Source organism: Coraliomargarita parva, from assembly GCF_027257905.1.
GTDB classification, from domain to species: Bacteria; Verrucomicrobiota; Verrucomicrobiia; order Opitutales; family Coraliomargaritaceae; genus Coraliomargarita_A; species Coraliomargarita_A parva.
This window is the reverse complement of record NZ_JAPZEI010000013.1, coordinates 57,672-115,342: the sequence shown is the minus strand read 5'-3', so window position 1 is coordinate 115,342 and position 57,671 is coordinate 57,672. Positions and strand designations below refer to the sequence as shown.

Annotated in this window: 48 protein-coding genes and 2 tRNA genes (1 of these 50 only partly in view); 24 read left to right on the top strand and 26 right to left on the bottom strand. The window is 57.3% G+C overall.

Features of this window, described 5'->3' with window-relative positions:
* Positions 1-1,245, top strand: partial view of an MFS transporter gene (locus O2597_RS17005; protein ID WP_269526735.1) — the 3' portion only. 120 nt of this gene lie to the left of the window's left edge; 1,245 of the gene's 1,365 nt are visible here — the last part of the coding sequence; its start codon lies beyond the left edge, outside the window; the stop codon is at positions 1,243-1,245.
* 471 nt (positions 1,246-1,716) lie between these two features.
* On the opposite strand, the gene greA is transcribed toward O2597_RS17005, so the two are convergent.
* A complete protein-coding gene (greA, locus tag O2597_RS17000; protein ID WP_269526733.1) occupies positions 1,717-3,576 on the bottom strand; it encodes a transcription elongation factor GreA in 1,860 nt (619 codons plus the stop codon).
* 60 nt (positions 3,577-3,636) lie between these two features.
* Between greA and O2597_RS16995 the strand changes: the two genes are divergently transcribed.
* Together O2597_RS16995 and O2597_RS16990 are read left to right on the top strand one after the other, a co-directional pair.
* Positions 3,637-4,929: an RsmB/NOP family class I SAM-dependent RNA methyltransferase gene (locus O2597_RS16995; protein ID WP_269526731.1), complete on the top strand. Its 1,293-nt coding sequence runs from the start codon at positions 3,637-3,639 to the stop codon at positions 4,927-4,929.
* A gap of 64 nt (positions 4,930-4,993) precedes the next feature.
* Positions 4,994-5,070: transfer RNA gene (locus O2597_RS16990), tRNA-Arg, on the top strand.
* Between the two features lie 259 nt (positions 5,071-5,329).
* Here O2597_RS16990 and O2597_RS16985 read toward each other — a convergent pair.
* Entirely contained in the window at positions 5,330-6,430 is a 1,101-nt protein-coding gene (locus O2597_RS16985) for a type IV pilus twitching motility protein PilT (protein ID WP_269526729.1), read from the bottom strand.
* A 104-nt stretch (positions 6,431-6,534) separates the two neighbouring features.
* On the opposite strand from O2597_RS16985, the gene dapA reads away from it, so the two are divergent.
* Genes dapA through ruvA form a run of 3 tightly spaced genes read left to right on the top strand, consistent with a single transcriptional unit; the run spans position 6,535 to position 8,833 of the window.
* Positions 6,535-7,434: a 4-hydroxy-tetrahydrodipicolinate synthase gene (gene dapA, locus O2597_RS16980; protein ID WP_269526727.1), complete on the top strand. Its 900-nt coding sequence runs from the start codon at positions 6,535-6,537 to the stop codon at positions 7,432-7,434.
* 18 nt (positions 7,435-7,452) lie between these two features.
* Entirely contained in the window at positions 7,453-8,190 is a 738-nt protein-coding gene (dapB, locus tag O2597_RS16975) for a 4-hydroxy-tetrahydrodipicolinate reductase (RefSeq protein ID WP_269526725.1), read from the top strand.
* A gap of 40 nt (positions 8,191-8,230) precedes the next feature.
* A complete protein-coding gene (gene ruvA, locus O2597_RS16970) occupies positions 8,231-8,833 on the top strand; it encodes a Holliday junction branch migration protein RuvA (protein WP_269526723.1) in 603 nt (200 codons plus the stop codon).
* Between the two features lie 54 nt (positions 8,834-8,887).
* Here ruvA and ribD read toward each other — a convergent pair whose 3' ends face one another.
* Complete coding sequence (gene ribD / locus O2597_RS16965) at positions 8,888-10,003, bottom strand: bifunctional diaminohydroxyphosphoribosylaminopyrimidine deaminase/5-amino-6-(5-phosphoribosylamino)uracil reductase RibD (RefSeq protein ID WP_269526722.1); 1,116 nt, start codon at positions 10,001-10,003, stop codon at positions 8,888-8,890.
* Positions 10,004-10,006: 3 nt separating this feature from the next.
* Complete coding sequence (locus tag O2597_RS16960; RefSeq protein WP_269526720.1) at positions 10,007-10,642, bottom strand: MBL fold metallo-hydrolase; 636 nt, start codon at positions 10,640-10,642, stop codon at positions 10,007-10,009.
* A 145-nt stretch (positions 10,643-10,787) separates the two neighbouring features.
* Between O2597_RS16960 and O2597_RS16955 the strand changes: the two genes are divergently transcribed.
* Complete coding sequence (locus tag O2597_RS16955) at positions 10,788-11,954, top strand: glycosyltransferase family 4 protein (RefSeq protein ID WP_269526718.1); 1,167 nt, start codon at positions 10,788-10,790, stop codon at positions 11,952-11,954.
* Between the two features lie 21 nt (positions 11,955-11,975).
* Positions 11,976-12,932, top strand: coding sequence for a tetratricopeptide repeat protein (locus O2597_RS16950; RefSeq protein WP_269526717.1), 957 nt, complete (start codon positions 11,976-11,978; stop codon positions 12,930-12,932).
* A 20-nt stretch (positions 12,933-12,952) separates the two neighbouring features.
* On the opposite strand, the gene murJ is transcribed toward O2597_RS16950, so the two are convergent.
* Positions 12,953-14,500 carry a murein biosynthesis integral membrane protein MurJ gene (gene murJ / locus O2597_RS16945; RefSeq protein ID WP_269526716.1) on the bottom strand — a complete coding sequence of 516 codons (1,548 nt, stop codon included), beginning with the start codon at positions 14,498-14,500 and terminating at the stop codon, positions 12,953-12,955.
* A 162-nt stretch (positions 14,501-14,662) separates the two neighbouring features.
* On the opposite strand from murJ, the gene O2597_RS16940 reads away from it, so the two are divergent.
* From O2597_RS16940 to O2597_RS16920, 5 genes are all read left to right on the top strand, one after another.
* Positions 14,663-15,733, top strand: coding sequence for a phosphate acyltransferase (locus O2597_RS16940; protein ID WP_269526714.1), 1,071 nt, complete (start codon positions 14,663-14,665; stop codon positions 15,731-15,733).
* A 29-nt stretch (positions 15,734-15,762) separates the two neighbouring features.
* Positions 15,763-16,941 (top strand): phosphotransacetylase family protein, encoded by a 1,179-nt coding sequence (locus tag O2597_RS16935; protein ID WP_269526712.1) that lies wholly within the window; start codon positions 15,763-15,765, stop codon positions 16,939-16,941.
* A 139-nt stretch (positions 16,942-17,080) separates the two neighbouring features.
* Positions 17,081-17,171, top strand: a tRNA-Ser gene (locus tag O2597_RS16930).
* A 259-nt stretch (positions 17,172-17,430) separates the two neighbouring features.
* Positions 17,431-17,769: a GIY-YIG nuclease family protein gene (locus O2597_RS16925; RefSeq protein ID WP_269526710.1), complete on the top strand. Its 339-nt coding sequence runs from the start codon at positions 17,431-17,433 to the stop codon at positions 17,767-17,769.
* 211 nt (positions 17,770-17,980) lie between these two features.
* Positions 17,981-20,479, top strand: coding sequence for a glycoside hydrolase family 71 protein (locus O2597_RS16920; RefSeq protein WP_269526709.1), 2,499 nt, complete (start codon positions 17,981-17,983; stop codon positions 20,477-20,479).
* A gap of 36 nt (positions 20,480-20,515) precedes the next feature.
* On the opposite strand, the gene O2597_RS16915 is transcribed toward O2597_RS16920, so the two are convergent.
* The 5 genes from O2597_RS16915 to O2597_RS16895 form a co-directional block, all read right to left on the bottom strand.
* The gene (locus tag O2597_RS16915) at positions 20,516-21,295 is read right to left on the bottom strand and encodes a carbohydrate-binding family 9-like protein (protein WP_269526708.1); all 780 of its coding nucleotides are present in this window, start codon (positions 21,293-21,295) and stop codon (positions 20,516-20,518) included.
* A complete protein-coding gene (locus O2597_RS16910) occupies positions 21,292-23,943 on the bottom strand; it encodes a hypothetical protein (protein ID WP_269526707.1) in 2,652 nt (883 codons plus the stop codon). The genes O2597_RS16915 and O2597_RS16910 overlap by 4 nt, the downstream gene beginning before the upstream one ends.
* Before the next feature lie 54 nt (positions 23,944-23,997).
* Positions 23,998-24,681, bottom strand: coding sequence for a prepilin-type N-terminal cleavage/methylation domain-containing protein (locus O2597_RS16905; RefSeq protein ID WP_269526705.1), 684 nt, complete (start codon positions 24,679-24,681; stop codon positions 23,998-24,000).
* A 72-nt stretch (positions 24,682-24,753) separates the two neighbouring features.
* Positions 24,754-25,356: a hypothetical protein gene (locus O2597_RS16900; RefSeq protein WP_269526703.1), complete on the bottom strand. Its 603-nt coding sequence runs from the start codon at positions 25,354-25,356 to the stop codon at positions 24,754-24,756.
* A gap of 34 nt (positions 25,357-25,390) precedes the next feature.
* Positions 25,391-26,176 (bottom strand): DNRLRE domain-containing protein, encoded by a 786-nt coding sequence (locus O2597_RS16895; RefSeq protein ID WP_269526701.1) that lies wholly within the window; start codon positions 26,174-26,176, stop codon positions 25,391-25,393.
* A 575-nt stretch (positions 26,177-26,751) separates the two neighbouring features.
* On the opposite strand from O2597_RS16895, the gene O2597_RS16890 reads away from it, so the two are divergent.
* Together O2597_RS16890 and O2597_RS16885 are read left to right on the top strand one after the other, a co-directional pair.
* Positions 26,752-27,567, top strand: a complete 816-nt coding sequence (locus tag O2597_RS16890) for an IclR family transcriptional regulator (protein ID WP_269526699.1) — start codon at positions 26,752-26,754, stop codon at positions 27,565-27,567.
* A gap of 68 nt (positions 27,568-27,635) precedes the next feature.
* Positions 27,636-28,967: an FAD-dependent oxidoreductase gene (locus O2597_RS16885; protein WP_269526697.1), complete on the top strand. Its 1,332-nt coding sequence runs from the start codon at positions 27,636-27,638 to the stop codon at positions 28,965-28,967.
* A gap of 104 nt (positions 28,968-29,071) precedes the next feature.
* Here the strand turns inward: O2597_RS16885 and O2597_RS16880 are convergent, their stop codons facing one another.
* On the bottom strand, positions 29,072-30,496 hold the full coding sequence (locus O2597_RS16880) for an isochorismate synthase (RefSeq protein ID WP_269526695.1): 1,425 nt from the start codon (positions 30,494-30,496) through the stop codon (positions 29,072-29,074).
* A 259-nt stretch (positions 30,497-30,755) separates the two neighbouring features.
* Here O2597_RS16880 and sucC point away from each other — a divergent pair, with 259 nt between their 5' ends.
* Positions 30,756-31,952 carry an ADP-forming succinate--CoA ligase subunit beta gene (sucC, locus tag O2597_RS16875; RefSeq protein WP_269526693.1) on the top strand — a complete coding sequence of 399 codons (1,197 nt, stop codon included), beginning with the start codon at positions 30,756-30,758 and terminating at the stop codon, positions 31,950-31,952.
* Between the two features lie 28 nt (positions 31,953-31,980).
* The gene (gene sucD / locus O2597_RS16870) at positions 31,981-32,865 is read left to right on the top strand and encodes a succinate--CoA ligase subunit alpha (RefSeq protein ID WP_269526691.1); all 885 of its coding nucleotides are present in this window, start codon (positions 31,981-31,983) and stop codon (positions 32,863-32,865) included.
* A 65-nt stretch (positions 32,866-32,930) separates the two neighbouring features.
* Here the strand turns inward: sucD and O2597_RS16865 are convergent, their stop codons facing one another.
* The 6 genes from O2597_RS16865 to O2597_RS16840 all read right to left on the bottom strand — a co-directional run bounded on the left by O2597_RS16865 (position 32,931) and on the right by O2597_RS16840 (position 39,739).
* Positions 32,931-34,496 carry an ArnT family glycosyltransferase gene (locus O2597_RS16865; protein ID WP_269526689.1) on the bottom strand — a complete coding sequence of 522 codons (1,566 nt, stop codon included), beginning with the start codon at positions 34,494-34,496 and terminating at the stop codon, positions 32,931-32,933.
* A 40-nt stretch (positions 34,497-34,536) separates the two neighbouring features.
* Positions 34,537-34,965: a GtrA family protein gene (locus tag O2597_RS16860; protein ID WP_269526687.1), complete on the bottom strand. Its 429-nt coding sequence runs from the start codon at positions 34,963-34,965 to the stop codon at positions 34,537-34,539.
* Positions 34,935-36,062 carry a glycosyltransferase family 2 protein gene (locus tag O2597_RS16855; protein ID WP_269526685.1) on the bottom strand — a complete coding sequence of 376 codons (1,128 nt, stop codon included), beginning with the start codon at positions 36,060-36,062 and terminating at the stop codon, positions 34,935-34,937. Before O2597_RS16855 ends, O2597_RS16860 begins: the two co-directional genes overlap by 31 nt.
* Positions 36,013-37,551, bottom strand: a complete 1,539-nt coding sequence (locus O2597_RS16850) for an ArnT family glycosyltransferase (protein ID WP_269526683.1) — start codon at positions 37,549-37,551, stop codon at positions 36,013-36,015. The genes O2597_RS16855 and O2597_RS16850 overlap by 50 nt, the downstream gene beginning before the upstream one ends.
* Positions 37,552-37,637: 86 nt before the next feature.
* Entirely contained in the window at positions 37,638-39,065 is a 1,428-nt protein-coding gene (locus O2597_RS16845; protein WP_269526681.1) for a sensor histidine kinase, read from the bottom strand.
* The gene (locus tag O2597_RS16840; protein WP_269526679.1) at positions 39,062-39,739 is read right to left on the bottom strand and encodes a response regulator transcription factor; all 678 of its coding nucleotides are present in this window, start codon (positions 39,737-39,739) and stop codon (positions 39,062-39,064) included. The genes O2597_RS16845 and O2597_RS16840 overlap by 4 nt, the downstream gene beginning before the upstream one ends.
* Before the next feature lie 93 nt (positions 39,740-39,832).
* Between O2597_RS16840 and O2597_RS16835 the strand changes: the two genes are divergently transcribed.
* Together O2597_RS16835 and O2597_RS16830 are read left to right on the top strand one after the other, a co-directional pair.
* Positions 39,833-40,498 carry a class I SAM-dependent methyltransferase gene (locus tag O2597_RS16835; protein ID WP_269526678.1) on the top strand — a complete coding sequence of 222 codons (666 nt, stop codon included), beginning with the start codon at positions 39,833-39,835 and terminating at the stop codon, positions 40,496-40,498.
* Positions 40,499-40,568: 70 nt separating this feature from the next.
* Positions 40,569-41,270 (top strand): class I SAM-dependent methyltransferase, encoded by a 702-nt coding sequence (locus O2597_RS16830; protein WP_269526677.1) that lies wholly within the window; start codon positions 40,569-40,571, stop codon positions 41,268-41,270.
* Here the strand turns inward: O2597_RS16830 and O2597_RS16825 are convergent.
* Entirely contained in the window at positions 41,236-42,831 is a 1,596-nt protein-coding gene (locus tag O2597_RS16825) for a phospholipase D family protein (RefSeq protein ID WP_269526675.1), read from the bottom strand. The two genes, O2597_RS16830 and O2597_RS16825, sit on opposite strands and share 35 nt — an antisense overlap.
* 356 nt (positions 42,832-43,187) lie before the next feature.
* Here O2597_RS16825 and leuB point away from each other — a divergent pair, with 356 nt between their 5' ends.
* The 3 genes from leuB to alaS are packed head-to-tail and all read left to right on the top strand — an operon-like array spanning position 43,188 to position 47,566.
* On the top strand, positions 43,188-44,288 hold the full coding sequence (gene leuB, locus O2597_RS16820) for a 3-isopropylmalate dehydrogenase (RefSeq protein ID WP_269526674.1): 1,101 nt from the start codon (positions 43,188-43,190) through the stop codon (positions 44,286-44,288).
* Positions 44,289-44,311: 23 nt separating this feature from the next.
* On the top strand, positions 44,312-44,701 hold the full coding sequence (locus O2597_RS16815) for a GxxExxY protein (protein WP_269526672.1): 390 nt from the start codon (positions 44,312-44,314) through the stop codon (positions 44,699-44,701).
* 54 nt (positions 44,702-44,755) lie between these two features.
* Positions 44,756-47,566, top strand: a complete 2,811-nt coding sequence (alaS, locus tag O2597_RS16810; protein WP_269526670.1) for an alanine--tRNA ligase — start codon at positions 44,756-44,758, stop codon at positions 47,564-47,566.
* Positions 47,567-48,276: 710 nt separating this feature from the next.
* Here alaS and O2597_RS16805 read toward each other — a convergent pair.
* The 8 genes from O2597_RS16805 to trhO form a co-directional block, all read right to left on the bottom strand.
* Positions 48,277-48,786, bottom strand: coding sequence for a hypothetical protein (locus O2597_RS16805; protein ID WP_269526669.1), 510 nt, complete (start codon positions 48,784-48,786; stop codon positions 48,277-48,279).
* A gap of 203 nt (positions 48,787-48,989) precedes the next feature.
* Positions 48,990-49,814 carry a mechanosensitive ion channel family protein gene (locus O2597_RS16800; protein ID WP_269526667.1) on the bottom strand — a complete coding sequence of 275 codons (825 nt, stop codon included), beginning with the start codon at positions 49,812-49,814 and terminating at the stop codon, positions 48,990-48,992.
* A 684-nt stretch (positions 49,815-50,498) separates the two neighbouring features.
* Positions 50,499-51,392: a PulJ/GspJ family protein gene (locus O2597_RS16795; RefSeq protein ID WP_269526666.1), complete on the bottom strand. Its 894-nt coding sequence runs from the start codon at positions 51,390-51,392 to the stop codon at positions 50,499-50,501.
* 19 nt (positions 51,393-51,411) lie between these two features.
* On the bottom strand, positions 51,412-52,083 hold the full coding sequence (locus O2597_RS16790; protein WP_269526665.1) for a type IV pilus modification PilV family protein: 672 nt from the start codon (positions 52,081-52,083) through the stop codon (positions 51,412-51,414).
* 19 nt (positions 52,084-52,102) lie between these two features.
* Complete coding sequence (locus O2597_RS16785) at positions 52,103-52,774, bottom strand: type II secretion system protein (protein ID WP_269526664.1); 672 nt, start codon at positions 52,772-52,774, stop codon at positions 52,103-52,105.
* Positions 52,775-52,792: 18 nt separating this feature from the next.
* Positions 52,793-53,371, bottom strand: a complete 579-nt coding sequence (locus O2597_RS16780) for a type II secretion system protein (RefSeq protein ID WP_269526662.1) — start codon at positions 53,369-53,371, stop codon at positions 52,793-52,795.
* Positions 53,372-53,373: 2 nt separating this feature from the next.
* Positions 53,374-54,036 (bottom strand): prepilin-type N-terminal cleavage/methylation domain-containing protein, encoded by a 663-nt coding sequence (locus O2597_RS16775; RefSeq protein WP_269526661.1) that lies wholly within the window; start codon positions 54,034-54,036, stop codon positions 53,374-53,376.
* Positions 54,037-54,359: 323 nt separating this feature from the next.
* Positions 54,360-55,196 (bottom strand): oxygen-dependent tRNA uridine(34) hydroxylase TrhO, encoded by an 837-nt coding sequence (gene trhO / locus O2597_RS16770; RefSeq protein ID WP_269526660.1) that lies wholly within the window; start codon positions 55,194-55,196, stop codon positions 54,360-54,362.
* Between the two features lie 91 nt (positions 55,197-55,287).
* On the opposite strand from trhO, the gene O2597_RS16765 reads away from it, so the two are divergent.
* Together O2597_RS16765 and rph are read left to right on the top strand one after the other, a co-directional pair.
* Positions 55,288-56,472, top strand: a complete 1,185-nt coding sequence (locus O2597_RS16765) for an AI-2E family transporter (protein ID WP_269526658.1) — start codon at positions 55,288-55,290, stop codon at positions 56,470-56,472.
* Positions 56,473-56,674: 202 nt separating this feature from the next.
* A complete protein-coding gene (gene rph, locus O2597_RS16760) occupies positions 56,675-57,427 on the top strand; it encodes a ribonuclease PH (RefSeq protein ID WP_269526656.1) in 753 nt (250 codons plus the stop codon).
* Positions 57,428-57,671: the final 244 nt, after the last annotated feature.

Here is a 57,671-nt window from a genome sequence, read left to right as displayed (position 1 = left end):
GCCATGCTGGACTACTACCTCCCCTCGGGGAGCGGGAATGGCAGCCTACTGGGCCAGTGCATCGAGCCACTGGCCCGCATGGCGGAAGCCTCCGGTGCGGCCGACCCGAAGTTCATGACCGCGGTGCTCTTCGGCGGCATTCTGGGCTCGCTCTATTCGCTGCTACAGTTTGTCTGCGCCCCGCTCTGGGGTGCGTATTCCGACCGGGTCGGCCGTCGCAAGGTCCTGCTCATCACCATCAGCGGACTGGCCCTGAGCTATCTGGCCTGGTGCCTGGCCCAATCCTTCTGGATCCTGGTCCTGGCCCGCATCATCGGCGGTGCCATGGGCGGCAACCTTTCGGTCGCCACTGCCGCCGTCGCGGACGTCACCTCGCGCGAAAAGCGGGCCGGCGGCATGGCCATCATTGGCATCGCTTTCGGGCTCGGCTTCATCGTGGGGCCGGCCATCGGCGGCATCAGCTCGCAGTTGAACCTGCTCGATCATTTTCCCGGTCTGGCACGCTTCGGGGTGAATCCCTTCTCCATCGCCGCACTGGTCAGTCTCGTTCTAGCCATTGCCAACCTGGTCCTGGTCAAGCGACGCTTTGAGGAAACCCTGCCGGCGAGCAAGCGTGAGCGCGCCCCGGCTCCCCGCAGCCTGCAGGTATTCCGCATCTTCCGCAGCGGCCCCCCGGCCACACGGCGGACCAACATGGTCTACCTCATCTTCATGCTGGCTTTCAGCGGCATGGAGTTCACCCTCACCTTCCTCGCGGTAGAGCGCTTCCAGTTCACGCCCGCGAAGAACGGCATGATGTTCGTCTTTGTCGGCTTTGTCCTCATCCTCGTGCAGGGCGGACTGGTGCGCCGGTTGGCCAAACCGGTCGGCGAGAAGCGTCTGGCCCTGACCGGACTGCTCGCCGGCATCTGCGCCTTTTCCGCCCTCGCGCTGGCCCTCTCCCTCGGTCTCTTCTTTACCGCCCTCGCGCTCATGGCACTCGCGGTCGGACTGTCCAGCCCGACCCTCAGCGCCCTGGTTTCCCTGTACTCCGACGAGTCGGAACAGGGCGCCGCGCTCGGCGTCTACCGCTCGGCCGGTTCCTTTGCCCGCGCCGTCGGTCCGCTCGCCGCCGCCTTCTGCTACTTCACCCTCGGCTCGCAAACCACCTACCTGATCGGCGCCTGCGTCATCCTTCTGCCCCTGGCCATCGCCACGACCTTACCGAAGGTCGAAAGCCATACGGATGTGGAAACAACCGGCTAGTCGTCCGTACGATTCCAGCTCGCAGGCCTGAACTCGTGCTACGACATGCAGGCGCGAGCAAGGTCCTTCCTCCATTCTGCGATGCATAGAGACTGGAGTCATTTCTGGAGGGATGCGCTTCCGCGCGTCCGCCGATGCCTTGCGCTGCTCCAAAATCACGCAGCACATAAACTACCAGAATTTTTTCGAAGTGGTATAAGCCTGTCGGAATGGCCTCGCTAAGTAGTAGAGCCAGAACCCCTCCACCGCTTCGCGGTCCCCCTCCCCTTGAAAAGAGGAGGAACTTTTGTTTTACTGCCTGTCAGGTGAAATCACCCGTGAAGAACAAGTCCCCGACTACAGACACGAAAGGGCGGCTTGGCGGGATCCGCCTGCCCAACGAGGCCTTTTCCGGCAAATGAACCATGAGCCCGCAAAAAAAGCGCCCGGCGGTGTGCACGGGCGCTTTGATTCAAAATGGTAAGTGCGGGCTTACTGCTTTTCGACCCAGCGTTCGATCTTGAGGATCGTCCAGTTCTCCTCGGCACCACTGATCTTGGTGGTGACGGAATCACCGACGGTCTTGCCCAGAAGTTGTTGGGCCAGCGGCGTCTTATAGGAAAGGACATTGTTGTCCGGATCACTGTCCCAAGCCCCCAGGATCGAGTAGCTTTGGCTGTTGCCGGAAGAACCTTGCTTGAGCTCGACGATGCTGCCGATACCGACGTTTTCGGTGTTGGCTTCGCTGAAGTCGGTCACACGGGCACGGGACAGGTCGACTTCCAACTCGTTCTTGCGGGAGAGCAGGATGTCCTGGTCCTGACGGGCCATCTTGTACTCGGAGTTTTCCTTAAGGTCACCGTGCTCACGCGCAACCGCGATCGCTTCCTTGTTCTCCGGGATCTTCTTGGCGATGAGTTCCTCGTACTCGGCCTTGGCCTCTTCGAAGCTCTTTTGCGAAACGATGAGCGCATCCTCCTCGGAAGTGGATGCCGCTTCGCCGGCGATCAGGCTCTGGATGCTGGGGAACTTCTTGATGAAGCGGGCCAGCAGCGACTTCTTGGTCAGGTCTTCAAAGCCCTGGTTGAGCAGAAGGGTCTGGGCCAGGTCGCGGGCGGTTTCCACATTGGCTTCGGCCAGCAGGTCCGGGATCAGGCCGTCGTCATCACTGAGCAGGTCGGCCAGGGGAATACGACGGGCGCTGGCGTTTTGCAGGGCCTCGTAGTCGATCGCGTAGAACATGGCGGCCAGCAGGCGCGGCGTGACCAGCGGATCGATGATCGGCGCGTACTTCTTGGAAGCGCGGTTCTTAACCACCCAGAAGAGCAGCGGGCCCTTGATGGTTTGCTCGTTGAGCCAGCGGTTCAGGCAGTAGCTGATGCGGTCCTGCATGTCCTGCTCGAGCATGAAATTGATACATTCGCTGGTGAACTTGCCGCTGGAATTGCGGAGCAGGTCCTCCACCATTTGCTGCCACTTGTCCGGATAGGTGCGGCGGATCAGGTCGACGTAGCGCTTGTAGTACTGCGTCGGCAGGTCATCGGCCAGTTGCGAGTAGTCTGCGGTCGCGTCGAGGATCGAGGCGGAGGACGGCTCGAGGGCTTCGACATCCTCATGCAGCTCGCGGGCGAGGTTGTTACGCACCCAGACACCGTGCAGGCGGTCCGCCTGGCTCAGGCTCTTGGCATTGGCGATCGCGTCGGTCAGCGCAGACAGGATCTCCGGCAGCTCTTCCTTGATCACGGAAATGTTTTCGGACAGCGCGTACAGCTTTTCACCCAGTTCGATCTTCTGCTTCGAGTTCTTGGTGCCGTGGAACTGCTCGAGGATTTCCTCCTCCGGCTTGACCGGCTCGTCACGCAGGATATAGGGCTCGGTCTTCTTGTTCGGCACACCGATGCGCGGGTCCTTGACCAGAAGCTTCTTGGTCGCGGTCCACCACTTCTTGTACTTGATCGGCCCCATCAGGCGGGAAAGGATGCGCTCGATCTCGGACGGCATCATGGCCTGGTCGCTGGAAGTCGCCAGAATGTCGCAGATCAGGTCGGCCGGGCGCTTCTTGATCATTTCCTCGATCACCTCGGGCTCGGTGCGGGAACGGACGAGGATGTCTTCAGCCGGAAGGACGTCGAGCTTGTCGACACAGAAGGCCGGAGCCATGGCGTGGCCTTGCTTGCCTTCCTCGAAGTCGATGATGATGCGGTCTTCGGCGGCATTGTAGTCGACGATCTTGCCGAAGCCCCAGCTCCGGTGCAGGCAATAATTCCCAGGAGCCATGGCTTCCAGTTTCGATCGGGACGAAACCAGCTTGGGATTTTTTTCGATGAGCGCGTCTATGGCCTCTTTATTCATAATGGGTTGCGAATGCTTGTCTAAGTCGTAAACGGTGAACTATGCACAGTTTTTACGACGATGAGAAGTGTTAAATTCGCCTTATCCAGCAAGAATGCCACAGCTTGGGGAGCAGCCGTTCTCCTGACATCGGCGTATCTGGCAGAAAACAAGAAGGCAAACCAGCTGCTGGCCGAGTTGCCGGATTCCTTTGTAGGAGAGCGGCGCGCGGTCTGCCAATCTCTTTTTCTGGGTGCCCTGCGCCACGGTTTCCGCGTGCGGGCCGCACTCAACCCCTTTGTCCGCCGGGCGCCACGCCCCGAACTGGAGGCGGTCCTGCTGGTCGCGGGCTACGAGCTCCTCGATGCCCCCGAAGAGAAAGCCCCCAAGATCATCCACCACGCGGTCGAACAGGCCAAAGCCCTGGCCAAGGCCTCCGAGAGCGGCTTTCTCAATGCTCTGCTGCGGAAATTGCCCGCGGCACTGGAGGCACAATCCCCCGAAAAAAGCGCCGCCGCCTACTACAGCCACCCCGCCTGGCTGGTCAGCCACTGGGAAGCCGTCTTTGGCGCGGATGCCTGCAAAGCGCTTCTCGAATGGAATCAGGGCATCCCCGACACCTACCTCCGGATTTACGATCCCGCCGATGTTCCCGAGGGCTTGGAAGCCACGGAATGGCCCGGCTTCTTCCGAATCCGCTCCGCCGAGCTGCACTCCGATGCGGTACAGGCGCTGCTCGCCGAGGGTCGCGCCTACATCAAGGACCCCTCCACCCGCCGGGCCACCGCCCTCCTCGCCCCCCAACCCGGCGAGTGCGTGCTGGACCTCTGTGCCTCTCCCGGCGGCAAGGCCTTCGACCTCGCCCACAGAATGCAGGGTGAGGGCTGCCTCGTGGCCGTCGACCTCCCCGGCAAGCGGATCGAACGACTCGAGGAAAATCTGAACAAGCTCCGCTCCGAAAAGCTGCAAGCCACCATTCTCCCCTCCGATGTGCTGGAGCTGTCAAAGGAAGCCTTCGCGGAACAGGCACTGCCGGACAGCTACGATGCAGTCATGCTCGACGCCCCCTGCTCCAATACCGGCGTGATCCAACGGCGCACCGATGTGAAATGGCGCCTCGCCCCCAAGGACATCCCCGCCTGTGCCAAACTTCAGCAACAGCTCATCCACTCCGCCGCCCGCTTCGTCAAGCCCGGCGGCAAGTTCGTCTACAGCACCTGCAGTATCGAGCCCGAAGAAAACCAGGTACTCATCGACGCCTTCCTCAAATCCAAGTCCGGCCAGGCCTTCCAGCTCCTCGAGTCCGTCCACTGCCTCCCCTGGGAATGCCGCCACGACGGCGCCACCGCCTTCCTGCTCCAGCGTAGCCTTTGAGACCTCTTCGCAAGACTTCGTATTGACTGTTCAGACAGAATGGCTTTGCTCGCCCCATTCATCTGGGGGCGTAGCTCAGTTGGATAGAGCAGCGGTTTTCTAAACCGTTGGTCGTGGGTTCGAGTCCCGCCGCCCCTGCCATTCGGCCAGGCACGTCCGGCCTCTCACCCATGGGTGGTCCGGTTCCGGCAAAGCCGGCCCGGTCTTGTCGCGCGCTAAGCGCGCTCGGAACGAGTCCCGCCGCCCCTGCCATGCTTCGTCCGAAACTTGTTTCGGCGAACGAAGCATGTCCCGGCGTATCAAAGAGAAGCCGGACAACACAGCTCCCGAATGAACTACGGCTGGGCAAGCCGTGGGTCGACTATCCTAGAGAAGCCGGACACACCCGGTCCCGTACGCTTTACTGCACGATACCGCCGGAGCTGAGGAAGATGCCCTTGAGGTTCATCTCGAGCTGACGCGGGTTCGGGGAATTGTTGAGCGCATCCTCGCGGGTGATCCTGCCGGCCTTGACCAGGCGGTAGAGGTCCTGGTTGAAGGTCTTGGAGCCATTGTCCTCGTTCGCTTCGATGACGGCTTCGATCTTCTCAAACCGACCTTCCATGATGGTTTTGCGGGCCAGGGAGTCGACGATGAAGGTTTCGGCGATAGGCAAACGGCCGCCGCCTTCAAGGGCGGGCAGCAGTTTTTGCGTGATGGTGGCACGCAGGGCGCCGGCGATCTGGCGCTGCATGGCATGCTTGCGTTCCTCGGGGAAGAACTCGAAGAGACGTTGCACGGCCTGCTGCGCATTGGAGGCGTGCAGGGTGCCAAAGACCAAGTGACCGGTTTCCGAGGCCTGGAGGGCGGTCTCAAAGGTATCGCGGTCACGCATTTCCCCGACCAGGATAACGTCCGGGTCCTGACGCAGCACGGCGCGCATGCCCTGGGCGAAGGTCGGGCAGTCGATCCCGATCTCCCGCTGGTTGATGATCGACTTGATGTCGGTGTAGGTAAATTCGATCGGGTCCTCCAGCGTAACGATATGCTTATCGTAGGTGTGGTTGATGTAGTTGATCATCGACGCGAGGGTCGAGCTCTTACCCGAACCGGTCGGACCGCAGAGCAGCACGATGCCGTCTTTCTCGGCACAGAGGTTGGCCAGGGTATCCCCGTCGATATGCAGATCCTCGAATGTCGGCGGGTGGTCGCTGACGTGACGCATGACCACGCTGGGCAGGCCACGCTGCAGGAAACCGTTCACCCGGAAGCGCCCGACACCCTCCACACGGTAGGAGTAGTCAATCTGACGATGGCGGTGCCAGTCGTCGTAGAACTCTTCGGGAATGGTCTGCTCCACGAACTCGCGCACCGCGGAAGGCGGAATCGGATCCATCTCGACCGACTCCAAATGTCCGCTCAGGCGGAGGAAAGCCGGCTTGTTCGACTTGATGTGAATATCGCTGGCACCATTTTCAACTGCGAGCGAGAGGAGGCCATGAAATGTTTCTAGAACCGACATAATGCAGAGGGGATCGAAATTTTCTGTTGAACTGGCAGGATGATATCGACCTTGTATGGCATCAGAATGGCCGCAGGCCAGCAACATAGTTTTTGTTAGGAAGCATGAAGACAAATCAATTTTACGGAGTTTTCACCGCATTGGCCACCCCGATGCGGGATGGTGCGGTCGATTTTGCCGGACTGGAGGCCCTGGTGGCCCATCAACTGGCAGGCGGGATTGACGGTCTGGTACCGGTCGGCACGACCGGGGAGTCGCCCACCCTCGACCACAAGGAGCACATCGAGGTCATCCGTGCCACGGTGCGGGCCACGGGCGGACTGAAGCCGGTGATCGCCGGAACGGGCTCCAACTCGACCACCGAGGCCGTGGAATTGACCCAGCGCGCCGAATCCGCCGGTGCCGACGGATTCCTGGTCGTCGCCCCCTACTACAACAAGCCCAGCCAGGAGGGACTGTTCCAACATTTCAGTCAAATCGCCGCAGTCACGGAAAAGCCGATCATCCTCTACTCCATCCCGTCCCGTTGCGGGATCGAGATCTCGGTCGACGTCGCCGCCCGCCTCTACGAGAAGTACCCGCACGTCTGTGCGATGAAGGCGGCCGAGGGCTCCTGCGAAAAGGTCAGCGAGTATGTACGTACCCTGGGCCCGGACTATAATGTGCTGAGCGGGGATGACGGGCTCACCCTGCCCTTCATGTCCTGCGGCGCAAACGGCGTGATCAGCGTGGCCTCCAATCTGATCGTAGCCCCCCTAGTCGCCATGGTGAAGGCGGCCAATGACAACGACTACGCGACCGCCCGCGAAACCTTCCTCAAGTACCTGCCCTTCTTCAAGGCCATCTTCCTCGAGCCGAATCCTGTGCCGATCAAGTATGCACTGAAGCAGGCCGGCATCATCGCATCGGATGAGGTCCGCCTCCCGCTCTGCGGGCTCTCCGACGAAACCCGCTCGGTCCTCGACGGCCTCATGCAGGAGCTCAGCCTGCTGCCCAACACCTAAGCCAACACTGATTTCAACATGCCTCTCCGTATCCTACTGAATGGTTCCAAAGGCCGCATGGGCCTCGCAATCGCCGCCTGCGCGGAAGACAACGACGCCGTGATCACCGCATCCTGTGATGCCGGTGACAATCCGGCCGACCTGATCGACGCCTGCGACGCCGTCATCGACTTCAGCTTCCACGAGGTCACCCCGGTCATCGCCAAGCTGGCCGCCGAAAAGAACCTGCCGCTGGTCATCGGCACAACCGGCCACACGCCCGAAGAGCGTAGCGAGATCCTCGCCGCGGTCGAAGGCAAGATCCCGGTCATCTGGGCCGGCAACTACTCGGTCGGGGTCAATACCCTGAACTACCTGACCCGCAAGGCCGCCAATATCCTCGGCGAGCGCTATGAGCCGGAAGTCATGGAGATGCACCACCACCACAAGAAGGACGCTCCCAGCGGCACCGCCGAACGCCTGATCGAAATTTTGATGGAAGCCTACCAGCTGGGCCAGGAAGAAGTGATCCATGGCCGCGAAGGCCTGATCGGGGCGCGACCGGCCAAGCAGATCGGTGTGCATGCCCTCCGCGGCGGCGACATCGTGGGCGAACATACGGTTTATTTCATCGGGGACGGCGAGCGGATCGAACTGACCCACCGTGCCACCGACCGCAAGATCTTCGCCCAGGGTGCCGTGCGCGCCGCCCACTGGGCCAAGGGCAAGGCCCCCGGCATCTACAACATGGAAGACGTACTCGGTCTCAACGACTAGTGCCCCGTGCTGACGGCACGAACATCGAAGCTTCAAACATATGATCGCCCGTCTCAAAGGTACCGTCCTGGAAAGCACGCCCCTGCAGGTCGTCATTGACGCGGGGGGCGTCGGCTACGAAGTCAACATTCCGGTCACCACCGCGGAAAAAGTGCCGCCACTGGGGCAGGAATGCAGCCTGTTCATCCATTCGGTCTACCGGGAGGACAGCGCGACCCTCTACGGCTTTGCCACGCGCGAAGACCGCGATTTCTTTCGTCTGCTGGTCGAAAAGGTCTCCGGCATCGGCCCGAAGATCGGAATCAGCATCCTGAGCCGCATGTCGGTCGAATTGCTCCGTGGCGCGATCACCAGTTCCGATGTCGCCCTGCTTTCCAAATGCCCCGGCATCGGCAAGAAGACCGCGGAACGCCTGGTCATCGAACTAAAGGACAAGGTCTTCCCCAAGGGAGTCAGCGAGCAATCACCGAGCACGACGATACCGGCCGCTGCCTCCGCGCCCAGCAGCTTCCAGGATGCCGTGGCCAGCCTCGTCATCCTCGGCTACAAGCCGGCCGAAGCCGACAAGCTCGTGCGCAAGGCCAGCAGCCAACTCGGTCCCGAGGCCAGCACCGAGGCACTCATCCGCACCGCCCTCGCCTAGCCGGTTCTCGAACCCCGTATCTCGCATCCCGTATCCCGTATCCCGTATCCCGTATCACCCCAAATACCCGCGGATCAGGCTGTCCGAGCCAAAGCCGGCATGATGGATCTCATGCAACTCGAAGGCTTCCTCCATGCGCTGGGTCGCCCGGGCGCGCCCCATACCGACCGCATCGGAATCGAGCATGAATTTGGGCGCCTTATAGATGTAGGCATAGTCGACTGATTTTGCGGCGATGAGTTCCGAGGCCAGCGCCGGACCCGCTTCCACATACACGCCGCAAATGCCCTCCTCGGTGCAACGCGTCTTGAAGGCCGTCCAGTCCAGATGCCCGTCCGCCTCCGGGAGTTCCCAGTGGCGGATGCCCAGGGACGAAAGCTGCGCCTTGCGCGCGGGGTCCGCATCGACCGAGCACAGCACACAGGTCCGCGCCTTGTACGCGTCGGAGTAGAGTGCGGGAACGCGCTCCGCCTCGACCGTCTTCAAGCTGCGGTCAAAAACAAACCGGACCGGGCACCAGGTATCCAAGCCTTCAATACGGCTGGTCAGGCTCGGATCGTCGGCCAGCACGGTCTGCGCCCCCACCGCGATGGCGGGGAAATAGCGCCGCCAGCGCATGACATCGCCCCGCGCCTCCGGCCCAGTCACCCAGCGGGAATGCCCGCTTGAGGCGGCAAACTTGCCGTCGAGGGTCATGGCCAGCTTGACCGCACACAAGGGGCTCTGATGAACGATCCAGTGGTTAAAGATCAGGTTCAGGTCGCGGCAGGCACCGGACAAAATGCCCTCGATCACCTCCACCCCGGCATCACGGAGGACCTGCAAACCGGCACCGGCATGTGCGGGATTCGGATCGACCGCCCCCACCACGACGCGCCGGATGCCCGCATCCAAAATCGCACGGGTGCAGGCCCCGGTCCGACCATGGGTGCTGCAGGGCTCCAAAGTCACGTAGATCGTGGCATCCGGCCCGGGACGCCGGCCCAAGGCACGCAGCGCCTCGATCTCGGCATGCGGCTGACCGGCAGCATGATGCCAGCCTTCGGCCACAATCTCACCCGCTTCGACAATGACCGCGCCCACCATCGGATTCGGATGGGTACAGCCCCAGGCCCGCTGCGCCAGTGCCAGCGCGCGCGCCATGTAGGTTTCATGCGGGGAGTCGGTCATCAATCAAGCCTGACGCACATAAGGATTCGTCAGCGATTCCGTTTCGACATCGGTTTCCGGACCGTGGCCCGGGTACAACTTCGTATCCTGCGGCAGTGAATAGATACGGGTACGGATGGCATCGCTCAATTGGGCAAAATCGCCGCCCGGCAGGTCACAGCGACCGATGCTGCCGGCAAAAATGGCGTCACCGACGAACGCAACCCCCTCGGAGGGCACATAGACCAGGATATTGCCCGGACAATGCCCCGGCACGTGACGGATCTCCATCTCGACGCCCAGCAGCTTGAGCTTGTCGCCCTCGTCGATCCAATGATCGATCGGTACGGCCGGCATGGTCATGCCCGGCATACTGAAGGACGCCATGATCTCGGGCGAGGCAAACATGATCTTGTCGGCCTTGTGACCATAGGTCGGGATGCCCGCTTCGGCAAACTTGTGCCCGTCCAGCATGTGGTCCCAGTGCCCGTGGGTCAGGATTAGCGCGACGATCTTGCAATCGTGCTTCTCGGCCACGGCCTGCGCCCAGCTATAAGCCTCTTGCGGGGCATCAATAATGACACACTCCTTGCGCTCGGGGGCGATGAGTGCGAAAGCGTTGGTTCCGATGGGAGGAAGTTCCTGGGATGCGATCAACATGGCCCCAACTTGAGCGCCCCGGCGGGCAGTTTCAATCCATACAGTGCAGAAATCTGCAGGAATCCTGTCACACAACTGTAATCTTAGCAGCCTTGCACCGGGAACCCACAGCGCTAGTCATGTACTCTTTTATCCGAACCGAGCCATGCGGATTGCCCTCATCACCGAAACCTACCCGCCCGAAGTCAATGGCGTCGCCATGACCAACCAGCGCCTCGTGCGCGGCTTGATTGAGCGGGACCATGAAATCCTGCTGGTCAAACCGCGCCGGCGAGACGCCACGCCCTCCGACCACCCGGCTCTGCGGATCTACGAGGTCTTCGGCATCCCGATTCCCAATTATGCGGGCCTCAAGCTCGGGCTTCCCGCCCCGGGACAACTGGAGCATGCCTTCGAGCACTTTGAGGCCGACATTGTGCATGTCGCAACCGAGGGCCCGCTCGGACTCTCCGCCCTACTGGCCGCGCGGCACCTCGGACGCCCGGTCAGCTCGACCTTTCACACCAATTTCCAGGACTACTGCGCGGACTACGGGGCCGCCTTCATGGAACGGGGCATGATGGCCTACCTGCGCTGGTTCCACAATCGCTGCGCCCTGACCACGGTCCCCGACCCCAGCCTGATCCGACGCCTGTCCAAGGACGGGGTCGAACGCCTGGAAATGCTCGGCCGCGGCGCGGATACCGCTCTGTTTGCCCCCTCGAAACGGGATCCCGGACTCCGGGCGCAGTGGGGAGTGCAGCCGGAAACACCGGTCGCCCTCTACGTGGGACGCGCTGCAGCAGAAAAGGACATCCCGCTCGTGCTGGAAGCCTGGCAAGCCGCCCGCGCGGTGTGCCCCGCCCTGAAAATGGTCGTGGTCGGCGACGGCCCGGTCCGGGCCAAGCTGCAAAAGACCTGGCCGGAGGTCTATTTTGCCGGCATGCGCTACGATGAAGACCTTGCCCGCCACTACGCCTCGGCCGACCTCTTTCTCTTCGGTAGCACCTCGGAAACCTTTGGTAATGTGGTCATTGAGGCCATGAGCAGCGGCCTGCCCGTTCTCACCTATGATTACGCGGCCGGCGCTCAATTCATAAAGGAGGGCCAAAACGGCTATCTGGCGCCCTTCAATGATCCGGAAGCGTTCCGGGAAAAAACCGTCCAGCTCTTGCGCGCACGGGCAGACTGGCCTACCATAGCATCCGCTGCACGTGCGACGGCCGAAAAGTACCCATGGTCCGCAACCATTGACCGCTTCGAAGGCCTTCTACACCGCGCAGTGGGCAATCCTGTCATTTCCGGCGAAATTGGCATTGTCCCTGCCTCATAAAGAAGTAAGTTTCCCACCACAATGCGTTCCGAGTTCAAGAATGGCGCCCCGCCAGTCCGACGGTTCAACCGGCGGACCACATGGGTTCTTTGCCTGCTCTGCGGCCTGAGTGCCACGACACTGCAGGCGGACGAACCGGTCCTGAACACCACCGAGGCAGGCATGTCCACGTCCTCAGCAATGAGCGATGCCGGGCAGAACCCCCTCATCGCCCAAGGCTATGCCGACTTTCAGGCGGGACATGCGGATCTCGCGCTAGCCAAGTTCAAGGAAGCCCTGGTCCTAAACGACAAGGAGGTCGACGCCCTGCTCGGCTCCGCCATGGTCTACACTGAGCTGCAACGTCACAACGATGCCTTCGAGGCCTATGACAACGTGGTCGAGCTTCAGCCCCAGCATGCCTTTGCCTGGAATGGCCGCGGCCTCGCCGCCTTCAACCTCGAAGATTTCGATGAGGCGCTGAACTCTTTCGAGCACGCCACCGCCGACCAGCCGGTGAACGGGTTCTTCTACGAATCCCTGGCATGGACCTACATGTGCCGGGGCGAGTTTAAACGTGCCGCGGAAAGTGCCAAGACCGCCACCCTCATGTACAACCGCAAGGGAGAAAGCGCGGCCTACCCGCTGCTGATCAGCTATTTCTCCTATCTGGAGTCCGGCGACAACGACAATGCCGTCAAGACCCTGAGCTATGCGATGAAGAACAAGCCGGTGCGCCAGTGGCCCGCCCCGATCCTGGATTACCTGAGCGGACAGATCGATGCCAACGACCTGATCAGCTACGTCAACGACACGGCTCAGGAAACCGAAGCACATACTTATATAGGAATGCGCCTGCGGGCTGAAGCGCAACCGGAAGAAGCCGCCAAGCACCTGCTATGGGTCAGCCGACATGGAGATCCCCGGGTCTTTGAATATACCCTCGCCCGTGCGATGAACCTGCAACACAGCGTGGCTGTCTGGCAGCCCGGCAGCTAGTTTGCCGGCCCAGCCGCAGCTCAGCGTAAGCGCCGCTTCAGGATAAGCTGTACCAGTTGCTCCAACTCTTCAAAGCGCAGGAGCTTGAGCAGTACAAAATACAAGGTCGCGCCTCCCGGCACCAGCAGGGCAACCACGAGGATGGCTTGAGCCTTGTCCGACCAGTCCAAGAGAGCGCCCAAGCGTACGCCCAGGTAGCAGAAGATCCCCATCAGCAAGCCCGCCAGCAGGATCTGGCCAAAGGCAGGACGCAAACGTCCGAGGGAGAGGAGTTCGAGCGGCCCGGAGAGCTTCCGCCACAGCAGAACCGACTGTAATACCGCAGCCAATACATTGGCCAGGGCCAAGCCGCTGACACCGAAGAACTGCATTAAGATGACTGCCGAGATCGCATTCACACACAGGCAAATACCAGCCACCCGGACTGGCGTGCGCATGTCCTTGCGGGCGTGCAAGCCGCGTGTGCAGAAGGTGGCGATCGAGTAGAATGGCAGCCCCAAGCCGTAAATGGCGATCAGCGGCACCGTCGCCCGCACCCCGACCGCATCAAAGGCCCCCCATTGGAATAGCACCTGTAGGATCGGGTGGCCCAGCACGATGAGCCCGACCCCGGCCGGCCAGCCTACCGCCACCACCAGCCGCAAGCCCTGCAGCAAGGAATCGGCAAAGGCGGTCTCATCCTTGGCCGATACCGCTTTCGCCAGCAGGGGGAAAAAGACGGTCGCCACCGCAATGGTAAAGACCCCCAGGGGGAGCTCCATCAGCCGACTGGCGAGATACAGGAGCGAAGCGGCCGACTCATCGAGGGAATAGGCCAGCACGCGGGAAATCAGGATGTTCAACTGTAGGACCGCAGCCCCCAACAGGCCGGGCAGGAACAGGCTCCAAAGCTCAGCCATTTCCGTGGCGGGCACGAGGCGGAGCGACGGACGCCAGCCCTGCCGGTAGAGGTCCCATGCGGGAAGCAGTAATTGCAGGAGACCACCGAGCAACACACCGCCGCAGAGCCAATAGACCAGAACAGGGGTCGAATCGCTCCAGCACATACCAATGCTGACCATCCCGATCATGGCCAGATTGAGCAAAATGGGCGTACTGGCCGCCACCGCGAAACGGCCTACCAGGTTGAGTCCGGCGCAGATGATCGCCGCCATGCAGATGCAGAGCATATAGGGCAAGAGGACGACGGCGAGTTTCGAGGCCAGGGACCAGTTCTCATTCAACCAACCGGAATGCCCCAACCAAGCCAACAAGAGCATCCCGCCAGTGACCAGCCCGAGGAGGGCCAGACAAAGCCGGACCAGCACCTGGTTGAGGAAGCGAAAAGCGGCAGGCTGCCCGTCGCGCTCCATCACATCGGAAAAGACCGGAACCACCGCCGACGTCAGTGCCCCCTCGCCCAACAAACGGCGAAACAGGTTCGGCAGGGTCTGGGCGAGAATGAAAGCGGAGTTCCACAAACCGGCGCCCAAGGCCGCAAAAACCAGGATATCCCGGACCAATCCGAGCACGCGTGACCCGACTGTGGATAAGCTGACGACCGCAATATTCCTTAAATTCTGCAACATAACCGAGCTGGGCGGGCCCGCCCGCGTCAATTTCTTCTAGAAACGTCTGTGGAAAAAACTTTGGCAATTGTATATTTCATGCTCTAACTGCTATCCATGTCTTACACTTATTCATATTCACCCCGCGTATTAAATTAAACAGAACGTTTTTATAACAAAGCTATGCCACTGATTTCTAAACTTTCCGAACGCCTCAAGCGTCACCCGAAACGCGTCGTCTTCCCGGAAGGCTCCGACCCTCGGATCCTCCAAGCGGCCCGCAAGTTTGCCACCCGCGGCCTCGGTGTGCCGATCCTGCTCGGCGACCGCGCCAAGATCAAAGCGAACGCCGAACGCCTCGACATCAGCCTCGAGCGCATCCGGATCATTGAGCCGCGCCGCAGCGACGAATGGGAAGGCTTCCTCACCAAGTTCCAAGGCCTGCGCCGCTTCAAGAGGCTGAACGACAAGGAGGCCGCCGAGTATCTGGACAACACCAATTACTTCGCGACCCTCATGCTCGCGACCTCCCAGGCCGACGCCATCATCTCCGGCGCCACCAGCGCGGCTTCCTCCGCCCTGCGCCCCCTTCTGCAGATCATTCCGCTGCATGAGTCGGTCAAGACCATGTCCTCGCTCAATATCTTCGACCTGGAAGATCCGGAAACCGGCAAGGACCGCGAGCTCTTCCTCGCCGACTGCGCGGTGATCCCGGACCCGACCAGCGAACAACTTTGCGATATCGCGGTCACCACCGCCGCGCTCCGCTATCACCTGACCAATAACAAGCCGCGGGTCGCCCTGCTCTCCTACTCCAGTAAGAGCGTTTCCAGCAAGAACCCGACCGTGGCCAAGATGAAGGCCGCCACCGAGATGGCCCGCCGCAAGGCCCAGGAGCTCGGCATCCCCATGGAAATCGACGGCGAGCTCCAGGTCGACGCCGCCCTCGACTCGGTCGTGGCACAAACCAAGATGATCGAAGGCCCCGTTGCCGGACAGGCCAACGTCCTCATTTTCCCGGACCTGCACTCGGCCAATATCGCCTCCAAGCTGGTCGATATCCTGACCCGTGCCCGCAACTACGGCCCGATCCTCACCGGCTTGTCCAAGCCCGCTGCGGAAATCAGCCGTGGTGCCACCGCCGGCGATATCTTCGGCACCGCTGTCATGGTCGCGTCCCAGGCCATCGACCACAAGCTGCTCTACCCGACCGACAGTGACGACCTCAACGAGGATGTCACCCAGATCAGCTAAGAGCCGCGAGCGAGCCCATCCCCAAATCTATGTCCCAGCAAAAATCGCCTTTTACCGAACCCGACGATAAGGAACTCTTGTCCGCCCCGCGGAACAAGACAACGAAACGGATCTTCATTGCGGCCACCCGCATGAATGACGGTAAAACGACGACCAGTCTGGCACTGTATTCGGCCCTGCGCACCCTCACCGACAAGGTGGGCTTCATCAAGCCCGTCGGCCAGCGCTTCGTCGAAGTCGAAGGCCACAAGATCGACGAGGACTCCGTCCTCCTCAACCAGATCTTCGATGTCTCCGTACCGATCCAGGCCATGAGCCCGATCGCGATCCATCCGACCTTCACCCGGGACTTCCTCGATGATGCGGACCAAAACCATCCGAAGATCATCGATACCATGTGCCGGGCCTTCGACCGCGCCGCCTTCGAGAAGGATTATATCATCATCGAAGGCACCGGTCACGCCGGGGTCGGCTCCGTCTTCAACCTCTCCAATGCCGATGTGGCCAAGCGACTGAACGCCAAGGTCATCATCGTGGCCCGCGGCGGGATCGGCCGTCCGATCGATGAAATCGCCCTGAACAAGGCCCTATTCGACAAGGTCGGCGTCGAGGTCATCGGAGCGATCATCAACAAGGTCGAGCCCGACAAGATCGAAATGGTCTCGAAGTACTGCCGTATCGCGCTCAAGCGCATGGGGATTTCCCTGCTCGGCTGTATTCCGGTCGAAAAGATGCTGACCGCCCCCAACCTCAACCAGGTGGTCGAGGAGGTTCAGGGGCGCTGGCTCAACGGACGCCAGGCAGGCGGCAGCGAGCGCATCAAGAAGGTGATTATCGGCGCCATGGCCGCCAAGGGCATCGTGGACTACCTCCAGCCCGGCGTGCTCATTATTACCCCCGGCGACCGGGAGGATATCATCCTCTCCGCCATCGCCGCGGAAGGCATTGCCGGCGAGCGCCTCATTTCCGGCATCATCCTGACCCGTAATGTCCTGCCCCACCCAAAGCTCATGGACATGATCGCCCAGACCAACATCCCCGTCGTGATCTGCAGCGAGGAGAGCTACAACGTGGCCTCCCGCATCAACAACATGACGGTCAAGACCCAGCCGACGGACACCGACAAGATTCCGATTATCAAGAACCTGATCACCGATCACATCGACCTCGGCGTCATCCGGCATGCCTTTGATGCCCGCCGCGACTAGGCACTGAAAATCCCTGAAATTTCCCGAAGATTAGGGTTGATCTTCCCGCGCAGCACAATTTGTTCTACTCCTTTCCCGCCGCTTCCCGAAAGCGGCCGTGACAGTCGAATTTAAGGTAGCATTGCTACCCCTTTGGTATGGAGAAGTGGCTGAGTGGCCGAAAGCGCTTCTTTGCTAAAGAAGTGAGCTCCAAAAGGGCTCCAGGGGTTCGAATCCCCTCTTCTCCGCCATTCGACGCGCTCCACGATGTTACGCTTGCTCATGGCAGGCCAGTTTAGAACGGGATGTAATGAGGGGCTGACAGGTCGATGCGCGGCGAATGCCCTGAGCTTGTCGAAGGGCTTGAGACTACTGCTACGTGATTTCGACGCGCTCCACGATGTTACGCTTGCTCATGGCAGGCCAGTTTAGAACGGGATGTAATGAGGGGAACTCTAACTTCGGAACTTCAGGCTTGCTTCAATGCGGCCAAAACTAACCATTAATTGCATGGTTATTAAATTGCCGGATGGATTGCGTTGCGTGGAATGCCCGCAACCCGTCCGAGGACAGTCATTCGTCTATATGCTCTACTGCCGGAACGGCTCCTATTATGTCGGGCAGTCACACGACATTCACGAGCGCCTGCTGTGGCACCAGCAAGGTATGGGTGCACGTCACACCAGACAGATGAAGGACTTCGTCCTGATCTATACCGAAGGGCCGATGTCCGGCCAAGTTGCCCTTCTACGCGAACGGCAACTCAAGCGCTGGTCGAGAGCCAAGAAATTTGCGCTGGCGTCAGGAAACCTGTCTTTGCTCAGAGCACTCAGCCAGTCACGCGAATAGCAAAGTAGCCCCCCCCCCCTCATCTGCGCCACAAGTTGATCACACGTACGTGATCCCCCTCAAAATGCCACCTCAGAACAGCTTCACCTCCGCTTGATAGTGAAAGCCACGAGGGCGTTGCTTCGGTCGAAGAATGCGGTATGCACTGCCTCGTTCGTCGCAGCGTTATACGCTAAAACGAAGAAACACCCCACCCCCAGTCGAATACCCCATGAAGAAGCAAACTATCTATTGTATTTTGCTGCTTGCAGCAATTCATGTCACACGCCCCCTCTTTGGGGAAGAAATCGCAAATGGCGATTTCGAAGATCCTTCAAGTGTTCCATTCGCGTCCCAGACCGAGACAAAGTCACAGTACCAACCACAAATTCAAAGTGATGTGGTACTCGACGGCAGCTATTCAGCCAAGATCACACGCGATAACAATGTATACGCCAATCCCCCGGTGCTGCTCATCCGGTTCGGGGTACTGAGCGATACGGAACAAATGACGGTGTCCTTTGCCGCCGAAAACACGCAGGGTTCCCGACTCGTATTTCGTATCCGCACAGCGGATGCAACGAGCTACTACGACGGCTCGACCTGGCAGAGCTTAAGCTATGCACAAAGAACGGACTACCATCAGCTCAACTGGGGTGTGGATGCAGTTTCAAGCACGCAGGTCGACAATATCGCGGCGCGCACTTTCCAACATTACGGAGACACGCTGACGACTCCGAGCTTCCAGATCTCCCCCATACCGGGCCAGTTGGAGTATGTGATCGAGTTTTACAATACCGTGGTGAACACGTCACTGTATCTGGATAATGTTTCTGTCGTCCAAGCCGTCGATGTCCCCCGTCACATCTACGGCAATTCCGTGAGCAACGGCGACTTTGAAAGCGGAGACACCAGCAATTGGTCGACGCTCGCCTATAGCCAGTATTCGCCTCAAGTCCTTGGCACCTCGGCCATTGACGGCGACTACGGCGTGAAACTCACACGGGATAACAACTCCTGGGCCAATCCACCCGGACTCAGCTACCAATTCACCAAAGTCGCGAACAACTTCCCCATCCATATCTCATTTTCGGCGCAAAACGATGGCGGCTCACTCCTGTTCAGACTGCGGACGCCGGGCAGCAGCTTTGCGAACTGGAACGGATCGTCATGGACATTCGACAATGCCCTGACTCCCCGCACTCAATACTTCCAGAGAGACTGGGGAACCAACCCGATCACCCTCGCCCTCTTCGACAATTTTGCCGCGAATACCCTCATCTATAGTGAGGACGGAGTCACAACAGACTTCGCACTGACCGCCGAAGGAATAGACGGGCAAAGTACCTACCAACTTGATTTCTACAACACGAAGGCCGGCACCAGCTCCCATCTGGACAACGTTGTGGTGGAGGGGCAGCGACGGGTCATGATCCACGTGATGCCGGCCTTTCCTCCGGGGGCTGATTACGGAACGAGTTACACCAGCGGCGGCCTCGAAGAGGAGAAGAACTTCATCACGATCCCCTGGTACGAGAACCGACAGGACCGCATTGAGCGGCATTTAATGGAGATGAGTGACTACGGGTTTGATATCGTTTCACTCGATGTCTTCCTGAAAACAGACTACGAATCCGGCGATGCAGCTGCGGCCTGCTGGCAGCACAATCAGATATTGGAATGGCTTGATGCGATCGAGAAGGTGGCTCCACACATGAAATTCGTGGTGCAGGTCGATCGAGCCATGATTCCGACAGGCGGGGCTGATAAGACCGCGGCGGCTCTGGATGCGATGATTGCATGCTACAAGGAATATCCCGCTTATCTGAAGATAGACGGCAAAGCGGCCCTGAACTCCTTCTGGATCAATCAATCCTTATCCTATCAGGCCGACTACTGGGGTGACGTACGCGACGCAATGACCGAGGATCCATATTTCATCGCGAGCGTGTACGACAACCCCGGCAGCTCACGTTCCACACTGGACGAAGAGGCTGCAGCAGACCTGCTACCCGTGTTTGATGCGGTGGAATGGAACCCCCTAGCCAATTATACCTCATGGGTGTCAAATTGCGACACCCTCGCAGAAATGACAGAGTCACCAGAGATCCCGATGGTCTGGGGGGTCATCAGCGGTTACTACCGGAAGGGAACTTCGTTTGTGGAGCCTCAGTTTGAAAATTGGGATCTGTATTGGAGCAACGCCACCGCCAGCCCGACAAAGGATTCCTACGCCTGCGTGTATACCTGGAATGATATCGCCGAAGACCACGATGTGGCTCCCGGCATCCACAAGGAGAAGGGGGCCATGGCCACCCTGCTCAACTACTATATCGAGTGGTACAAATCAGGCCAGGAGCCGGCACTCGACCAGGACGTCGTCATCGTCAACTATCAGGTGACTGACAATGGCCATGTCGTCTTTCGGAACGGTAACGAAAACCCGAACGGCTTGAAGCCGCACTACTGGATCTACACCACGGATGACGGTACCACAACATTCACCCTGGCAGGAGGTGGATCAGTCCAACTGCAAGGCAAAGGTCTTCACATGGGCACCCTGCCGTACGAACTCAGCGCAGACTGGCCTACGACTTACTCACTGGTAAGAAACAGCCAGACCATCGTTCAGGGCACCGTCCCGACCAGTCAACGCATGATTCACCTTGAAGATGAAGAAGCGGAAAACCAGACCTCCTACTGGCTCTATCTCGAAGATCAGGGGCAATAAAACTGCTGAGAATGAAATAGGAAGCCCGATAACCGGCTACTCCGCCAGGACCAGCCAGCCATAGGCCTCGGGGCGGTGTGGATGCGGGAATGAATATCCCGGATGGGTCCAAATGCTGAACCGATCCTTCCCTGCGTCCGGGGAGGACCGGTCCCAGCGGGCAAAGTTGGCGCGCAGCGAGTTCCCGGCGGTGGCTCCGGGTGGCAGCTTTTCGTGTCCGACCTGGAAGAAGCTCATGAGGGGTGCCAACGAGGCCAAAGGGATCTTGATTTCGACCCGGTACCCGGAGTCCTCGTCGCCGGCGGACAGAGCTGAAGCCACAATAACGGCACCACTCTCAAACCGGTAATTGATCCAATCCGTATGCCGATAGTAGTAATCGGCCAAGGTCCCGAGCGCATTAATTTCAAAACAGGCCGTATCCGATAGACGCTCCGCCGGAGCTCCAAAGAATAGCTCCACACAGTCATCCCGAAAGGTTTGGCCATCGTGGTCCTTGCATCTAGCGAGCACCTCGGCATCTTCACAATCAAAAGCGATGTAGAGCGCCAGTCCGTCGTGCATCAAGGATACCCGTGTTGCCTGTGTTTTCGGATGTTCGGATGCACTCCAAAAATCCTGTAACTCGACAACGGCCGCAAGTCCCCATGCGGAATTCCGGCCCGCTCCGTCCAGCTCAACAGGACGGGTCAGTTTCGGTACCTGTACAACCGGTAAGGGCTCGGTGGCAGCGGATAGATCCGCAGCGCCCGCCCGGCCAAGCCCCGATAGGCACAGCCAGCCCCCAAGTGTAAGCAATACGCCACTTAGCTTCATTCCTTTATATTGATACTGATCGCGTCCACATCCAAGCTTCCAGTCGAAGCAAGCACACCGGGAATCTCGTCATCATTCATGGCGATTCGCAGGAGCATATTATCCGCACCCTCTGCAGGCATCTCAAAGGCAAACTCGGCTTCAACCCATTCGCCCGCAGTATCTTTGAGCACAAAGGATTGACGCCCCTCCAGCTCGTGAAGGACGTCGTCCTGCCTTTTAAAACGCATGAGGGAAACACTGCCGGAAGGAACCCCCTCCGGATTGTTGGAGCGATAACGGAGCCGGAGCATCCCCTTCGGGATGACGCGAAGGCGCCGGTCGATACGGACGGCCTGCGTATCGTCCTTTGGGGCCAAATGTGCGAAGGCATCACGTCCGTCGACCAGGTGGCTGACACGATCCTTCCGGTTCATCACCCACAGGACCCGTTCGGAGAACTGCTCCTTGAAGACATGGGACGCTCCCGGACGGTAGCGCATCTCAATCGGGAGCTCGTAGACTTTCGTTTCATTTTCGAAGATGGTGGGCGCCTCGAGGTCATCGTAGCCCGTTGCACGTGGGTTGATAAATAAGAGCCCCCGGCGATCGTCACGCGTATAGTCGATACGCCCCGGTTGATCACTGGCACCAACCGGGATCCCGGAAAACCCTTCGACCGATCCATCGGGCAAATAAGCCGCGTAGGACCGTGCCGGCAGTATGATGTCACCAAAGACAGGGAGCGTCCACGGCAACTCATCAGCCTCGCGATTCACCACCACGGTCAGGCCGTTTTCGTAAATGATTTTCATCCGGACAAAGAAAGGCGTCGGATCCTGACCGTCCAGCAGGAGCTCTTCCAACGTCCACCACCCAACAGGTGTCTCATAGTAGATATCCTTTACGGGTTTGTTCACGTAGTAGCGCTGAAGCAGGCCCACGGTCATGGCCTCGGTCAAGGCCTTGTCAGGCTGCATTCCATCGGCACTTAGATAGTCGAGATAGGCACCGTTTCCATAGGCGATGGTCATTGCTCGATAGTCGTCAGAGCCCGGCCCCCAGGGAGCGGCATACATCCCATTCCCCAGATTTTGACCATTCGTCCCTCCATAGGGTGGCGCATAGAAATAACGATAGCCGAGCCCCATTCCGAAGTAAGTGGTCAGGTGATGCAAACGTCGGAGCTTAAACTCCGGCGTGATCATACGCTTGTAGCCTTCGAAAATGCCGTAATCGCCGGAGTCCACATACTCCCCGATTAGGAACTGCCCGTTGAGCGTCTCCGAAAGCAGCGGTCCGCCCACCGTTTCCTTGATTAACAGCGCTTGAGCACGCAGGGCGTTGCGGGCGCCGCGGATGGTACCGGATTCCGGATTCTCCTCGCTGTATTCCACATAGGGTAAGGCCGCGCCGCCGGAGGTCAACTGGTCCGAGAATGTCGCTGTCGTCTCCAGAGCCTCTTGGATCCAAGTTTCCTGTTGAAGAATAATCGGCATCACATCCTGAGGCTGGGTATGCCACTTCGGACTCCCGTCCAGGTTCTTCGCCTGTTTCACGGTCTGAAGCGCTGTGTCCTTCCACAATTGATAATTGGTGCGCAGCCCGACCAAGCCCCAACTCTTCATTTGCGCCATCCATGCCTTCAGTTCCTCACTCGTCCCAGCCTTGCGCGGATTGGGCGGCAGTTCGTCCGAGACCGCCAGCGGCAAATGCGAATCAAAACCACCGCCTTGCCAGTTCTGTACGATGGTTAAGCCGTCAACCCACTTTCCCACCGTGCCCTGCAGCCACTCCGTAAAACGCGAACGGTCACTGTAGAGGCCGCCCCAGATATCGACATAGAGCAACTCGCTCATCGCCTCCATATAGGGGCTGGGCGCCTGGGGCACCTCAGGCACGGCATCCCACAGACGCTCGCCCCGAGTGAGACGGAAGCGCTCTTTCAAGGGCAAGCGTCCCCCCTGCTTGAACGCCACGTAGATCATATTGTTGTCCAGGTAGTATTCCGTAAGCGCCTCGACATTTGTATTGCCGTCATTCGTAGTGAGCCCGGGGAAATACACCGCATCGATCCCTTCGACCGATTTTGCATTCCTGACATAGAGGTTTTCCGCCCCGCTGGCATTGCCGTAATCCAGATCCCAACGGCCTTGCAGCCAGATGCCGAGATCACGGTTATAAAAGATATTAGGGAAGAGGCTATGCTGGGGATAGTCCTCACGATCCCGCTCCGGAATGACAAAGCCGATGATAGTTTCGGCAGCCGAAATATGCCCCGTAGCCACTCCGCCGTACTCGCCGGACATGCCCTCAACCTCCACAGTCAATCCAGATGCATCCGGCTGAACCGAGATCGAGAACTCCGCTCGGGGCGATACGCCGACGACCGCGTAAACCAGTTTCGCCTGACCGTCTTTGGCGACCTCAGATGACTGCAACGCCACCTCATACTCGCCGGGCTGCAGAGCTTCCCCTCCATCCACAATGATCGGCCCAAAGCCTGCGACGGGCGACCAGGATACATTGCCATCCGTTAGTACGATCAGGCTTTCCGGATATTGCTCTGGCCGCAGTTCAAAGTTGGCCGGCGCCTTTGCCCATACCGCGGGCGTAAGGCTCAGACCGGCAACAACCGAAAGAATGCTCTTAAAAGAAAATACTGTCATGGTTTATTTGATACGATTCTACAACTGATCCAAAGGGTCCGCATAGCTCGAAGCCTACGGACTGTTCCTCATGTAAAGATTAACGAACTGCCTCAACCCGTGCGCACCACTGCTCTGCAATTCCGGAGTATCCTGGATATTCCGGACGCTACCGTCCGCGAAGGCCACATTCATGCCGCCATCATGCAGAGATAACAGCTTCGCATACACCGCATAGGCTCCCCGGTCATACAGATTCAAGGCATGGGGAAACTCCACCAAGAGCGCGACCCTGTCGGGGTGAGCGATATTGCTCAACAGGATGCCTTTATTGGCCTCCGGTAGATTGATGCCATACATGCTCTCGTTTCCGTACCTGCCCCCCGGATTACACAAGACGGGATTATAGGCATACGAGCGCGCATCTCCGTTGGTTCGTTCAAACTCGTCGCTGGGACATTGCAGGATCGAATTATAAGGAACAATACCGTCTTCCGCCTCGGCAATCATGGAGAGTGCCGCAGCGTCCCAATGGGGCAAGGATTCCCCCGGTAGCTGACCGCCGTTTTGCACGGAGTACATGAGCAGCAACTGCCCCAACTGGCGAAGATTGCTTTGACAGACGGACGTATTGCCCGCCTCGCGCACACGTCCGACCGCGGGGATGAGAATCGCCGACAAAACACCAAGGATCGCAATGACAGCGAGCAGCTCGATCAGGGTGAATCCTCGACGATGGAATGGAGATGGAGATAACATGAGGCTCGAAATGAAGGTACATGCGATGATTCTGGTGAATCACCGCGATTTAACTTTCAAAGATTAGAAGACTTAAGCTCCGGAGATGGGGGCAGTTGCAATCTGAATGGCCCGGATCTGAACAGACCATCCCGCACCCAATGCACGGGCCTGCTCCAGATCATAGCCGCGGATCTTGACTTTAGTCACCGGGGTAGCCGCCGGCACCGCAAACACAACGCTTGCCGGAGTGCCGCGATTATCCGTGGTGGCGGCGGGCGCAACCCGTCCAATTTCAACATCGTACTTACCGTTTCCGCTGTCCCCGTAAACCACCAGGCTTAAGCCGGGACTGAGTACACCGGCATAAGTCAACTGCACTTGCTGAACCTGCTCGCCCACTGGCGCCGCCCAAATGGCTCCACCGCTGGCCCCCACCAAATCGTCATTGGCGGCTACCGCTTTCGGAATATTGACATACAACATCGAAGTATGCGGTTCGACCGTAAACGGACATGGGCTGCCCTCCGGAGCGAACGCATACTTGGCGAAGGCTGGCCGATCCTCCGAGGCTTGGTACCAATTCAAAACCGATGTGTTATAGACATACGATTTCATGGATTCGGCTTGGACCGGTACATTCCAGCCGCAGACCGCGACCAACAAAACCAGCAATAAAGCGGGGCGAGGTTTCATGATAGGATATGACGTTTAGGGTAACCGGGTCTACCTATGCAGACTTCGAGGAAAGAGCGCGCTTACGTTGTACCGCCAGCAGACAGATCACTCCGAGCAGCAGCGCATAGGTGGACGGTTCCGGGACAATGCTGTAGCCGATCGTCAGCGTAGGCAGGTAGCCCTCAACATACTCACCGTTGACCTCGACTTCACGGAAATACGTATTAATCAGGGCTCGCTCCGACAAGTCCCCGACATTGGCAAGGACGTCCAAATACAGGACACCACCGGAACCGACGACCGTGCTCACTTCACTAATGAACGCACTTGAACTCGCGAAGGTCAACTCGGTGCCTCTGACACCTTGCGTGCTGGCCGTAATCGGGGTGCTCAGCTCATTGCCCAAGGCCCCCCCGCCCGTCCATGCAGTACTGCCTTCGCTCGTATTCCAGGTCACACCACCTTCGGTAAACCCTACTGTCAGCGCATACAAAGAGAGATCGACTGTGGCAGCCGTACTACCGGCATCCGGGCCTCGCTGCGTCAGGGTCATCGTTACTGAATCAATTTGGATGTCAGGCCCCAGACCAGCAAGCCCCGACAGATCGAAGGCAAATACCTGTCTCAAATCAGAGGTTCCATTTGTGGTTCCAATGTAGCCATTGAAATTAGTTCCGGTTCCGTAATTGTTGTCCGGCAGGTCCGAGCGAATCATCGAATCCCCACTCGCGGTAATGGAGAGGGTCTGGGCTTGAAGGGCCGCGGACGAGGTCAGGATAATTCCAAAAATTGGAACGAGTATAACTTTGAGGTATTTCATATTTTTGAGGTGTTTCATGGCTGTGATTTTTATGAGGTATCTGATAAATGAGATGGTTTATCTTATGTGGATGTCACCGAGCATCACATTAAGCCTTTATGAACAAAAGAGAATTCAAATGCTCATGAGGCTTTGGGTTTCACGTGTGAAACGCCCGCGGGAAAGGGGCTCTTTTACGCGGCAGCAAGGCATATGGTTTATTAACCACGGCAGGTGAGACGGCGCTCAACCCTCCCGGTCTTGATATCCATGGGAGGGCGGCGGTCCCCAGCCGCCCCAATCTCTCAACCCGCGTTGAATCCAGGGAACAGGTGCTCTAACAGAATTCATCGCATGGCGGTCGGGACGACCGCCGCTACCCGATCGCAGACCGACTCAGTTGATATCGGTGATTTCAGAATCAGGACTCCCAATCGATCCTTCATATCCTGAATTTTCCGATGTCGGCATCTATTTATTCAATAGGGTCGTTCGTCCCGCACGCCATTGCGGTAGTGACGTAAAGACTCATACCGAGCACACAGACACATATCCAATCGATCATTTTGCTGGAATATTAAGTATAAACAGAACATGATCTTGTATATTCAGCGATGCCTCAAGAGACACAGGACAGTGACATCAAATCACCAGGAAGCCCCGCCTTACTCCAGGGCTTCAAAGTCCTAAATGCATTAATCGAAGCCGGCACTGCCCAAGGCATCCGCCAACTGGCGGACAAGACAGGCCTGCCCAAGGCGAGCGTGTATCGACTGATCAAATCGCTTCAGACGATGGGCTATGTCCAGCAGCATACCACCAGTAAACAGTACGCGGTCACCGCCCAGCTCTTTTCATTTATTCAACACCTGACCAGCCATTTTCAGCCCACCAAGCGCGCCACCCTTTTCCTACGGGATGCCGCTCAGGAAGTGGGCCACAGTGTCTACCTGTCCATGCTGATGGGGACACGTTCCTGTGTGGTCGCCGCGTCAGGTCCATTCGGCGATACGGCCGTTCTGGGCACAAGCGGTCCGGCTTATGCCACCGCATGCGGGAAGGCACTCGTCGCCCAATTGGAGTCAAAATACTGGGCTGACTACGCCCCCCCGCCCGAAGCAGCACCGGAAACCCGCTGGACCAATGTCAGCCCGGAACACTTCGTCGCTGAGTTGAAACGATGCAGCGACAAAGGTGTGTTTGTGAGCGAGCGTGAAAACAGCCTGCATTGCGCCATGGCGGCGCCTGTTTACGAACCCGGACGCCCTGCACGTTATGCTCTGGCACTCTTGCTCCCCTATGATGCATGGATCACCGAGGATCGCGATCAGATGCAATCGACCCTGCTTAAACTGGCCGAAGACATCTCCTTAATCATCTCACCACGCATCAAAGACCCGCTCGATCTCCCCATCGCGTTTCATCTATAAAACCCGACTGCTCACCCAGCGGTGTTTAAACTTCTAGTCAAATCCGACGGTGATCATCGTCGTTAGATATGACTATTCAAACCGAATGCCTTGTGATCGGTGGCGGCCCGGCAGGCTATGGAGCCGCGTGGGCTGCATCAGAGATGGGCGTCAAAACCATCATTGCCGAACGCTATGGATTTCTCGGCGGCATGGGCGCTGCGGCCAGTCTAAGCTCTTTCATCAACTATCACCAAAACGGGAATACTGATCTTTCGGACGGCGTCTACCGACGCCTGATTCGAAGATTGCATCAATCCGGAGCCGCCTACCGAGCCGGGGACCCGCATGTCGATTTTCTCGATGTGGAAGAACTCAAGGTCGCAATGGAAGCCTCCCTCGCAGAAGTGGGAACTCGTATCCTCTATCATTGCGCCTTCGACCACATAACTCGAACCGACAATGGCTTCCGGGTCCGCATGCTCGGAAAGGGTGGAGAGATACTCATTCAAACCAGATATCTGATCGACGCCACCGGTGACGCGGACGTCTGCGCCAAAGCAGGCACTCCTGTTTCCTACGGCAAAAACGGCGACAAGGACATGGCTCAACCCATGAGTATGATCGTCCAGTTATCGGGCTTTGATCCCGTCATGTACTCTGATTCCGGATACACGATTGGAGCAAATGGACATGTCTGCGAAACAAGCGGCTGGTCGACGCAAATTGCAGAAGCCCGCGAAGCAGGCGAATGGTCGATCCCCAAGGATAGTATCGCCATGTGGTGGAGTTCCCCCAAAGACCCCTCACATGTTTTTATTAACGGAACGCGCATCCAAGGATTGTTGGGCTGCGATCCGGAGCAATTAAGCAAAGCCGAAACCGAAGGTCGACGCCAGGCACACGAGCTGGCAGCCTTCTTCCGAAAATACATCCCGGGCTTTGAACACTCACACCTACTGTCCACAGGCCCGCAAATCGGTGTGCGCGAGACGCGTCGCATAGTTGGCAATTACACACTCAGCTCGGACGATGTCATCCACGGCCGCTACCCGGCAGACAGTATCGTCGAATGTTCCTACCCCATCGATATCCATGCACCCAAGGGCATCGAAACACAAATTGATGTGCACACAGGCATCCACTACGGCATACCCTATCGTTGCTTAACCATCAGAGGCGAGGACCGCCTTATCGCAGCCGGACGCTGCATCAGCGCCGATCATGAAGCCGCAGGAAGCTTTCGCGTCATGCCTGTCTGTATGTCACTCGGCGAAGCCGCCGGAACTGCTGTCGGCCTGGCAAGCACCAGCGGGCAATCTCTGGAGAAGATGAGCGGCGCTACGGTCCGTCAAACCATGGACCAGCGACGCGGCGCACCTCTGACCGCTCCGGACTCGCACGCCTTCATCCTTTCATAGCAGGCAGACTCACCGATGTCTCGAACAAGCCCTCATACAAGGGTCCTTCGTCAGAAGCTTCCGGTCGCGCGAATTGAGTAAAGAAACTCTTTTGATATCTCCGCTCAGCCCCCCGTCAGCACATCGAGCAGGGCCTTGAGCTTGATTTCGGTTTCGCGCATTTCCTTGTCCGGCTCGGAGCCTTCGACAATTCCGGCACCGGCCATAAGCCGGGCGATGCGGCCTTCGATGAGGGCGGAACGAATCCCGACAATCATCTCCCCGTCGTTCAGGTGGTTGAACCAGCCGACCACCCCGGCGTAGAGACCGCGATCCATGGCTTCCAGTTCTTTGATTTGCGGCACCGCCTGTTCGCGCGGCGAACCTCCAACGGCCGGCGTGGGATGCAGTTCGGCGGCCACATCGAGCAAGTGAACCCCCTCCCCGACTTCGGCTTCAATCCGGGTGCGCAAATGCTGCACATTGGCAAGAGACAGCAAGCGCGGAAATTGGTCCGCCCGGGCGTGAATCCCCACCTTCTCGAGACGGCGCAAAATAGAGTCGCGGACACAGGCATGCTCATGCAGGTCCTTTTCGCTGGTGAGCAGATCACGGGCATAACGCGCGTCCTCGGCGGCCTCCGTCCCGCGCGGCGCCGAACCGGCCAAGGCCACCGTCATTAGTTTGCCGTTCTCGATGCGCAAGAGGCGCTCGGGCGTTGCACCGATGAAGCTGCGGCCGCCCCCCGCACCAAAGGAAAAAGCATAACACCCACTGAAGCGCTCCCGGAGACGATTGAGGGCGTCCAGCGGCTGCCAGTCTTCTTCGCGCTCCAACTCGATCCCACGGGCCAGCACGATCTTTTCGTACTCGCCCCGACCGATCGCCTCGAGTGCCTGCGCCACCGCCTGCGGATAATGCCCCGCATTCAACTCACGGCGCGTACAAGTCCCCGGACTGGTCGCGCGGACCGGCGCATGATCCGGGTAGTCAAAGGCGGTGAATTTCTGGTAGGCCCCCCATACCCGGGCCACGAGCTGGTCCAGGTCCGAATCGGGGTCAATGCGAAGGTTGGCCACCGCTCCATAGTGGCCTTTCGCCTTGGAGACCTGCCAACGGGGCAGGAAAATTGTCGCCGGAGGAAAAATACTGCCTTCGGGTACCGCATCATCAAAGGTAAAAGCGGTGAAGAAATGCGGGCCGGCCAGCGGGACCTCCAGGTCGCCCACCGCGATGGTGTTCTCCAGGATCTCGCGGGCAAAGGCCTTGGCCTGCGCGAAACGATCCGCTCCAGAGAAGCTCGCCGAAACGACCGCCTCCGCCCCGGCCAAGGCTTCGTCTTCACTGGCCCGCTCCACATAGAAATGAAGCTCCTCCGGCTCATAGATGGACTGTAGTACCGCGAGCGGTGCGATGTGCTTCACATCCAGCGTAATACTTGCGATCTGGAAATGCCCCTTCTTACGGGCGGTCTCACGGCAGCCGCTGAGGAATTCTCGCAGTGCCTTCGGGTCGCGCTCCGGCAACATGCTGGATGGGATAATTTGCATAATCTGAAGGAAAGGCTCCAGACGCAGAGCGCAACCCGCAAACGCAGTACGCGCGCGCTAAACAGATTACATGCCACAAGAACCCAATGTCACAGATCTAGACAGCAGACAGCAAGTGGCTTGATACGGGGCATTATCACAGGTGATAAAATGAGGACTTCCCCTTTTCTTTTGCGAAAACAAGGCGAAAGAAGTTGCACTTTACCCGCCTCATTGGCATGCACGGAACTTTCGTGTCATTAACACAAAGCGACGTCATATGAATATCCACGAGTATCAGGCCAAGCGTCTTCTCAAGGACTTCGGCGTTCCCGTCCCACGGGGATATGCCGCACAGACCTCCCGAGAAGTCGAAACCGCTATCTCTCACCTAAGCGACGACGAAAAGATCGTTGTGAAGGCTCAAATTCACGCTGGAGGACGAGGTAAAGGCACCTTCGTTGACGGCTATAAGGGAGGCGTTAAGGTCGTAGACGGCCGCGATGCCGCTCTTGAAGCAGCCGGCCACATGTTGGGCAACACGCTCGTCACCAAGCAAACCGGCCCGAACGGCCGCAAGGTACAGACTCTGTATTTCACAGAGGCCTGTGAGATTGCCCACGAGTATTATCTCGCGATCGTGCTCGACCGCGAAACCGCCCAGTCGGTCATCATCGCCTCCACTGAAGGCGGGATGGACATCGAGGACGTCGCGGAAAAGACTCCGGAAAAGATCGTCCGTGTGCCGATCTCCCCGACCATGGGTCTGCGCCACCACCACTGCCGCCGCGTGGCTTTCGAACTCGGCTTCGAAGGCGACCAGGTCAAGCAGTTCGCTCGTATCCTGACCGGGCTCTACAAGCTTTACTGGGAGAAGAACGCGATGCTGGTTGAAATCAACCCGCTGATCACCACACCGACCGGCGACATCATCGCGCTCGACGCGAAGATCTCCTTCGACGGCAACTCCATCTTCCAGCACCCGGACATCCAACAGCTCCGCGACCTGAACGAAGAAGATCCGAAGGAAGTCGAAGCTTCCAAGCACAACCTCAGCTACATCGCCCTGGACGGCAACATCGCCTGCCTGGTGAACGGCGCCGGTCTGGCCATGGCCACGATGGACATCATCAAGAGCCTCGGCGGCGAACCGGCCAACTTCCTCGACGTCGGTGGCGGCGCCAATGAAGACCAGGTCACCGCTGCCTTCAAGATCATCCTGTCCGACCCGAACGTCGAAGGGATCCTCGTCAACATCTTCGGTGGTATCATGAAGTGCGACGTGATCGCCCGCGGCATCGTCGCAGCGGCCAAGAACGTGGACATCAAGGTTCCGCTCGTCGTCCGCCTCGAAGGCACCAACGTGGAAGCCGGTAAGCAAATCCTCAAGGAAAGCGGCGTTGCTCTGACTCCGGCCGACAGCCTGGTCCACGCTGCCGAGATCATCACCAAGCAAGTCAGCGAGCAGAAGGGCTGAGGTTCATCTTTAAAATAAGGAAATTCCAATGAGTATTCTGGTAAACAAAGACACTCGCCTCGTCGTTCAAGGCATCACCGGTAAGACCGGCACCTTCCACACGCAGCAATGTATCGATTACGGCACCAATGTCGTCGCAGGTGTGACTCCCGGCAAGGGCGGTCAACTCTGGGAAAACAAGGTTCCGGTTTGCAATACGGTCGCTGAAGCGGTCAAGGAACACGGCGCCAATGTTTCCGTGATCTATGTGCCGCCGGCCTTCGCAGGTGACTCCATCCTCGAAGCCATCGAAGCCCAAATTCCGCTCGTGATCTGCATCACCGAAGGTGTGCCGGTCCGCGACATGGCTGAGATCCGCCGCCGTCTCTACTTCCACAACACGAAGACCCGCCTCATCGGTCCGAACTGCCCGGGTATCATCACTCCGGGTGAATGCAAGATCGGCATCATGCCCGGCTACATCCACAAGCCGGGTCGTGTCGGTGTGGTTTCCCGTTCCGGCACCCTGACCTACGAAGCCGTCTGGCAATTGACCCAGCGTGGGCATGGCCAGTCGACCGTTATCGGCATCGGTGGTGACCCGATCAACGGCACTTCCCAAACCGACGCTGTCCGTATGTTCAACGAAGACCCGGACACCGACGCCATCATCATGATCGGTGAAATCGGTGGTAGCGCCGAAGAAGAAGCCTGTGCCTATATCAAGGAGCACGTGAAGAAGCCGGTCGCCGGTTTCATCGCCGGTGCTTCCGCTCCGAAGGGCCGTACCATGGGCCACGCCGGTGCGATCGTCTCCGCCAGCGGAGCCGGTACAGCTGAAGCGAAGTTTGCCGCCATGGAAGACGCCGGCGTCTCCATCGCACGCAACCCCTCCGAGATGGCGGACGCCCTGCTCCGCATCTACAAGGGCTGAGCCGACTAAGGCTTAAAAAGCATTCTCACACAATCTGCCCGTGTGCTTCGGCCCGGGCAGATTTTTTATGCCCGGGGACCGGATTCTGCCAGAGACCGCCCAGCCCCCAACTGACGCGCACCGGTCTCGGCAGGCACTTCCACCGGTTCTTTTTCCCGGTAAAGCTCATAGCGGCGAAAGCTGTCTTCATACTCGAAGGCCTCACGCACCTCCTCCGGAAGGGTCTCAAACCGCCCCTTTCGGATCGCTACGAAATCTCGGGTCCCATCGGACATCAGGGGCCATAAGCCTTGGTTCCGGCCAAGAACATGCGAGTGCCCCCCGGTGTAGAATTCAGCCGAATAACTACGTTCCCCGTAGATATACAAGTCACCGTCCTGCGCATCCTGAAGGCTATTCATTTTAGCGACCAGCCACTTCTGGGTGCCGCGGGGGGCCAAATCCGGCAGGTAAGTATACACGTAATAATTCCATCCATAGAGTAGAAGCGCCACGCAAAGGGCGAACTGGAAGAGCATGGAAAGCATGGGCGACGGCTTGGTCTTGAGCGTACCGGTAAACCGCCACATCTCCATGATCAGGAAGCCGGCCGCCGGCACCCCGGTGAGCACGTAGGTGCGGATGACATTGCTGGCGAAAGTAAAAAACAACAGCGGCGCCACGGTCCAACAGAGCAGGTACAACAGCCACGTGCCCTCCTCGCGGCGTAGCACCGAGAGCAGCTTGCGGAAATGGATTAAGGGCCAGATGAAAAACAGACTCCAGGGCAGCACCCCCGACACCCAGTAAACCCAGATCGTGCCGAAAGCCCGGTGGTGACCGTCACCATAAAGATCTCCCGTCCAACCCGGTTTCGTATATCGGTAAAAGTGTTCCCCAACAAAGAAGTATTGCAGGAAGCCGGGGGTCTTGATCTCCGCCGCCACATACCAGGGCACAGTGATGAGCAGAGCCAACAGTCCGCCGCTCAACCAGGGAAGACGCGACCAGGCGTCGCGCCAGCGACCGGAGAGGAGTACCCATGCGCCAATCGGCAGGCCCGCAAGCACCACCGCGATCGGCCCTTTCGCGAGTAGACCGATCGCCAAGCCCAGAAAGAATCCGTAGCCGGCCCAGTGTGACTGCGTCTCGCCCTCAATGGCCTTCCAAAAGGCAACCATTGCCAGAGTCGTACCGGCAACCATCACCAGATCCGTCATCACCATCGCCATGGATGAAAAGAAGATGCCGGAACTGAAAACCACCACCGTGCCAACCAAGGCATAATCCCGTCCCCGCAAGGCCTCCACCCACCGGAACAAGAGGTACAACATGGCGCAGGCACTGAGGAAAATAAAGATCCGCCCCCCGAATTGGTTTACCCCGAAGAGCTTCATGCCTGCGGCGGCGACCCACGTATGCAGAGGCGGCTTGCCCCAGAATGGAACACCGTAATCGAATTGCGGAGTAATCCAGTCATTGGTCTCCACCATCTTACGTGCGATCTCCGCATAGCGGGACTCCGTCGAGTCGGCGAAGGGCACTTGGATGACCATTAACAGCCGTATAAGAAATAACAGCCCAAGCCCAAGCCAGAGAAAGCGCTTCTGCGCGAGCGATAATTTGAGCAAATGTGGATTGGTAGTCGTCATATTGGTAGAGGGTGAAAATCGCATGAACCACAAGGCACGGTCAGGGAGCGGAAGAGACGGGGCGTCCCCAAAAGACCCAGGTACGGCTGAGCACGAAGGAATAGGCAGCGACCAGAACAATCGCGGAAAGGACCGCCCATTCCGGCCTGATGCCGACGGATTCAGTCAGCAAATAAACCATACCTTCGCTCAAGCAGAGACCGCTCAGCGATACGATCAGGAAACGCTGGATCGTGACCCGCCCCGGCACGCCGTTTCCGCGGAAGCTCCAACGGTCATGCCCGAGGTAGCTAACAAAGAAGGCCACGACGAAGGCTCCTGCATTGGCGAGCAAGGGAGCTTGCCCAAGCTTCAGAAGGAGCAAGGCACACAAGGCATGGACCAGGCTTGCCGCGGACCCGACGCAGGCAAACTTAAAGCATTGCCAAACAAAACGGATCACGACCGGGGCATCTCCTGCTGGTAACAAAACTCTTCCGACACGATATGCCCGGGTCGTGCTTTGACCTCTGAAAAGATCCGGCTCATGTATTCGCCGAGCACCCCGATAGAAAGAATCTGCACACCGCCAAGGAAGCAGATAGCCACAGTCAGGGTCGCCCACCCCGGTACATCCGAACCGAACAACAAAGTACGTAGCGCGATCAACCAGGCATAGCAGATCGAGATACTGGAGATCACCATCCCAACCGAGGTCCACACACGAAGGGGCCAGTCGGAAAATGCAGTCAGGCCGGTCACCGCCAGGTCAAACAAACGCCTGAAGTTGAACTTCGAGGAACCGCTGTTGCGCGCCTCGATCAGCACGGGGATCTCCTTGGTCTTGAAGCCGACCCAACTGTAGAGCCCCTTCATGAAGCGGTTTCGCTCCGGAAGCGATAGGATCGCATTGACCACCTTTCGGTCCATCAAGCGGAAGTCACGCGAGTGTGCCGGAATGGGAACCGATGTCGTCTTATCCATGATCCAATAGAACAGGTTCGAAGCTTTCCGCTTGAGAAAGGACTCATCGTCCCGATCGGCACGGACACCGTAGACCATCTCGCAGCCCTCGTCCCAATGCTCAATGAAGGTTTGGAAATATGAAATGGGTTCCTGCATGTCTGCATCCACGATGATACAGGCCGCGCCCGTGGCTGCTTTAAGGCCGGCGGTAATGGCATTTTCCTTACCAAAGTTACGAGACAGACACAGCACCCTGAGTGGATAAGACCCGATCAGTGACCTGGCTTCTTCTACAGTGCTGTCGGCACTGCCGTCATCCACAACGATGATTTCAAAGTCGCGTCTTAATTTGGTCATTTGGGTCGCAATCCGCCGAATGACTAGAGCGATATTGCCCGCCTCGTTATAAGCCGGCACGACACAAGAGATTTCAGGAATCGTCCGATAAAACTGTCTGGCAAGAAAGTCTTCGTCCGTCGTCACCCCTTCACCACCCACCGCCTGCCTCACCGGTAAATGCACGCGTGCGGATTCGCCTCCGGGGAAGTGGATCACATGTGTCCGGGCGATGTTACTCGAACCGGGCAACTTGCTTCGATTGGCTTGGTATTCTCTTTTCATAGTATAGATCATCTTTCCCAAAAGTTCCTTCGTAATCGAAATGCTCAATAAAGCCTTCCGGGAGCTGTTTGAGCTTACTTTGACGGACCGACAAAAAGTCACGCGTTCCATTCTGCAGGAGGTCTTCCAGGCGCTCTCCGCTTTCGATCGTACGCACACGCCCTGCGGTGTAGAATTCCGCCGAGTAGTAGCGTTTCTTCCAGTAGAACAACTCGCCGGAGTCCGGCTCCCGAATAGATGCCACCCGCTCCACCAAATATTTCTGCGACTTCTTTGAGGCCCCGGCTCCAAGCATCAATAGCGCGATGAAGACCGAGGCAAAGACCAGGGTTGTCGATCCGGCAGTCAGGGCGAAGGCATGAATGACTGTCGACGAGGGAACTGCCCTCTCCGACGCCCGGCTGCGCTGCCAAAGCTCAATCAACAAGTAAGCGGCGGCGGGAATGCCGCTCAAGACATAGGTTGGCAATATATTCGTCGCCAGGGTGAAAAAGACCATAGGCGAAAGCGCCCAACAGAGCAAATAGAGTGTCCACCCGTCCGCCTCGCGAAGCACCCCACGCAAAGCACGCTTCCCCCGTACCAGAGGTAGGACAAAGACAAAACTCCATGGGAGAAAGGACAGGAGCCAGAACAGCCAGATCATGCCCCGCATCCGGGCATGCGCGTTGCCATAAAGATCGCCCTTCCAACCACTATCAAGGAAGCGATGCCAGTGCTCGCCGATAAAAAAGTATTCGAGAAAGCCGGGAGTCTTGAGTTCCGCCGCGACATACCAGGGTACACAGATAAGGGCAGCCAGCAGGCTTCCGGAAATCCAGGGCAGCCGTTTCATCAGATCCAGCCAGCGATTCTGCAAGCCAACCCATGCCACAAGTGGCAGCGCAGTCAGCACCACAGCAACGGGCCCCTTCGCCAGCATGCCGATCGCCAAACCAATAAAGAAGAGGTAGCCGTCACGCCGCTTGCCGGGATCCGTAAGCGCCGAATAAAAACCGATCATACTGAGGCTGGTGCCCGCAATCATGACCAGATCGGTCATGACAGTCGCCCAGGCGATAAAGAACAATGCGGAGCTTGCAAGAACCAGCAGCCCGCCAAGCGCATAATCGCGCCCCTTCTTTGCCTGCACCCAAGGATACAGGAGCGCCATCATACCGAGCCCGGTCAGGAAGATGAAGATGCGGGCGCCAAAATGCCCCACCCCAAAGAGCTTCATCCCTGCAGCCGACAACCAGGTATGCAGCGGCGGCTTGCCCCAGAAAGGCACACCGTAGTCGAACTGCGGCGTAATCCAGTCGTTCGTCTCGACCATCTTCCGCGCAATCTCGGCATAGCGTGCTTCCGTGGTATCCGTAAACGGCACCAGATATACCATGAGTAGCCGAAGTACGACCAAGGCCGCGAATAAGCACCACAGTCCCTTCCGCTGCCTGGAGGTAAACCAATGCTCAGCGGATAATCGATCTTCCTTTGCGCCTTCCATCATTCAAATCATCCCTGCTCCTGTACGAAGCTCGGAATCTTAGGCTGCGCATCATAGCCAAAGGCATATGATAGAATGATGAGAAATCCCTATTTTTCCGGAAAAATCACCGTAATCCGGAATAAATGCCCCACTGAGTCCAATTCCGCCTGAAACTCCAGATCCAGCGTTGACGCTATTTCACGGCACATGGCCAGCCCGAGTCCCGAATGCCCATCCCCCAATGTGCGTGCCCGATCCACACGGTAGAACGGTTCGAAAATCCGCTCCATATCTTCCTGCTTCAACTTAGCGGCAAAGTTTGAGAGCGTGAAACGGCAGCCGGTTTCGGTATCTTCAGTCGCGAGGCTGACTTGGCTGTTCACATCCGCGTGGCTCACTGCATTGCCGATCAAATTACCCACTAAAATTTCCACAAGCGTCTCATCGGTCCGGATCAAGGGCTGGCTGGCATCAAGCTGGCGGTGAAGCTGCAAGCCACGCTCCTTGAGGCGCCGATCCAGCAAAGACAATCTGGCATCGATCATCGTATGTAGGTCCATCGTAGTCAGCTCGATGTGGTCGATCCCGTTGCGCAGCCGGGCAAACCGCGTCAGCCGATTGACCAGAGTCTGCATGGAAACACTGATTTCCAAGGCCTCCGCGATCCGTTCACGGTACTCCGAATCCTTCCGGTCACTCGAAAGCGTCTGTTCCAAAACCGCCATGATACCGGCGATCGGCGTGCGCAACTCATGAGCCGCATTGGCCGAAAACTCGCGTTCACGCCCACGTACCCGGTTGATCCGCCCAAGAAGCTCCCGGTATTTCTGGGTCAGCCCCTGAAGCTCAACCGGAATACCCGCCGGAACCACCAGGTCGTTCATGGTGCGACTCGCGTCCACGCGGGAGATCTCCAGCTCCAACTCGTGAATCGGCCGAAGCGAAGCACGTATGATCAGATGAATCACCAGTAAACAAAACAGCCCGACAAGCAGTAGGCCCTGCAGCAAGACCTGGAAGAGTCCGGAGATACGCGCGTCGATATCTTCGGTCTCCTGTGCGATGACCATGACATGTGGATAGTCTTCCGCCCGGATGACGGCGCTCATCGTATCTTCTTCGACTTTGGGATACATCCTCACTCCCACTGCCCGGGCACGCTTGCCATCGGGCAGTTCACAGCTCGCAAACCGCCGCACATTGAGCGGCCCCGACAATTTGGGCAAATCATGCCCCTCCAAGGCAGGCGAACGCAACACTTGCCCGCTCTTCTCATCCCAGACCTGAATATAATCGGATAAACGACGCTGCGGGTCCTGTTCGATATCCGTCAGCCACTCATTGACAATTTCATCGCCGATGATCTCCAATTCCAGCGACTGCAGTGCCAGCGTCCCAGCCAAGGCCTTATCCACCTCTTCGTACAGAGACGCCTTGACCGTATGGTAGATCACGAAGGCGCCCGAAATCAGAATCAGCGAGACAATGACGCCGATACCGACAACCAGGCGAGTACGGATGGAACGCGATTTCATGCTTGTACGTATTCGAGTAGATAGCCTTGTCCGCGACGTGTCTGAATGTAGGTCCCGCCATCGTCCGATGCCAGCTTCTTACGCAGGTACCCGACATAGACATCCACCGCGTTACTGGAAGCATCTTCATAGTAGTTATACACATGATCCCAAATTTCCTGCCTGGATACCACTTCCCCGGCCCGGTAGGCCAGGTATTCCAGCAAACTGTATTCACGCGATGTCAGCTGAATCTCACTGCCATGACGTGTCACACGCTTCGCGGTCAGATCGATACTGAGGTCGCCAACTTCGACCAGTGCGGCCTTTTTCTCGTACGCTTTCCTCGTCTGTGCACGGACCCGGGCTAATAATTCCTTTAAGGCGAAGGGCTTGACCAGATAATCGTCCGCTCCGGCGTCCAGTCCTTCAATCCGGTGATCGACGGAATCACGGGCACTGATCACAATGATGGGCACACCGGAGCCCGCCTGGCGCAACCGACGCAAGATCGATAGACCGTCCACCTTGGGGAGCATGAGATCGAGCACGATGACGTCATAGTCGTGGTTGCTCGCATACCAGAGCCCTTCGTCCCCACTGGCCGAGGCATCGACCGCATAGTCATGGGACTCCAGCAGCTCGACAACCGACCGGCGCAAGGGTTCATAGTCTTCAATCAGCAGGATACGCATGGTTTGAAGTAAGACTTTGCGCTTGAGCCTGCACCTTGGCAAGCGCTAGGCATTCATCTGCCTAAGCGAAACCGGGATCCAAATACTCCAGCCGTGTCCAAGCAACATCTCCGTACGCGCCTTGCCTGCACCTTATGCGGAGCTCAGGGAACTTTTTTTTATGCCGCCCCCCAGGACGGCCGCAGCTACCACCACTGTCCGAGCTGCGGGCTGGTCTGGCTGGACCCGGCGGACCGTTTGTCCCGGAAGGATGCGTTCGCCCATTATCGGCAGCATCAGAATTCCCCCTCGGATCCGACTTACCGTCGTTTTCTGGAGCAAGTCTGGCTCCCCCTTCGAGAGCATCTGGCTCCGGGTGCAGCAGGCCTCGACTACGGATCGGGGCCCGGCCCCACCCTGCACTTGATGGCGAAGGAAGACGGCTATGCCTGCCGTCACTATGATCCGGCCTTCCATCCGGACAAATCCGTATTCGGACAACAGTACGACTTCATCACCTGCAGCGAGACCGCCGAGCACTTCCATCAACCGAAAGAGGAATTCCGGCAACTGGCGGCCCTGCTCCGCCCCGGTGCCTGGCTCGCGCTCATGACAAGCCGGCTCACCCCGGAGACCCGTTTTGAAAACTGGTCCTACCGTCTCGATCATACCCACGTCTGCTTCTACACGGACGCCTGCTTTGAGTGGATCGCGGACAATTACGGCTTTGAACGTCCGCACTTTCACAGCTCGAACGTAGCTCTCCTGCAAAAGAGCTAAAGCGAACCGGCTCCCGCCCATGGAGCCCAGCGAACTTGCGAAGACTGCACTTTGCTGCTTTTGTCCGGCCATGCGCTATTCCCGTGCAGCGAAGTACTACCAATGGCTCGAACGCATGAGCTATGGACAGAGCCTGCAAAAAGCGCGCTGCACCTACCTGGGTCAAATCGAAGCACCCGGAACGGCCCTGCTTGTCGGGGAAGGTTATGGTGCCTTCCTCATTCCCTTTCTGGAAACCTACCCACACTGCAAGGTCACCGTGATCGAAGAAAGCGCAGAGATGATCGAGGTGTGCCGGCGGCGACTCGAGAAACGGCAGCTTCCGCAAACGGCAGTGACCTTCATCCACCGCCCCCTCAGTACATGCAGTTTGCCGGAGAAGCACTATGAGTTGATCGTGAGCCATTTCTTTTTCGACAATTTCCGTCAGGATGCAACCACCTCAATGATCCAACAGCTCGCCCGCTGCGCGACTCCGCAATCCGACTGGTTGATCAGCGACTTTCACATACCGAATCAAACATGGCGCGCCCTGCGGGCAAGGATCTGGCTCTTCGGGCTCTATACTTTTTGGCGACGCGTTGCCCACGTCCCGGCAACTGAATTACCGGAAATCATTCCCGCACTGGCCGACTGCGGCTTCATCCCGAAGCAGCATCGGCAATCGAACGCCGGCCTGCTCTGCAGCAGCTGGTATCGCCGAACCCCGGCTCCCCGTTCCACCGGCCCGGTGCGGCCTACAGTTGACCGCGAACCGGTATCCACCCGATGATACGGCTGAGAAAACGCTGCCCCAAGGAAGCACCCGGCTCGCGTGTAAAGACCTCGGACGCGCCCACGGAGTCCTCGGTCGTCCATGTCAGTTGACCGGAAGCATCCACATGCAATTCATACGCGTTCTCCAGCTGCATCGCCTCCGACATAATGCGCTTCATGGCCAGGCCCGTTTTTTCATCCTCAATGACCAGCGCAATCTCCGAGTTCCAGACCCGGGAACGCGGATCCATGTTGTAGGAACCAATCACAGAGGTGTCGTGATCCATCACAAATGCCTTGGTGTGCAGCCCGGAATGCGATGATGCCACATGCTGATCCGTATTCCTGTAATACCGGGTCAGTGCATCGTTTGCCTTCAGCTCGTAGAGATCAACGCCCGCGCGAAGGAGTTTTTTCCGGACCTTCCGATAGTGGGCATGTACCGCCAGGTGGTTATTCGAGAGCAGCGAGTTTGTCATCACATTGACATCGACCCCACGCTTCACAAGCCGTCCCATTGCGGCAATCGTTTCAGCTTCCGGCAGTAGGTAGGCCGTCTGTAAATAGAGCTCCGAATCGATGGTCGGGCTCAATTCCTTCATCAAATTGAAAATCGCCGATTCGCCCCGAGAATCAAAGCGGTCGGGTGCGTCAACCACGACCCGCACCGGGGCCCAGCTCAAGCGACTGTAGATCCACTCGATTCCCGCATTCACCGCCTCATGGTCGACCGGTATCCGATAGGGCACCTCATCGATGTAGCGTTCCAAGGCACTGTAAACCACGCGTCTCAGTTCCTCATGCGATTGGGCCACCTTCGAAGCAGGAACGATCGCCTCGATCGGCACTGCCGCCGGCGCATTCCAGAAAAGGTCAAATGCCTGCCCGGCTTCCTGCGCGGCCGGCCCCACCGCGAGCACATCAAGGTCATGGAAATTCAGCTCCGGATCGACGCCGAAATAATCGTCTCCGATATTGCGCCCCCCCATGACAGCCAGTGCGCCATCCACCAGGAAAATTTTATTATGCATGCGATAATTGTACCGCCCGCTGTGCAGTGCAAACCCCAGATTCCTGAATATCCCCCGGTTCCCGATCGGGTTGAACACCCGGACCTCGACCTTCGGATGCTGCGCAAGGCTCGCGTAAACCTGGTCCCGGCCACTATGGTAGATGTCGTCTATCAGAATACGTACCCGGACCCCCTCGTCCGCTTTCTTCAGCACCCGGTCCAGAAGGAGGTTTCCAGTCGCATCCCCCTTCCACAGATAATACTGAAGATCGATCGTTTTTTCCGCTTTTGCCGCGGCAGCATACCGCACCCGGAATGCATCGCGTGAGTCCGGCAGCAGAAACACACCCGATGTCCCGGCTGTCGCCGTTTCCGGCGTTGCAAAACGACGTCCCAGTTCGGTTTGTTCCGGCCGGTCCCACACAGAGCTTTCTTCGCCTCCCTCCCGCTCCGGCACACTGGCACACCCGATGAACAGGCATGGCAGCCAGAGCAGCGGCAAAACGATCCAATGCGTCGTTGAGATGAGGCCCTGGCCTGAAGAATGAAGCTTGAATAATCTCATGTCGTCTCTGGATTCAGTGGATCCGAGGCTAAGCTCGAAAAAGTCATGGATCAACCATTTGCCAATCCATTCTGAGATTAGCCTCCAGGCCCTCATTGTAAAGCCTGCGGACCCGAAAAGCTGGGCATCACAGGAAGCCTTGCAGCTCCGGCTGGCCGCTACCCCGGGATTCTTCCAAAGGGGCCATCCATTCACGGCGAGGCCCGCAGGCATGCGTCAAATTGGCGCATCACCTCCCATGAACCTCGAATGCGGCCATTCCATCGGGAATGGACCTGCCCACCAACAGCGAAAAACCTTGAAGCGAGACGACAGGCGTCCAAATTACTCCGCTTTTCCCTGAAAGCAGAAGTAATATGAAGACGCTCAAATTCGCAGTTCTCCCCGGTGACGGCATCGGGCCCGAAGTCATGGAAGTCGCCCTCGACGTGCTCAAGGTCGCCGGCGAAAAATTCGGCTTTGCCCTCGACTATGAAAGCGCGGACATCGGCGGCATCGCCATCGACAACCATGGTGTGGCCTTCCCGGACAGCACCAAAGCGGTCTGCGACAAGGCGGAAGCGATCCTCTTCGGCTCCGTGGGCGGCCCGAAATGGGAAAGCCTGCCTCCCAAGGAACAGCCGGAGCGCGCCGCCCTGCTGCCCATCCGCAAGGCCTATTCCCTCTACGCCAACGTGCGCCCCGGCCTCCTGTACCCGGAACTGACTGATGCATCCCCGCTGAAGAAGGAACGCATTCCGAACGGCATCGACATCGTCTGCATCCGCGAACTGACCGGCGGCATCTATTTCGGCCAGCCGAAGGCCACCACCACGCTGGACAATGGCGAGGAACAGGCGATCGACACCATGGTCTACAAGACCAGCGAGATCGAGCGCATCGCCCAGGTCGCCATCGACACCGCCAAGGCCCGCGGCAACCGCGTTTGCTCGGTCGACAAGGCCAATGTACTCGAGACCTCCGTGCTCTGGCGCAAGGTCGTGACCGAATATTTCAAGAAGAACGCCCCGGAGATCGAGTTGAGCCACATGTATGTGGACAACGCCGCCATGCAGCTGGCCCGCGATCCGAACCAGTTCGACGTACTCTTCACCGAAAACATGTTCGGCGACATCCTCTCCGACGAGATGGGCGTGATTTGCGGTTCACTCGGCATGCTGGCCTCTGCCAGCCTCGGCGCCCAGAAGAACAGTCTCGGCTTCCCCTTCGGCCTCTACGAGCCCTCCGGCGGCACCGCTCCGGACATCGCCGGCCAGGGCATCGCCAACCCCTGCGCCCAGATCCTGTCCGGCGCGCTCATGCTCCGCTACAGCTTCGGCGAGCTTGAAGCCGCCGCCGCCATCGAAGCCGCAGTTGAGAAAGCCGTGACCTCCGGCACCCGCACCGGTGACATCGCCTTCGGCCTCGACCCCATCGGCACCCAAGCCATGGGCAAAGCCGTCCTCGCAAACCTGTAGGACAGCGGTAAGAGGAACCACGAATGGACACGAATATACACGAATTTGATGGGCCTTTAGCAAAAGAGGCGTATGCAATCGTGGGTTCGGCGTTCGAGGTTCTAAACGGTCTGGGCAGCGGTCTGCTGGAAAAGCCATACGAAAATTCGATGGTGGTGGAGTTTCAGGAACGAAACATACCCTACACCCAGCAAAAGCGGTTCGATGTCATTTACAAGAATGTGAAGGTCGGGAAGTATGTTCCCGACCTCATCGCATTCGACGCAGTGATCGTTGATACAAAGGTCATTGACCAGATTACAAATATCGAACGTGCCCAAATGCTCAATTACTTGAAGATAACCGGACTCAAAGTCGGGCTCATCCTCAACTTCAAACGTCCAAAACTAGTATGGGAACGCATTGTTCTCTAAAGTTATTTGTGTCAATTCGTGCCCATTCGTGGTTCCAAAAATAGATTTCAATCCATGACCTCCGCCGAAATCCGCCAGTCCTTCCTCGATTTCTTTAAAGAGAAGCAGCACAGCATCGTGCCGTCCGCGTCGCTCATGCCGCAGTCGCCGGGCTTGCTCTTCACCAATGCGGGAATGAACCAGTTCGTGCCCTACTTCCTCGGCACGGAAAAGGCCCCGTACAGCCCGCCGCGGGCGGCGGATACGCAGAAGTGCATCCGCGCGGGCGGCAAGCACAACGACCTCGAAGACGTAGGCCAGGACACTTACCACCACACCTTCTTCGAGATGCTGGGCAACTGGTCCTTCGGCGATTACTTCAAGAAGGAGGCGATCGCATGGGGCTGGGAACTGGTGGTCGAACGCTGGGGGGTACCGGCCAACCGCCTCTACGCAACCGTCTATGCACCCGGCGAAGGCGACCCTTCGGAATTCGACCAGGAAGCCTACGATTACTGGGCCGCGCTCTTCACCAGCAAGGGGCTCGACCCGAAGATCCACATCGTCAACGGCAACGTGAAGGATAATTTCTGGATGATGGGCGAGACCGGTCCCTGCGGCCCCTGCTCCGAGTTGCACGTCGACCTCACACCGGAAGGCGACACTCAGGGAAAGCTGGTCAACCAGGACTCCGATCTCTGCATCGAGATCTGGAACCTCGTCTTCATCCAGTACAATGCCGAAGCCGACGGCAGCTTCCGCGAGCTCCCGGCCAAGCACGTCGATACCGGGATGGGCTTTGAACGCGCCTGCTCGCTGATTCAGAACACGAAGGGCTTTACCGACTTTTCCAAGAAGCCCAGCAACTACGCGACCGACGTCTTCCAGCCGATCTTCCGCACGGTCGAGAAACTGAGCGGCAAGTCCTACGTCGACATCTATCCCGGCAAAGGAGTTGAAAAGACGGATGCGCTGGAGGAGGCCATCGCCTTCCGCGTAATCGCCGACCATATCCGCACGCTTTCCTTCTCGATCGCCGACGGCATTCTCCCGGGAAACAGCGGGCGCAATTATGTGCTCCGCCGCATCCTGCGACGCGCGGTCAAATACGGCCGCACACTTGGCTTTAGCGGCGAAACCGCCTTCCTTCCGCAGCTCGTCGACACCCTGGTCGCGGAATTCGGCTCCGTCTTCCCCGAGCTGAAAACACGTTCCGCAGTCATCAAGGAAACGCTTGCGACCGAGGAAGACAGCTTCAACAAAACTCTGGACCGGGGCCTGCAGCTGTTTGAAAGTACTGCGACCACCGATGGCGTCTTCCCGCCGGAAGAAGCGTTCAAGTTGTACGACACCTACGGCTTCCCGGTCGACTTGACCGCCCTGCTCTGCCGCGAGCGTGGACTGAGCCTGGATGAGGCTGCAGTTGAAGCCTGCATGGAGGAACAGCGCGAACGTGCCCGGGCCGCCCAGAAGAAAACCGTGGTCCGCGCTCTGGACCTGAGCACGGAGGCCGTCACCGAATTCCTGGGATTCGAGAACGACAGCTGTGATGCGACGATCCTCGAAGTCCACCAGCAAGACGAACAAGTCCTGGTCATTACCAACAAAACCGTGTTCTTCACCGAAATGGGCGGTCAGGAAGGCGATACCGGCAGCGCCGAAATCAACGGCAGCACTTACAGTATCGTCGGCGTGCAGAAAATCGGCAACGCCACCGCTCACGTCTTTGAAAACATTCCATGTTCAACGTTTAACGTTCAAGATTCCATCGTCCTCACGATCGACAGAGTGAGACGTGCCCCAATTGAGGCACACCACACCGCCACCCACCTCCTGCACTGGGCACTTCATAAAGTGGTCTCTGCCGACGCCACCCAACAGGGCTCCAGCGTCAGCCCGGAACGGCTCCGCTTCGACTTCAACTCCAAGGCGCTGACACCGGAGCAAATCGCCACGATGGAAGAAAAGGTCAATGCCTGCATCCAGAAAGGGGAAACCGTGTCCTGGACCGAAGTCCCCTACCCCGAAGTCAAGGGGCGCAAAGACATCATGCAGTTCTTCGGCGACAAGTACGGTGACTTGGTCCGTGTCGTACAAATCGGCGGCGAGGCCAAGGCGCTGAACGGCTACTCCATGGAACTTTGCGGGGGTACGCACGTACGCGACACCTCTAATATCGGACTGTTCAAGATCAAGTCCGAAGGGGCCATTGCCGCCGGGGTACGCCGTATCGAAGCGGTCTGCGGCGAAGCGGCCTGGCAATACATCCAGGAAGTCTCAACCACCCTGTCCGACGAGATCCGCCACAGCCGTGAAAAACTCCATACAAGCAACCAGGAACTCGAGGCGCTGGGCGCCGAAGCAATTGTCGTGCACGAGATGCCGAACTACCTGATGTCGGCCATCTCCCAGCGCGGCGACATCGCCGAAATCAACTCCCTGGCCGCGAAACTGTACCACCACCGCGACGAACTCAAGCAAGCCTGCGTGGATGCCGACAAGGCGCTCAAGAAAGCCCAGTCCGCCAACGCATCCAAGCTCGCAGCGGCTTTACTCGACTCGGCCAAGGATATCGACGGCGGACTCAAACTGCTGGTCGCGAAGGTCGACGCCCCCGGACCGAACGAACTCCGCGAGATGGCCAACCAACTCTGCGGCGACCTCGGCAACAGCCTCGTCGTACTCGGCGCGGAATTCGGCGACAAGGTAAGCGTCTGCGCCAGCAGTTCCCAAGCGGCCGTCGCCGCCGGGCACAAAGCCGGCGATATCATCCGCGAGCTGACAGGGAAGCTCGGCGGCAAGGGAGGCGGCAAGCCGACTTTTGCCATGGGCGGCGCCCCCAACAACGGCGAACTGGAGTCGGTGCTGTCCGCCTTCACACTCTAGGCAGTCCCCTTTTTTTGGTTCATCGTGAATGGCACGGACTTAAGGCAATGATCCGTAGTGGCGACTTCAGTCGCCAGCAAGTCGACGCACCTGCAGTACGTAATATGGCAGCTAAAGCAGCCACTACCGCCCAAAGCCTCGATAGGCCCAAATATTCAATTCGCCTCATTCAGTCCGTGCTATTCTGGTTCATCGTCGATTTGCGGGTAAGTACGGCATTCCCCTGTACCCGGACCCCTCCGTCTGCGACAAGCGCAGACACCTCCCCTTGACAAGAGGAGGAGCTTTTAATTTGAATCCAAGCGCGCAGTGACTCCAATGCGCGCTTGGATTCAACTAGCCGGTCTTTACAGCGACAATATAACCGATCCGATCAGGGCGGGATCCGCCTTTGCCAAAGGCACCGGCGTGACTGGCTACCCTGACTCCGTTCGTACAACACTGCGCTTTCGGTAAAGCCTGCTCAAAGCGCGACATCACAACGGAGCTAGGGCGTCTCGCCTTAGTTGAATCTCCATTTCAATGCCATCGCATCAGGGCGGGACGCCCTGACTCCGTTCGTACAACACTGCGCTTTGGGTAAAGCCTGCTCAAAGCGCGACATCACAACGGAGCTAGGGCGTCTCGCCCTAGTTGAATCTCCATTTCAATGCCATCGCATCAGGGCGTCCCGCCCTGACTCCGTTGAACGACCGATCGCCTATGCCACCTCATGCCACCTGCAGGTGAATCTCGTCCTCGACCTGGGGCCGCTTGCCCATCGGGAGGCGCGCGCTCAACCGACGAGCGGCCGAGGAATAGTACAAGGCCTGAGGCAATTCCTCAATGATCCGCATCCAGGTCTCTTCGATCAGCGAGTGCAAGTCGTACCGGTCCGGCTCGCCGAATTCCCGGTAGGTCCGGATCAAGGTCGACGCAAAGATCAGATCCCTCAAACCGCAGGCCAAGTCCCGGGACACATGAATCTTATGCTCCGTCAAGGTAACATGCAGCATGTCGTCATAACGCTCATCCCAAACAAAGGCCACCAAGGTCCCGGCACAGGCGCTGCAAATTTGCCCGAGACGATCCACCGGCAAGCTTTGCACCATACGGGTCGATTTTCGTTCGATCTGAATGAGCAGGGGTAATACATCACTCAAGCCAGAACGGTAAGCCAAAGGCGCATTCATTTCAAAACGCACCCGATCAAATCCACTTTCTCCAAGATAATTTACCATAAGTCCCCCTTCGGATACGTACCATAAGAACTCGTTAGCAGATGCCAAAACGGACTTATTCACATTACACGTTATAATACCTACTGGACCATGCCCTGACCGCCATAAGCCCTCCTTCAGGAATGCCGGCGGAATGAGACATTCAGACACGAAAAAGGCCGCCGGATCTCCCGGCGGCCTCAGTTTCACTTGAAGCAAATTCCTTAAGATACCGCCTCTTGGAAAAGGTGCACATCCCGCTGAGGAAAAGGAATGCTAATACCCTCGGCGTCAAAGGTCTCCTTAACCTTCTGAGTAAAGTCGAATTTGACGGCCCAGTAGTCCGCGGCGTTCACCCAGGGACGCACGACAAAGTCGACGCTGCTGTCCCCCAGATTGGAAACAGCGACCTGAACGGCGGGCTCCTTCAGCACACGCTCATCCGCCTCGAGGATATCGAGAATGATCTGCTTGGCCTTCTTGAGGTCGTCCCCATAGCTGACCCCCACCACCATATCGCAGCGGCGCGTCGGATGTGCGGAGAAATTCGTGATCGAGCCGCCCATGACCTGAGCGTTCGGAAGAATGATCTTGATGTTGTCCGGCGTCTTCAGCTCGGTCGTCAGCAGGCCGACTTCCACCACGATACCGGCTTCACCACCCGCCTTGACGAAGTTCCCCGCCTTGAAGGGCTTGAAGAGAATGAGGAGCACACCCGAAGCGAAATTGGAGAGCGAACCTTGCAAGGCCAGACCAATGGCCAAACCGGCAGCGGCAATGACCGCGGCGAAGGAAGTCGTTTCCACGCCAAGCTTACCGATCGCGGCGATAGCGACAAAAACGACAATCGCACCATACAATAGGTTGGCGAAAAAACCGATCAAAGTCGGTTCGACTTCCTTCTTTTCAAGGATCGTAGTGAAGAGGCCCTTCACTTTTTTCGCAATCCACATACCGATAACAAGTATGAGAAGTGCGGCAATAACGCGCAGTCCCCAGTTCGCGAGTGAGGCAGCGATCGTATCCACAACAGTTGATTGGTCTTCCATGTGATTATTCAGTTAGTTGGTTCATAGTTCAGGCCCACCTGAGTAGCAATCAGTATGCACAAAGACGAAGAATTGTAAATAAAACCGTTTGAATATCCTCATGCCATTCAAGGAGTTGAGGCGATGCATCACCGAACTGCGCGACATCACAACGGAGCTAGGGCGTCTCGCCCTAGTTGAGCGTCCATGGCAACACGATCGCATCAGGGCGGGACGCCCTGACTCCGTTCGTACAACACTGCGCTTTGGGTAAAGCCTGCTCAAAGCGCGACATCACAACGGAGCTAGGGCGTCTCGCCCTAGTTGAGCGTCCATGGCAACACGATCGCATCAGGGCGAGACGCCCTGACTCCGTTACTAAACCTTGCCCGGTACAAAGCAGTACACCCAAACGGAGCTAGGGCGTCTCGCCCTAGTTGAGTTCCATGGCAACACGATCGCATCAGGGCGGGACGCCCTGACTCCGTTACTAAACCTTGCCCGCCACAAAGCAGTACACCAAAACGGAGCTAGGGCGTCTCGCCCTAGTTAAATTCCATGGCAACACGATCGCATCAGGGCGGGATCCGCCTTTGCCAAAGGCACCGGCGTGACTGGCTACCCTGACTCCGTTCGAAACGCTTACAGACAAAACGGCCCGGAACTGAAGCAATTCCGGGCCGTTGATAAAAAATACGACTTCGCTTAGAGCGGATGCGCCATGAAATTCACGCGACGCGTGAATATATCGCCGTACTCGCGGACGACTGCCTCCGTTTGCTCCGCCTGGGATCCAGTATAGCCAGTACCTGCCCGGTTATCTGCAATGTTCTTCATGATTTCAAGACCTTCATCTGAAACAATAGTTAGGATAATGTCTGCATACAAAATAGGCGTCGTGCTACCATTCAGACCACCATACGCGTAATCAGTCGTAACTTCCATTAATGAATTGGCATTGCACGCAGTGGGCGGCGTCACTCCATCGTCCTCATACAAGAGAACCTTGAACTCAACAATATTGCCAGCCAAGTAATTTTCATCATTAGTGACATTTGCTTCATCCCATACGCCTCCGGTTAAGGATTCTTGTGGGGAAGATGAATCAGATGTAGACCCCATAAGGCTCTCGAAAGTATACTTAGGATCAGCAATATAGCGATATAAAGCATAAACATTTTCCCCGCCTGGATATGATTCTTTGAAAGAAAGCCGGTAAGCGATCGCACAAATATCCCCCGGGATCTCATTACCCGAAGTATCCTTTTTAGGGCGATCTAAAGCAGGTGCGAAAAGCTTTAACGCCACTGTTTGGTTTGTGTAATAACCTCCCGGATCCTCTGGTGCCTCGATCCGCAACCATTGCTGACCGTTATTGCGCATGACAACGGTCTCCAAATCCTGAGTGATCAAGTCCATTGCAATTCGAGCTTCGGCATTGGCCGAAAGTTTTCCGGATGCGCGGTTCCAAACCTTGAGGACATCGCCGGTGATCTTAATAACCAAACCAACCATGATCACCATGATCACTGTGGCCACCAGAATCTCGATCAGAGTAAAGGCGTGCCGGGTGGAATGTGACTGGATCTTATTTTTCATGGGGATAAAGCTTCAAGCGTTAGCGCACAATTGCAGCATTATAGGTAAATATCGGCTCTTCGGATGCCCAAGCAGACAAGCTGTTCATAACCGGCAGATTGCCACCTACCGCAGCCATATCCTTTTCGCGCGCAAAGATACGCACCTCCATGGCAAAGAAGCCTTCGTCGTAATCAGCAAGGTCATGCTCAAGCAGATAAACCCCATCGCTGTTCCTCGACGTGGGATCTGTAAGATGCTGATCTGGAGTAACCGGTGACGCGGTTAAAATAATACGATAAATCGGTCCGGCCGCATCGGCAAAGCTAGAGGTCTGCAACAGAGAGTTGGTACCGACCGTTCCATTCGCCGCCTCACTGAAGCCGATTTGCAGATCCACTGCCGTATTGTTTGTATTGTAGGCACGGAACACATATATCTCCGCGTAATCGTTATTTTTTACCAAGTTGTAGATCGCGTCGAATTTCGAGGCATCTTTCGCGATATCCGGCGAACTATGCAGGAACGCGTTTAGGGTATTCACAACTGATGAAACCTCATCAGTTGCCTCCACTTCATCGACATTCTTCAGCGTGGGTCCCAACAAACCAACTAGGGCTAAAATCGTGACAAGAAAAATACCCAAAGCCAAGACCACTTCAATCAAGCTGAAGCCCTGCCGGGTGTTTAGGAATTTGGGGTGTGTATTCATCGTAAAATCCTTCTAATCCTCAAATATTTGCCGGATCTGTCACCATAGTAGTGGTACCCACACGTCGGAAAATTAAAGCCGACTTCAAATTCTCCAGTTCTGGGTCGTCAAATACAACATCAAGATTGCCACTAGAATCAGGCTTAAAAACACCAGCACGAATTACCAACCAAGAATTCTCAAAGTCCGTCTGGGAAGTTGACATTGTCCCATTACTTTCAAATTCGTAGTAGTAGTAGCTAGGACCAGAACCAGCCGACTGAGGTGATTGAAGTGGATATTCCAATTGCATTGTTGGAATTGAATTAGAGCCATTCCCTAATCGACTTAGGCCAGCATCAAAATAGATACCTTCAGGCAAATAGGTGCCCTGATTAGCAGCAATCCAACTGTCACCGGTAGTATCTTCCGGATCCTGATAAACAATCCCGAAGAAGCGAAGATATTTATCATCCTCACGATCTGATCCTGTATCCGCATAGATAATAAGCCGGGCCTTCTCGTGTTTAAGCAATGCCTGTCCGCGCACGCCCTGAGCCAAGCCTGACAGAATCCGTTGAGACGATCGCAAGGCAGCCCCCTGGCCTCCACCAGTTCCCATAATAATAATAGAGGAGGCAATCACGATAATCGTGATCACTACCAGCAACTCAATCAGAGTAAAACCAGACGCTTGCTTTTTCTGTCTCATACTTTGCCGCCTACTTTATTAGTCGTAAAGGGAATAGCCCGGAGCACCCAGAACATCATCCTTTGTGGTGTATGCCGTCACTGGAGCCTTCAATGTCTTTGTGTTGCTAGAAGTACTATCTGGGTCCGAGGGGACGGTAACCTGACCATCGCCATCACCGTCAATAACGATGAAGATCTGAGTATTATTAAAACGATCCGCGATTAGATCCTCATCAATCTCATCGTCATCATCTAAGTAATACTCTGACTCTGCGAAACTATGAAAAGCAATACTTCTACGGTTTCCTCCGGTTTGAACAACTGTTCCACCAGAATTCCGACCAGAGAGCGTTTCCTGAAAATCATCCTCCAACGAATTGACGTTTGCACCTGAAGCAGCCTGGGCATCAGCGAATGGATAAAACTTGTATTCGCTCTTAAATAGCTGAATGGCGTTTACGTAACCAGATAACTGCGACTTCGAGGCCGCGATATTCGCCTGCTTCTTGACTGCACCGACAGCGGGGATGAGAATTCCAGCGAGAATGCCGATAATCGCAATCACCATTAAAAGTTCGATCAGGGTAAAGCCCTTTTGTTTAATTTTATCCTGCATGATTATTCTCCAGCGTAAATGTTATCGATATTATTAGCCTTCTTGCGCAGATCATTATCAATCAAACCTCTGTCATCAACAGCCTGATCATTACCGTCTGGCCCAGTGGAATAGAGGACATAGCCGAAATTATCCCAATTATCAGCAGCGGATTCTTTGTAACGATAAACGTAAGGATTTCCCCAAGGATCGACGAAACGAAACCCAGTAGGTGCATCACCCGGCGAACTCGGCAAATTATTGGCAGAAGAATTCATTGTAACTTTAGTTAGGTCAATGAACGCATTGGGCCCAGATGACGGCACCTCATCCTCATTTTTCACTCGGAACTTCACCGTACTCGATGAGGTATCAAACTTCATAAAGCCTGACAAAGCCAACAAGAGCCGTTCTCCGTTGTCGTCGACATTTCCAGGGTTGCCAGCGGCCCATGGGTAGTCTCCATTGCGCAATTTGAATTGCTCTAGCGCTGATTGAATGACCATCAGTTCGGCTTTGGCCTTGGCACGGGCCTGTGCGTTTTGAACGCCGCGCGTGATACCGAAGGTAATACCAGCCAGAACCAATATAATCGCAACCACCGTAAGGAGTTCGATCAGGGTAAAACCTGCCTTACGGGTGTCAGGGGAGAAGGATATTTTTGAGTGACTCGGGGAAATAGACATGGCTTTAATTCTGCAGGCGATAGCACCAGCAAGGTTTAAGACTCTTATGCAGGCAGCTGCCTGTCAACGTCATTGGTTAGGATGTTTACTCCAGAATTGGCCGAAAGCCATCTAAAAATTCCGTCAAATTGTAAGGTGGTGGGTTGCGGGACGAAAATCGCCCAAAGACACAGAGTCGACTACCTTCAATTCGACACAATCAAAACGCCTGAAGTTTCATTCAACTGTAAATCATTGTGCTGAAAACACATATGTATGCCAGATTAAACGATATCCCCAGTTTAAAAGGGACATAATACCGGGACTGTGACAGGCCTTTGGAATCACAGTATATGAGGTTTTTTAAAAATCGCCCCGCTGCGCCGCCGTTCCGCGATGACGTCCACCTCATCGTCCTGCATGGGCACTGGGTCGCTGGTCGCCGGGTCGATCTTCCATTGGGCCGGTTTCAAGTCATGATCGACGGCCACCCGGTAATCGAAGACAAAACAGTCCCCTTCCCAGAGGCTTTGCGCTTTCGGCATGAGTTCCAAATAGCGCAGGATGCCGCCCTTTAAATGATAGACCTCCTGGAAGCCTTGCTGCTTCAGGTAGGCGGTGGAGCGTTCACAACGGATCCCCCCGGTGCAGTACATGGCGATTTTCTTGTTCTTGTGCGCGGCCAGATGGGCGTCCACGAATTTGGCAAACTCCGTAAAGTCAGAGGTTTCCGGGTTAATGGCCCCCTGAAAACGCCCCACCCTGACTTCGTAGTCGTTGCGTGTGTCGATCGTGATCACATCCGGATCCCGGATGAGTTCGTTCCACTCTTCCGGCTCCAGATAGGTGCCCACTTCATCCCTCGGATCCGCGCCGCTTTGCCGGAAAGTCACGATTTCCGGCTTTTTCTTCACTTTAAACTTCGGAAAGGGGCAGAAATCCGCAGTGGAATACTTCACCTCCATGGCGGCCAGGCGAGGATCCGACTTCAACAGGGCAATGGTCGAATCAATGGCCTCAACCGACCCGGCACAGGTGGAATTGACGCCCTCATGGGCCAAGATAATCGTACCGCGCAAGCCGACCTTCAGGCCGTGGTCGACCAGACGGTCGGCCCAGGCATCACGGTCGGGCAAATCGGTAAAATGGTAGAAGGCGGCGATTTTCCAGGTTTCCGGCATGTATAGAGGTGCTTGAGAGTTGCCAGAAGGCCTCACAACTTGTCAACTTCAGATCCGGGGCAGTTTCCAGCCCCGACACACAGCTATCCATATGTCTAACGAAGTCTCGCCGATACTATCTCCCAGCCAGAAGCGGATCGTCGCTGCCGGTGCAACCGCTCTGGCAACCGTTTTCCTCCTCGCGACCTTTTTCTATCTTTTCGTGCTCCTGCGACATTTCGTGGGCACCTTTAAGGAGGTCTTGCTACCGTTGGCGATCGCCGCGATTCTCGCCACCCTACTTCGCCCCATCACCACCTTTGTGGAAACCCGGACACGGCTGAACCGCGTACAGGGCATCGTCCTGCTCTACCTGCTGGTCATCCTCGTACTCGGGGTCGCCGCGGCCTTTGCGCTGCCGGCCATCTTCGATCAGGGGACCGGCTTCCTGAAAGCCCTGCCGCACATGATCCAGAACCTCATGAGCTGGGTCCAGGACAAGGCTCCGGCAATCTGGACCTGGCTTCAGGGCATTCTGGGCGAACCGCCCGACGAATATGTCAAATCCGTCTTTGAGAACAATACCGAGCTCATCCGCAACTCACTGGAGCGGGTACGCGAGTCCATGGGCACCCTGGCGGGGATGGTCGGTTCGATCTTTGGCAAAGTCGCGGCCTACTCGATCATTCCGATCTACCTGTTCTTCATCCTCAACAGTGACCGCGATGTCTGGCGTGATCTCGACAAGCAGCTGAATTTCCTGCCGAAAAACCGGCGCGACGACCTGCTTTTCCTGGCCCGCGAATTCAGTGAGATCCTCGTATCCTTCTTCCGGGGACAGATCATCATCGGATTGCTGCTCGGACTTGTACTGGCCATCGGCTTCTTTGTCGTCGGCTTGAAATTTGCCATCCTCATCGGCTTGATTCTGGGACTACTGAATATCATCCCCTACCTCGGCACCATGATCGGCATCATTACAGTGCTGCCCATCGCCTACTTCCAGGAAGACGGAGGCCCGAGCCTGATCGTCGCCTGCGCGGTCGTCTTTGTTATCGGCCAGTTACTGACGGATTACGTCTTCACCCCGAAGGTCATGGGGGGCAAGACCGGGATGGGGCCGATGCTCATCATCTTTTCGGTCTTTTTCTGGGGCACCGCCCTGGGGGGACTGCTCGGTATGATTCTCGCGATCCCGCTGACTGCTTTCTTTCTTGTTTTCTGGCGTCTGGCCCGTGAGAAATACCTGCCGGCCCTCACCGCCAAACACGAGGCAGCCCAAACCACAGCAAACTAGAAGCGACTCTCGTCGCTTCTCTACAAACAAATCAGCCGACGTAGCGAAGGCGCGACAGCGACTTCGACCGAACCGTAAACTTTTCGAGACAACAACCCACGACACAACGACCTAGAAGCGACTCTCGTCGCTTCTCTACAAACAAACAAATCAGCCGACGTAGCGAAGGCGCGGCAGCGACTTCGACCGAACCATTTATCCTATGACAGAAAACACCGCCTTTGCCCGCCCCGACGGACGTGCCGTCGACCAGCTCCGCAAGATCAAATTCGAAACCGGCATCGCGCCCCATGCCTTGGGCTCGGTACTCGTCAGTTTCGGGAATACCCGGGTGATTTGCGCGGCCTCGGTGGACGATCGTGTCCCCGGCTGGATGCGGGCACAGGGCGTCGAAGGTGGCTGGATGACGGCCGAGTATTCAATGCTCCCCTACAGCACGCTGGATCGCAAGACGCGGGACATCAGCCGCGGTAAAGCGGATGGGCGCACCATTGAAATCCAACGACTGATCGGCCGGTCCATGCGCGCCGTCTTCGACCTGAAGAAACTCACGAATAAGACCATCTGGATCGACTGCGATGTCCTCCAAGCCGATGGAGGCACCCGCACCGCCTCCATCACCGGAGCCTATGTCGCCGCGCAGATCGCCGTACAAAAACTGATCGCGGAGGGAAAGCTGTCCGAAAACCCGTTTACGGATTCCGTCGCAGCGATCTCTGTCGGAGTGTTTGAAGCGGTCCCGGTGCTCGACCTGAACTATATAGAGGACAAGGCCGCCAGCGTAGACGCGAATCTCGTGATGACCGGATCGGGCAAATACGTGGAGGTGCAAAGCTCCGGTGAAGAAGCCACCTTCACCCGCGAAGAGCTCGACACCCTGCTGGAGTTGGGCGCCAAGGGCATCCAGGAGCTCACCGCCCTGCAGGCGGAAGCGATTGCGGCGGGGCTGAAGTAGAAGCGACTCTCGTCGCTTCTCTACAAGTTCTAAGCTGTAGCGAAGACGCGAGCGGCGGCTTCGACATGCTACAAAACAAATACCTGCAAAACAAAACACCGTAGCGAAGGCGCGACAGCGACTTCGACATGCTGGATGCAAGAAAAACCAAGATTTAAAGGACGGCTCAAACGACTCGATTCCTCCTTTTATCTGGGCCGGAGCTATGTCCATTGGACCATGGGCATTCAAGGTCGAAAGCTCG

What these genes read in the sequence shown, in the direction of transcription:
- greA (WP_269526733.1), bottom strand. Translation starts at nt 3,576, where the DNA reads ATGAATAAAGAGGCCATAGACGCGCTCATCGAAAAAAATCCCAAGCTG.
- O2597_RS16995 (WP_269526731.1), top strand. Translation starts at nt 3,637, where the DNA reads ATGAGAAGTGTTAAATTCGCCTTATCCAGCAAGAATGCCACAGCTTGG.
- O2597_RS16985 (WP_269526729.1), bottom strand. Translation starts at nt 6,430, where the DNA reads ATGTCGGTTCTAGAAACATTTCATGGCCTCCTCTCGCTCGCAGTTGAA.
- dapA (WP_269526727.1), top strand. Translation starts at nt 6,535, where the DNA reads ATGAAGACAAATCAATTTTACGGAGTTTTCACCGCATTGGCCACCCCG.
- dapB (WP_269526725.1), top strand. Translation starts at nt 7,453, where the DNA reads ATGCCTCTCCGTATCCTACTGAATGGTTCCAAAGGCCGCATGGGCCTC.
- ruvA (WP_269526723.1), top strand. Translation starts at nt 8,231, where the DNA reads ATGATCGCCCGTCTCAAAGGTACCGTCCTGGAAAGCACGCCCCTGCAG.
- ribD (WP_269526722.1), bottom strand. Translation starts at nt 10,003, where the DNA reads ATGACCGACTCCCCGCATGAAACCTACATGGCGCGCGCGCTGGCACTG.
- O2597_RS16960 (WP_269526720.1), bottom strand. Translation starts at nt 10,642, where the DNA reads ATGTTGATCGCATCCCAGGAACTTCCTCCCATCGGAACCAACGCTTTC.
- O2597_RS16955 (WP_269526718.1), top strand. Translation starts at nt 10,788, where the DNA reads ATGCGGATTGCCCTCATCACCGAAACCTACCCGCCCGAAGTCAATGGC.
- O2597_RS16950 (WP_269526717.1), top strand. Translation starts at nt 11,976, where the DNA reads ATGCGTTCCGAGTTCAAGAATGGCGCCCCGCCAGTCCGACGGTTCAAC.
- murJ (WP_269526716.1), bottom strand. Translation starts at nt 14,500, where the DNA reads ATGTTGCAGAATTTAAGGAATATTGCGGTCGTCAGCTTATCCACAGTC.
- O2597_RS16940 (WP_269526714.1), top strand. Translation starts at nt 14,663, where the DNA reads ATGCCACTGATTTCTAAACTTTCCGAACGCCTCAAGCGTCACCCGAAA.
- O2597_RS16935 (WP_269526712.1), top strand. Translation starts at nt 15,763, where the DNA reads ATGTCCCAGCAAAAATCGCCTTTTACCGAACCCGACGATAAGGAACTC.
- O2597_RS16925 (WP_269526710.1), top strand. Translation starts at nt 17,431, where the DNA reads ATGGTTATTAAATTGCCGGATGGATTGCGTTGCGTGGAATGCCCGCAA.
- O2597_RS16920 (WP_269526709.1), top strand. Translation starts at nt 17,981, where the DNA reads ATGAAGAAGCAAACTATCTATTGTATTTTGCTGCTTGCAGCAATTCAT.
- O2597_RS16915 (WP_269526708.1), bottom strand. Translation starts at nt 21,295, where the DNA reads ATGAAGCTAAGTGGCGTATTGCTTACACTTGGGGGCTGGCTGTGCCTA.
- O2597_RS16910 (WP_269526707.1), bottom strand. Translation starts at nt 23,943, where the DNA reads ATGACAGTATTTTCTTTTAAGAGCATTCTTTCGGTTGTTGCCGGTCTG.
- O2597_RS16905 (WP_269526705.1), bottom strand. Translation starts at nt 24,681, where the DNA reads ATGTTATCTCCATCTCCATTCCATCGTCGAGGATTCACCCTGATCGAG.
- O2597_RS16900 (WP_269526703.1), bottom strand. Translation starts at nt 25,356, where the DNA reads ATGAAACCTCGCCCCGCTTTATTGCTGGTTTTGTTGGTCGCGGTCTGC.
- O2597_RS16895 (WP_269526701.1), bottom strand. Translation starts at nt 26,176, where the DNA reads ATGAAACACCTCAAAAATATGAAATACCTCAAAGTTATACTCGTTCCA.
- O2597_RS16890 (WP_269526699.1), top strand. Translation starts at nt 26,752, where the DNA reads ATGCCTCAAGAGACACAGGACAGTGACATCAAATCACCAGGAAGCCCC.
- O2597_RS16885 (WP_269526697.1), top strand. Translation starts at nt 27,636, where the DNA reads ATGACTATTCAAACCGAATGCCTTGTGATCGGTGGCGGCCCGGCAGGC.
- O2597_RS16880 (WP_269526695.1), bottom strand. Translation starts at nt 30,496, where the DNA reads ATGCAAATTATCCCATCCAGCATGTTGCCGGAGCGCGACCCGAAGGCA.
- sucC (WP_269526693.1), top strand. Translation starts at nt 30,756, where the DNA reads ATGAATATCCACGAGTATCAGGCCAAGCGTCTTCTCAAGGACTTCGGC.
- sucD (WP_269526691.1), top strand. Translation starts at nt 31,981, where the DNA reads ATGAGTATTCTGGTAAACAAAGACACTCGCCTCGTCGTTCAAGGCATC.
- O2597_RS16865 (WP_269526689.1), bottom strand. Translation starts at nt 34,496, where the DNA reads ATGACGACTACCAATCCACATTTGCTCAAATTATCGCTCGCGCAGAAG.
- O2597_RS16855 (WP_269526685.1), bottom strand. Translation starts at nt 36,062, where the DNA reads ATGAAAAGAGAATACCAAGCCAATCGAAGCAAGTTGCCCGGTTCGAGT.
- O2597_RS16850 (WP_269526683.1), bottom strand. Translation starts at nt 37,551, where the DNA reads ATGATGGAAGGCGCAAAGGAAGATCGATTATCCGCTGAGCATTGGTTT.
- O2597_RS16845 (WP_269526681.1), bottom strand. Translation starts at nt 39,065, where the DNA reads ATGAAATCGCGTTCCATCCGTACTCGCCTGGTTGTCGGTATCGGCGTC.
- O2597_RS16840 (WP_269526679.1), bottom strand. Translation starts at nt 39,739, where the DNA reads ATGCGTATCCTGCTGATTGAAGACTATGAACCCTTGCGCCGGTCGGTT.
- O2597_RS16830 (WP_269526677.1), top strand. Translation starts at nt 40,569, where the DNA reads ATGCGCTATTCCCGTGCAGCGAAGTACTACCAATGGCTCGAACGCATG.
- O2597_RS16825 (WP_269526675.1), bottom strand. Translation starts at nt 42,831, where the DNA reads ATGAGATTATTCAAGCTTCATTCTTCAGGCCAGGGCCTCATCTCAACG.
- leuB (WP_269526674.1), top strand. Translation starts at nt 43,188, where the DNA reads ATGAAGACGCTCAAATTCGCAGTTCTCCCCGGTGACGGCATCGGGCCC.
- O2597_RS16815 (WP_269526672.1), top strand. Translation starts at nt 44,312, where the DNA reads ATGGACACGAATATACACGAATTTGATGGGCCTTTAGCAAAAGAGGCG.
- alaS (WP_269526670.1), top strand. Translation starts at nt 44,756, where the DNA reads ATGACCTCCGCCGAAATCCGCCAGTCCTTCCTCGATTTCTTTAAAGAG.
- O2597_RS16805 (WP_269526669.1), bottom strand. Translation starts at nt 48,786, where the DNA reads ATGGTAAATTATCTTGGAGAAAGTGGATTTGATCGGGTGCGTTTTGAA.
- O2597_RS16800 (WP_269526667.1), bottom strand. Translation starts at nt 49,814, where the DNA reads ATGGAAGACCAATCAACTGTTGTGGATACGATCGCTGCCTCACTCGCG.
- O2597_RS16795 (WP_269526666.1), bottom strand. Translation starts at nt 51,392, where the DNA reads ATGAAAAATAAGATCCAGTCACATTCCACCCGGCACGCCTTTACTCTG.
- O2597_RS16790 (WP_269526665.1), bottom strand. Translation starts at nt 52,083, where the DNA reads ATGAATACACACCCCAAATTCCTAAACACCCGGCAGGGCTTCAGCTTG.
- O2597_RS16785 (WP_269526664.1), bottom strand. Translation starts at nt 52,774, where the DNA reads ATGAGACAGAAAAAGCAAGCGTCTGGTTTTACTCTGATTGAGTTGCTG.
- O2597_RS16780 (WP_269526662.1), bottom strand. Translation starts at nt 53,371, where the DNA reads ATGCAGGATAAAATTAAACAAAAGGGCTTTACCCTGATCGAACTTTTA.
- O2597_RS16775 (WP_269526661.1), bottom strand. Translation starts at nt 54,036, where the DNA reads ATGTCTATTTCCCCGAGTCACTCAAAAATATCCTTCTCCCCTGACACC.
- trhO (WP_269526660.1), bottom strand. Translation starts at nt 55,196, where the DNA reads ATGCCGGAAACCTGGAAAATCGCCGCCTTCTACCATTTTACCGATTTG.
- O2597_RS16765 (WP_269526658.1), top strand. Translation starts at nt 55,288, where the DNA reads ATGTCTAACGAAGTCTCGCCGATACTATCTCCCAGCCAGAAGCGGATC.
- rph (WP_269526656.1), top strand. Translation starts at nt 56,675, where the DNA reads ATGACAGAAAACACCGCCTTTGCCCGCCCCGACGGACGTGCCGTCGAC.